Below are 55,098 nucleotides of genomic sequence, written 5' to 3'. Positions count from 1 at the left end.
GTCAGTCTGGCGAGCAAAAAAATGGCAGGAACAAGGAGCGCCGATGCCGTCGTTACGACCTCAGGCAAGGAGGCGCGATGCTGCCGCGTCATTTAGCAGCTGCCGGGATGCTATCGATTTACCGGTTACGGGTCGCATATCGATGAGGAGTCTTATATGCCCTGCAACAAGCCTGGTGCACTTCTGATCGGAATCCCACTCGCTGTCGCGTTGGCGGCCAGCACAACAAGCTGGGCGGCGCCAATACTGGTATCGGGTCCCAGTCCGTTTGCCAACTGCACCATTGGCGGACCCGGGACGATCTATGTGAATGCGGAGGTCGAACCCTGGCTGGCCGTGAACCCGGCCAATCCTTCGAACCTCATCGGGGTATGGCAGCAGGACCGCTGGTCGAACGGCGGCGCCCACGGTCTGGTTGCCGCCGCTTCGTTTGATGGCGGCCATACGTGGAAACAAACGAAGCTGCCTTTCAGTGCATGCGCCAATGGACTCGGGTATGAGCGGGCCTCGGATCCCTGGGTGTCCATTGGGCCGGATGGCACTGCGTACTCTGTTTCCATCTCATTCAATCAATCCAGCAACAACAATGCGGTGGCCGCCGCTGTTTCAAAGGACGGCGGGCTGAGCTGGGAAAACCTGAGTGTCATCATCGCCGACAATGAGCCGACGCTGCAGTTCTTCAACGATAAGGAATCGGTGACCGCGAACCCCACCAGGGCGGGCGTCGCATACGCGGTATGGGACCGGCTCGAACTGCCGAACGGTAATCCGTACGCGAACTTGCATACCGTTGCGTTCCGGGGCCCGTCGATGTTCTCGAAGACCGTCGACGGCGGTGTCACCTGGAGTTCGCCCTCGGTCATCGTGAAGGTGCCGTCGCGGCAGCAGACGATCGGCAACCAGATCGTCGTCAATTCTCGTACCGGGACGCTCTATGACTTCTTCGACCTGATCAGTCCGCCGTTCAACAAAGCTGCCGGCAAGGTCGCGTTCATCAAGTCGACCGATGACGGTGCCACGTGGACCAAACCGCAAATCATCGCCGGTCTGGAGACGGTGCCGGTCACGGATCCCAACACCGGTGAGCCTGTGCGCACGGGCGACGTCATCCCCGAGCCCGCGATTGATCCGGCGACGGGGCAACTCTATGTCGTGTGGCAGGATTCGCGTTTCAATGGCGGCCAGTACGATGAGATCGCACTGTCGACGTCCTCCGACGGTGGCCAGACCTGGAGCGCGCCCCTCCGTGTCAATACACCCTCAGGACGGCCGGCGTTCAATCCTGGTGTTCGCGTCAATTCTGCCGGGACGGTTGCCGTGACGTACTACGACTTCCGCACCCTTTTAGCCGGCAATACGTCGACGCTGCCGACGGACTATTGGCAAACCACGTCGACGGATGGCGGAAAGAGCTTCAGCAGCGAATTGCATCTGGCTGGCTCGTTCGACCTCAAGACCGCGCCGAATGCCGAGGGCTTCTTCGTCGGCGACTATGAGGGGTTGGACGCGAGAGGGACGGCATTCGTGCCGTTCTTTGTGCAAACGAACGGTGATACATCCAATCGTACAGACGTATTTGTCGCGCCGTAGTGTGTGTATATCCAGCTGAAAACGTGATCACCCAGAGATGCCTGGGCGATCACGTCAAATGAGGAATTATAGCCACCCCTGTCGCGTCGAAGGCGTTCGCCAGCGGCGACAGCGCAAGGAGCGCGCCGGCAGCCAGCACGGCGATGTATCGGAAAGTCATGGGAACTCCTTTAGGTAAGGAAGTCGCTAATATGGCCTTCCTCGGCCTTATGAGCAATGGCGCGAGCACGCTTGCGGCTTGAGTAAGCCCGTCTCGACTTCGGTCAGCAGCTTGCGTTTGGGATGGCCTGGTTTTCCGATGACGGTCGGAAAGAGTTGGGACTCTCATCATGTCACCCGATCCACATCGAGAAGTGCTTCTGAAAGGAGATTGCGATGGCTGAGCTCGTAACATGCCTGTGGTTCGATCAAGGTAGAGCGCGCGAGGCGGCGGAGTTTTACGCCGCTACCTTTCCCGATAGCCATGTCGATGCAGGTCATGTATCGCCGATACCGGGCATTGGGCAGGGTCCGGAGTTGACGGTCGAGTTCACCGTCCTTGGCCGGCGCTTCGTAGGGCTGAACGGTGGGCCCAACTACAAGGCGAATGAGGCGGTAAGTTTCATGGTCCAGACGGATAGCCAGGAAGAGACCGACCGATATTGGAACGCCATTATCGGCACTGACGGAGAGGAAGCGCCTTGCGGCTGGTGCAAGGACCGCTGGGGGTTTTCGTGGCAGATCACGCCCAGGCGGCTGCTAGAGCTTGTCAACGGGCCCGATTATGATGCCGCAAGGCGTGCGATGGAGGCGATGATGACAATGAAGAAGATCGATATTGCCGCGATAGAACGCGCGGCGGCGGCAAAGTAAGAGCGCACGAAAAGGCGCATCGGTTTTTTTACGGTCTCTGGCGACTACGCATTCGCAGGTCGATTGGAGAGATCGGTTTTGGGCTCAGTCATAGGGAATGCCGGTGGCCAGGTCGGAACGTGCGGCCTGGTCGACTGTACGAGTTCTCGAAGCCTGACCAGCTGGCGCGACTGCAAGACGAAGTTCCCGGTAGGCAGTCACCAGCGCGTCGAGGCTGAATGTCCGGTTCAGGCCGCTGGGATTTGGCAACACCCATGCGCGCGCGCCGCCGAACGGTGTCGGTTGCAGGCCCCAGTGGATGTCGCGCCTGCCCGACATTGCGCAGAGCGCCATCTTCCCGAGGAAGGCAACGCATTGCGGCGCATATCGTTCAATCTTCCGCTCGAATTCCGTCGCAGCCGCTTTGAACTCCCATTGTGATAGTTCGTCCGCTCGTGCGGTTGGACGCGAGACCACGGTTGTCAGGCCACAACCATACTGCAGGAGAGTGCGATCGTCCTTAGGACAGATTTGTTCGGGCGTAAAACCCGCCAGATGAACGGCCCGCCAGAACCGATTGCTTCTGCCGGCAAAGTGGCGGCCGGTCGATGCCGCGCTGACGCCCGGATTGATGCCGCAAAACACCACGGATAAACCCGGTTCAAGGATATCAGGAAGACTTTGAAGCAAATCGGAGCGGGTCACGGATGGTATAAGCCTTTTCGTGAAGTACATTCGAGCCGCCGGGTGGGAACAACAGGCGACCTCGACGACACGGTCTTCTGATTGCATCGAGATGCTCTGACGGAAGGGCCGGAAACCATCCTCGCCTGTTCCTTCATCGGGAGTGGGGCTCCCACAAGCGCAGCAGTTTGGGCCACACCGTCACGGCGGACAACCGGCAAGAGGGTCGATTTCAGGTCAAATGTGCCCCGATTCTGGCCAGCGACGGTCTATGCCACTGGCTCGCCACCCGAGGGGCGCCCGCGCTAACCAGGCCAACTTCGGGTAGACCGGAAAGCCATCCCATACTTTCCATCCCTGCTGATCCGACTTGCTCGTTGACACTGCTACAAGCCCACCGTTGCCTGCATACCTGCCTCACCACGGAATCGCTGGCGATACTGTCTGGGCGTTACGTTAAGCCGCCGGAAGAAAGTCGTTCGCATATGCGTGGCGCTGTGAAAACCACAATTGAACGCCACAGTCTTGAGAGGAGCATCTGTCTCCTCGAGCAACTTCCTCGCGGTGTCAACGCGAACCTGTTCGACAAACGCGGACGGCGTCACCTTTGCATACTTCGCAAATAGCCTCGAGAAGGTACGTCGGCTGACTGCAACTGCGCTCGCAAGCTGTTCGATCGACAGCGTATCGGTTATGTGCTCGGTCACGTATCGGAGCACCTTGCCGACGATCGGATCGTGGTCCTTCCGTACTCCGACGTAAGGGCTGTATTGAGACTGCCCACCTTCTCGCTGGATGTAGACGACCAGACGTTTCGCAACCCGCACCGCAAGCTCGTGCCCCCAGTCCTCCGCCACGAGCGATAGACACAGGTCGATGCCTGCCGTCACGCCGGCAGAGGTAAAGAGGCGTCCGTCACGGATGAAAATCCTGTCGGGCCGCACACAAGCCTGCGGAAACTCGTCGGCGAGGCGGTCCGCATCGGCCCAGTGGGTTGTCACTTCCTTACCGTCAAGCAGCCCGGCGTGCGCGAGCACAAATGCTCCGTTGCAAACGGAGCCAAACCGTGCTGCGCCGCGCGCCTGGTCTTGCAACCATTTCAGAAATTCGCTTCGTAGCTGGGCATCAGGCAACTGCGGTCCTCCTGCTATCAACAGCAGGTCACATGGAGTATCGAAGTCCGCATAACCATAAGGCACTGAGAGTCCCATCCCGTTCGAGCAGGACACGGTGCCAGCCTCGTATCCTATGAGAGAGACCTGATATCTCTGATGCTCAGGCAGAAATGTATTTGCTTCTGCGAATACGTCCAGGGGGCCAGCAACATCCAGCGCCTGCACACCATCGAATATAACAATGGCGACTTTCATGCCGTGACCCTCATTGATTGTAAGCACGCCGCCATTGGTACGACTCCGCGCCGCCCGGTGGGCGGCTTGCCTGCCGGTTCGCGACATAAATTTGTCCTGGATGGAACGAAGTTTATAAGCGAAGCGTGGCGGGATAAAGGGTCCGTGCTGAAAGTCACTTGTTACATGGAGCATGGGTACGCAACCGAAGAATGCTGGTAAGGGTCCGCGTACGAGTGACGCGAGGGTCGCGTCGCGCTTCACGAACTGTTCGCGGCCGACGCCATGCCGACAGTTGCAACGTGGCTCAAATCTCCAGGGCGGCGACCGTTTGCATGTTGTGGGAAAGCGGCGGGGCGGTAGTGGCATCGTAATGGCCGAGATTCAGTCTATCGTGGCCCATATACGACCTTCTTGGGCGTGTGTGCAGCTTCAATCATTGTCAGAATGGGTAGAACCATTTCTCACGATTCTTCCAGACGCACATCAAGAAAGTGCTAGATGGGCTGCGCTTTGTACGGAGAACCCGTCAGAGCAGTCGTCCATAAGCTGGTACGGAACATACGCTGTTCTCGAGTTGGAAGGGAAATCGCCCTTTGATTTTGGGCGCTGATATGTCAGCGCCCTTTCCCATGCGAGCCAGCCATGACCAAAAACCCAAACGCTGCTTTAAAAGTCCTCCCGAAACCACCGCTTGCCGGCGAATCGATGTCGGGTGCAGACATCATCCTGCGCGTACTCAGCGAACAGGGCGTCGATACCGTATTCGGTTATAGCGGCGGCGCGATTTTGCCGACGTACGATGCCGTCTTTCGTTTCAACGAAATGCACGCGGACAATCCCGAGCGCCAGATCAACCTCGTTGTGCCCGCCAATGAACAGGCCGCCGGCTTCATGGCCGCTGGTTATGCGCGCGCGAGCGGAAAGGTTGGCGTATTCATGGTTACGTCAGGCCCCGGGGCGACGAACGCGGTGACGCCGATCGCCGACTGTAACGGTGATTCGGTCCCGGTTGTCCTCATCTCCGGACAGGTACCTCGAGCCGCGATCGGCAGTGATGCTTTCCAGGAAGCGCCGGTCTTTAACATCATGTCGGCGTGCGCAAAGCAGGTGTTTCTGGTTACCGACCCGGCAAAGCTGGAACAGACGCTACGGACCGCATTCGAAGTCGCGCGCACCGGCCGTCCTGGCCCGGTTGTCGTAGACGTGCCGAAGGACATCCAGAACTGGACTGGCATTTACCATGGGCAAGGTGCATTGGAGTTTCGAGGTTACTCCGATCGTCTTCGAAAGGTGGCCAGAGGCGCTCGTCTCGAAGACGACAAGCGCAGCGAATTTTTCGATCTGCTGGCGCGGAGCAAGCGACCGCTGCTGTATGCCGGCGGCGGTGTTATCACGGCCGGCGCGACGGCTGAATTGCGTCAGTTTGCAGAGCGCTATCGGATCCCCGTGGTGACCACGTTGATGGGGCTTGGCGCAATATCCGTAAAACACGAACTGGGGCTCGGTATGCTGGGCATGCACGGCGCGGCCTGTGCGAACTACGCGGTGGAGGATTGTGACTTCCTGATCGCGGTGGGTGCCCGATTCGATGATCGCGTCGCCGGTGGCCGTCCTGACGCATTTGCGCCCGGAGCGCAGTATGTCGCGCATATCGACATCGACGAAGCGGAGATCAACAAGGTTAAACGGGCGCACTGGACGCACGTAGGCGACGCGAAGAATACGTTGCTGTCACTGATGAAGCACGGTCCAGTCGCGCAAGCGCCTTTAGACTGGCTCGATCATATAAAGGAATTGAAGCGGGTCTACGGTATGAACTATGACCGGAGCAATCCGGCGATTCAGCCGCAGTTCGTTGTCGAAAAGCTCAGCGAAATTACCGGGGGGCGAGCGATCATCACCACAGGCGTCGGCCAGCATCAGATGTGGGCTGCGCAGTTTTTCGACTTCGTCGAGCCTCGAAGCTTCCTGACTTCGGGCAGTATGGGGACGATGGGTTTCGGGTTGCCCGCAGCTATCGGCGCTCAACTGGCGCGACCGGATGCCCTTGTGATCGACATCGATGGCGACGGCAGCATCCGCATGAATATTGGCGACCTGGAGACGGCAACCACGTACGGCGTGCCTGTCAAGGTACTGCTGCTCAACAATCTCGGTGACGGGATGATCCGGCAGTGGCAGCGTCTCTTTTACGAGGGTCGACTGTGCGTGAGCGACAAGTCGCTTCATCGCAAGGATTTTGTCATGGCAGCTCGGGCCGACGGGTTTGAGTTTGCCTGTCGCGTTGAAGCAATGAGCGAACTCGAGGACAAACTTAAGGCCTTCGTAGATTTTGACGGACCGGCATTTCTCGAAGTGATGGTCGACCAGAACGCTGACGTGTTTCCGATGGTGGGGCCTGGGCAAAGCTACTCGAATATGATCACCGGGCCGTTTATCCCGTCACGGTCTGAGCGAGAACCCGGAGGGAAGGGCGCAGAGCGTCAAGCGGCTGCGGATATGTTCTAACCATACTTCGCGCAACGAACCTCGACATGTAAAGAAAGACGCAACAACAAACAATGGACAAGATTTCCGCAATGAAGGCGTATGTGAAGGTGGTCGAATCGACCAGCTTCACGAGAGCCGCCGAAGTGCTGCATACGTCGGCAGTCTATGTTAGTCGTATGGTTCAGGCCCTTGAGTCGGATCTGGGCGTGAAACTTCTTAACCGGACAACCCGTCGAAGCAAGCCGACGGATGCGGGCCTTCGCTACTACGAACGTTGCGTCACGCTTCTTCGGGATCTAGACGAAATGGACGCCGACGCTCAGGCTTCCAGGGGAAGCAAAAGTGGAACAGTCCGTGTCAGCATGCCCTCGCTAGTCGCGAAGTCGACCGTGATCCCGGAACTACCGAATTTTTTCGCCAATAATCCTGATATTCGACTGGACATCAGCATTGCTGATCACCACCCCGATCTGATCGAAGAGGGGCTCGACTGCGCCCTGCGCGTGGGAACGGTAAGCGAACCTGGACTAGTCGCTAAAACAGTGGGTCATTACAAAACGCTGACCTACGCGTCGCCCGACTATATCCATGCCTATGGCGAGCCCTTCACCCTGGATGACCTCAGCGATCACATCGGCGTGAGTTACGCCATGAAGTCAGGCCGTATCAGAAGTTGGGAGTTTCTCGAGGGAAACGAGGTCCGTTCCGTTCCGCTGAAGAGCGCGATCCTGGTTAACGACGCAGATACCTACGTGGCATGTGGGCTTGCGGGCCTCGGATTGATACAGGGGAGCACCTTTATACTCGACGCTCATGTGCGATCGGGCCGACTGAGCAAGGTTCTGAGAGACTATCCGTTAAATCCCCGCCCTGTGTCCGTTGTGTATATGCCTAATCGAACCAAGCCGAGGCGGGTCGACATTTTTATCGACTGGTTAATCGATTTGTATTCGACTCAGCTGACCGAGCAAAGCTGATTCGCATCGGCGGCGACTGGTTTCGGGTTTGACAACTGACGGCTGACGTCGGGTCCTAACACGAATCATCTACGGATCAAGTCGCGCCAATCACCGTTGCGCGAGGCAAATGCAACGGGTGAATCGACGTCTGCGTCGTGCGATCCGGATGTTGGCGAGCGTGACTGCACCAAATATGCGGGGAAGCGCACAGAGTCATTGGGGTCGGGGCGATACGCTGTTCGATCCGGCAGAAAAGTCTCCACCTGATTTCCAGGAGCAGCATTTCTGCACGTCCTTCGCAAGCCCCAGCTCTACGAGCAGTCGGGGAATGATCGCTCACAGCACCAGGTCGACGTCGGGGAGCCGCGCTACGCCGCGGAAAGCAGCGTTAACGCAATCAGGGGCCACCGATGCGTCTCCAAGCCATCAAATATGCCTTGATCCTTGCCTGCGGGTGCATGGCAGTCGCCGATGCACTGGCCGCCGATGCTGCCGGCGTCGTCAAGACCCTCAAGGGCACGGTGCAGATCGAGCGGGCTGGAGCAAGTTCGGGCGCGGCCATCGGCAGCGAAGTTTACGGCAGCGATCGTATCGTGACCGGCCCGGAATCCTCGGTCGGCATCACGCTGCGTGACACCACCCAACTCTCCGCCGGCGCCAATACCATCCTCGACCTCAACAAATTCGCGTTTAATACCACGACCCATGATGGGGTGCTCGACGCCAGCATCAAACGTGGTTCCCTGGCCGTGATTTCCGGAAAGCTGGCGAAAGCGAATCCGGACGCCGTCCGTTTCAGCACGCCGACTACCACACTGGGCGTGCGCGGCACTGAATTTATCATCGAAGTCGGCGCTAACGGGGAGAGTGCACGTTGAAGGCCGCACACCGACGTCATCGGCGGGCATCTGCGGCGGCATTCGTCATGGTGGCTTTCCTGGCCGGATGTAGCACGCCCCCGGACAGAATTATTTTATTGCCGGATCCGGAGGGCAAAGTCGGCGCGGTCATTGTCCGCAGCGCCACCGGAGAGCAAACCATAGACAAGGCTTACGCTGGGGTTGGCGTCACGAAGGGCGGCGCCATCGAAAAAACGATGGATAGTCAATCCAGTGTGCAGGCACGATACGGCGAGCTGCTCGCGGCCCGGCCTCCGCGCCCCATGACATTTACGATTTTTTTTCTCTTTGACTCTGCCACCGAGTTGGCCCCGGAGTCATCCGTCACGGTTAAAAAGTTAAAAACCGTCCTGGCTACCTGGCCTGCGCCTCAGCTCGTGGTGGTCGGTCACACCGATCAGGCGGGCTCTCAGGAGTTCAATGACAGACTGTCAATACGGCGGGCGGAGAGTGTTGCAGCGTTCCTGATCAAGCAAGGCATTCCTGCCCAACAGATAGAGACTGCTGGCCGGGGCAAGCGCGAGCCACTGGTCCCCACGGCAGATGGTGTTCCCAATCGCATGAACCGACGCGCAGTCATTACAATTCAATGACCCGCGTCAGTTATCGACGCTCAATGGCCTTTCTTTGATGAAACGCTATTACGACCCATGGCTTGCCCGGATCAGGAATCTGCTGAAGGCGGCCCAGGGGCGTCCGGTGGCGCTGGTGGTGCTGTTCGGCCTGAGCCTGCTCAACCTGTCCAGCGAATGGCCGGGCAACATAGCACGTCCGGCTTTCGTGGGCGCGCTTGACGAGACGCTTCCTGACTCCTTTAGAACGGCCCGGCAACTTCTGTTCGACCAGTATCAACGTCACTTCCCGCGGATTCCGACTGCAGAGCCCGTGACCATTGTCGAGATCGATGAGGAGACGCTGGAAACCGTCGGTCAATGGCCCTGGCCGCGAAATCGACTCGCGAGCCTGATCGATGCCATTGCGGCACTGAAACCGCTGGCTATCGGTCTCGACATTTACATGCCGGAGCCGGATCAGACCTCTCCCGACAAGGTGGCCGGCAATCTGCCGAAAACGGCTGCGGCCCTGGCCGCCGGCTTGCGGGCCCTTCCCAGTCACGAAGCCATTCTCGCCAGATCGTTGCGCGCGGCGCCGACCATACTGGGTGCCGCGGCGCTCGATCATGCCGCCTTCACCACCAGCACCGATCTGCGAAGCGCTCCAATCCTCGTGCATGGCACCGACCCGCTGGGCCGCGTGCGACGGTACGACTACGTGCTCGCCAGCCTGCCAGAATTGCAGGCGGCGGCCCACGGGCAGGCGATGCTGAGCGTGGCGCTCGAACAAGGCGTGGTCCGCCATATTCCTCTCATCATGGGCTTGGGGGAGAAACTGGTCCCCAGTCTGCCGATGGAAATGCTCCGCCTCGCCACGGGTTCATCGGCGATCGACGTCTTTGCCGATGCATCGGGCGTGCAGGCGGTGGGTGTCGCGGATGTGCTGGTGCCCACGCAGCCCGGCGGTGACATCTGGTTGCATTTCGCGTCCATTCGGTCGACGCTGAACCGCTACGTGTCGGCACGCGACATCCTGCAGGGAACAGTCGATCCGGAACGGATCCGGGACAAACTGGTGCTGGTCGGCCTGACTGGCGCCGGCGTGACCGACATGCGCACGACTGCGTTGGGGGAACTGGTGCCGGGTATCGAAATTCAGGCGCAGGTCATCGAGACGATTTTCGAGGGACGTTTCCTGCGCCGCCCCACCTGGCTGAAATGGGCAGAAAGCGCCTTCATCATGACGTTCGGGTTGCTGATTATCTGGTATGTGCCTCGCCCGCAATCGCGGTTCGCGATGTTCATAAGAGTCGTCCCCAAAGGGGTCGCCGCTCTGGGTGTCTTCCTGCACGTGCTGAATATTCTATGCTGCTTCTATATTTTCATGCGTGTCGGACTGCTGGTCGATGCGGCCTCGATTTTCATTATCCTGTCCGCGGTCATGGGCTGCTTCTTTACACCCGCGTTGCTCCACGTCGACAAACAAACCAGAACAGAAGCCACCCACGCGCAGGGGCGTGAAGGCGACAACGACCGCACAGGCAAGGCGCCAGGACCTTGAGGTAGCGGTCGCGCGAATGGCCGTTGCAACTTGCGGATTCAACGGGGGATGCAACGCACTAAAGACTGCGCGATAGAAGTTCATGACCAGGACCTGAATCTCTTTTCGGTCGCCGGAACGCCAAAGAAACTGCCTTGATTGCCTTGTCGACAACTCCCATCGGAGAAATGGAAATAAAATGCCTGGATGACTACGTACGCCGCTCTCTTGCGGGCCGTGAATGTTGGCGGCACCGGCAAACTTCCCATGTCCGAACTTCGTGCGATGTGCGAATCACTTGGCTTTTCCAAAGTCCGCACATATATCGCTAGTGGCAACGTCGTATTTGAAAGCAGGCTTTCTGAAGCGAGTGTGAAGGCGAAGCTTGAGCGTTGTCTGGAGACGTACGCCGGCAAGCCGGTAGGGGTTCTGATCCGGACGGGCGCCGAACTGGCCGCGGTTCTTGCCGGGAATCCCTTCAGGTCAGCGGCACCGAATCGAACAGTCGCAATATTTCTGGATGCGCCGCCGCCTGAGGACATCCTCGCGAATGTAAGTGGCCAGCAGACAGAAGAAATCGCGCTCGGGACGCGCGAGATTTACGTGTACTACGGAGAAGGAATAGCGCATTCAAAACTGAAAATTCCGGGCGCCATGACCGGAACCGCCCGCAACATGAATACCGTAGCCACGCTCGTCGAGTGGACGGCTGCGTAGCCGCCGGGCGCAATCAGGAAGGCCGACGACGGCTATACGTATCTGAATCCGGCGGATTTCCAGAAAGACTCTGCAGTTCAAGGTGCCGGCTTCGTCTGTGCGGTCTGGCCTGCGCTCGTTACCGCATTTCTTTCTGCTCGATGTTTGGCGGCAACTTTTTCTTCCGCGGCCTGAAGATCGGCCGGGTATGCGCCGTCGTCGCCTTGGGATGGGTTATAACCCGCCGCCTCTAGTTCTTCGAGTTCATGCATGACCTCTGCACGGGTGACTTGATGAGTCGTGGGCTCCTGCATGGTTTGCGCGTACACGCAGACTGAAGTCGACATAAGGACTGCGCCTGCGAGAGCCAGGCTGCGCCATGGCTGATCAGCAAACCGATTCTTTGAATCAGATTTCATAGTGGTGCTCCCAGAGTGTTGGGGTGCTTGTTTATGCGGATGACGGGTCGAGCTGTGAATCACCTGAGTGACGTGGGGCCAGCACCAACCCGCCGGACAAAGCGCATGTTCAATGAGCCGCGCTGTTCGAGCCAGACGCGTTCTGATGTGCAAGACGTTCCTGCTTCATGCGCGCGACCTGGGCCGCGTAGATCGGGTTGACATCCGGGTACGAGGTATCGGTGACGTAGTTCAGACCGTTCTGCTGTGCTTCGATCAACTCCTGATATACCTCGGCGCGTGTCTTGCTCTGGGCAAATGCACTTGACGAGGCGAGAGCTGATAGCGAAATGGCTATCACGAGATATTTCTTCATTTCAGACTCCTAAGTGTTTGCAAAGGATCGTGCGGTGTGCATTGAGTAAACTCCGCGATGCCGCTGGTTATTCCCAGTCTTTGTGAAAAGACGCTGGTTTTATCGAAGCGTGACCGGTTCTTCTTCGCAGTCTTATAGCGGCGGTCTCGCCTGGTCTGTGAATGCGCTAGGCATTCAGCGAGGTTTTCCGCAATCGTCGACGCTCCAGCCAGTTGCGCAAATGGCCGGCGACGAAAGCGCTGACGATCAGCGACAGGTACAGGGTGATGAGATTGTGACGCCAGGCATCGAGAGCGAGTTGATGTGCGACCAGTTTCGGATCGGGCGCCGGCAGGACGACGCTTTTCGCCACGACGGCCTGCATCATCCTCACAAAGCCGGCCGCGGACAGCAGTGGCAGCAGGACAACGAATGCCAGCAGCGCGGGCTTCGCGCGGCGCGCCAAAGGATAGGGGCGCAAACGGAACCACAGTCCGAGGCAACCGTGTATCCACCCGGGCGCGAGCAGCGCAAGTTGCAAGCCTTGTGTGCCACTCGTGAGCAGCACGATGATCACGCGCTCATAGTTCGGTTCGAAACCATAGAGCGAGGCCGAGAGCCGGGTCGCGACTGCATGGCGGATGAGTAGCAGAGGCAGGCTGAGGCCTGCCCACAGGCGTATCCATTCGGCGGGCGGCAGTGCCCAGTGGCGACGTCCGTATATCGTGCGCACCGCAAGTGCAAAATGCAGGGAGGCCGCACCGTACAGTGCGATCGTTCCGGGCACGCTATGCCAGAGTCGCAGCGCCAGCGTGAGGCCGCGACCTGCCAGGTCGAGCGACCAGATTCCGAGTGCATGATTGACCAGGTGGAGAAAAAGATAAATCAGCAGCACGACGCCCGACCCGAGTTGAAAACGACGCAGAACGGATTGCATGTGGACCTTCAACGAGTGGTAGTGGCCGACGTAATGCCCGCCGCTTTCCCGGCTGCGTGCTGTTGGGTGAGATGCTCCTGTTTAATGCGGGCAACCTTTTTCATCTCAGTCTCCTATGGGTGTTACGCGATATGCGATGAGTAGACGCTGCTTCATCGCCGTATATTCCCGCGCTTTTGATAGAACACTGGGTGCCTCGTCGACTCGCCGTCGAGGACCGGCATGGCGTACTGGATGAGGCGGCATCTGCCGCCGGTCAGGCGTTGCGGGAAGTGGGAGCAGGCCATTTACTCCGGGCATGAATGGGCGTGCCTGGGTTCCTGGCGCGACTACAATGCCCGTGAGATCAGTCATCTACGCCGCTCGCTGAGAGCGTGGGGCAGTGTGTAAAAAGGCGTCGAATGGTGTATCGGCTTAACATGCGATGCATTCCGGCGACCGTCCGGGAATAAAAATGGCATGCCGGTGGTTAGGTAACTGTCGGCCACGGATTGCGGTTACTGCAGGAATTTCATTTCACAATGGCCGATCCCATCCTCGCGAAGCGCTTCGAAACGCTCGTATTGCCTCATATGAATTCGGCCTTCAATGTTGCGCGATGGCTGACGCATAACGACCAGGACGCGCAGGACGTGGTGCAGGAGGCGTATCTTCGCGCGTTCAGGTTTTTCGGCGGATTCCGCGGCGACGATGCCCGCGCTTGGCTATTGAGCATCGTGCGTAACACCTTCTACACCTGGTATCAGCAGAACCGGGGCCACGCACCGGGTACGCTGGAGTTTGAGGAAGACATGCACAGCCTTGAGATGAGTACCGCCGACCATGACGACAGTCCTGAAGCGATGCTTATACGCAGCCAGAGCCAGAAGCGGGTGCATAAGGCGTTGCAGGGTTTGCGTCTGGAGTACCGGGAGGTGATTGTGCTGCGGGAGCTGGAAGAATTGTCGTACAAGGAAATCGCCACGATTGTGGGCATCCCGATGGGGACGGTGATGTCGCGCCTTGGGCGTGGCCGCCAGCAACTCGCGACGCTGCTCGCATCGACGGATCGGGAGGCGTGATGGATCACGAACAGGCGTCCGAACTGCTGCCGGGCTATCTCGATCAGGAATTGAGCCTGTCCGAAGCGCTCGAATTCGAGCGCCATCTGGCTGGCTGCGAACAGTGTCAGCGGGTCTACGCGCAACACCGTGAGGTGAGTGCGCAACTCCGGCAGGCGGATTTGCGCGTCGAGGCGCCAGCGGAACTGGTGAAACGCATCAAGGCTGCGTTGCCGGGACGGCCCCCGCTGTGGCAGCGGCTGGTCGAAGGATTCGGCTGGCACAGCGGCGGTGGGTCGTTGAACTGGGCGCCGGTTGGCGCGATGGCGATGAGCCTGGTTGCGTTGGCCTGGAGTGCGGGTTTGTACCTCTCGGTGCCGTCCGGCGAGACGCGCCTGACTCAGGAACTCGTGGACAATCATATTCGCTCGTTGCAGTTCAACCACCTCTCCGATGTGATTTCAACCGACCGGCACACGGTCAAGCCGTGGTTTGACGGCAAGCTGGATTTCGCGCCGCCTGTCGTCGATCTCGTGCAGCAGGGGTATCCGCTGGTCGGCGGGCGCCTCGATTACCTGAACGGGCGGCCGGTGGCCGTGATGGTCTATCGTTACAAGCTGCACCCGATCAATCTTTATGTGTGGCCGGGTAACGACGCGGGCTCCACGCCTCACATCGACCAGCGGCAGGGCTACCATCTGGCGCACTGGAGTGCCGCAGGCATGAATTACTGGGCGATTACCGATGCCGGCGACGCTGAACTGAACGGTTTCGTCATGAACCTGCGTGCGCATACCGTTTCGTAGCGGTCGTGGTTTCGGGCGCGTTGCCGCTGGCCGGTGCGGCATGTCGTACACGCCCCTTCTCATGCATGGTGCGAAGTTCTTTGCGCGCGCTTCTGGATGTCTTTCTGCTTCGCTGCGCATTGAAGGACTGCATCGGCAAATCGCTGCAACGCCGATAAGGAACCACACACGCTCTGGTATTCCTCGCGGCCGATTCTGCCCTCGAGCGTAACGGCCATTCCCGATGCACGGGCGATGTCGATGATGTCCATTTTGAGCCCCTTTTCGTGTGTTCCCGTTCGTAAGACCGGCAGCTTGGGACGGTTATTCCCGAATCCGGCCGGCTGCGGGAAATGGCAGCTCACCGGGCCTGAGCGCCGGTTTCAACAGGCTCCTGCACGTTCTGGCCGGGCAGTGAAGGGTGCGTGACGAACTGATCGCGAGCGGCGCGGTTTTCGATCATGGAATAAAACGGATGTCGCGGCAGTCTACCTCTTGAATCCGGTCCGGAGGCCCGTCGGATGATCCTGCGGCCCACCTCCCGAACCTTTATCGTGAGGTCACTATGTCGTCACATGTTCCATTTGATCCGTCGCGCCGCGGCGCGTTGAAATGTCTCGCTTACGGTGGCGTCGGCACGGTGTTCGTCCTGGCCGGCGGTATCCTCACGCCGGTGGAGTTAACCCTTGCCGCCAACGCGAACGATTCCTCAGCTGCCGCGGGCGTCCCCCTGTTTCTCCAGATCAGCGACTCGCACATCGGCTTCAACAAGGAGGCCAATCCGGATGTCGCGGGCACACTCAAGCAGACGATTGAGTTCGTCAATGCGATGCCGGTCAAGCCCGCGCTGACGATTCATACCGGCGACATCACCCATCTTTCCAAACCGGCTGAGTTCGATCTTGCGGCCCAATTGTTGTCGGGCCTGAATATCACCGAGTTGCATACTGTTCCTGGCGAACACGACGTTACGGATGGACCGGGGACGGAATACTTCAGCCGCTTTGGCCAGGCCTCGGACAACAAAGGCTATTACAGCTTTGACCACAGCGGCGTGCACTTCGTCGCGCTCGTCAATGTGATGCATTTCAAGCCGAATGGTTTGGGCGGTTTAGGCGACGAGCAGCTCGCCTGGCTGGAAAACGATTTGAAGGGCCGTTCGTCCAGCACGCCGATCGTCGTCTTCGCGCACATGCCGATGTGGACGATCTACGAGCCGTGGGGTTGGGGCACGGGTGATGCGGGTCAGGCAATGAGCTATCTGAAGCGCTTCGGTTCGGTGACCGTCCTGAACGGCCATATTCACCAGATCGTGTCGAAGGTCGAGGGCAATATCACGTTCCATACGGCGCGCTCGACGGCCTACCCGCAGCCGACCGCCGGCAATGGGCCCGGCCCGGGGCCTCTGACAGTCGCGAGCGATCAGCTTCCAAAGATGCTGGGCGTGACCAGCATCAAGATCGTGCGCCGGCCGCTCAAGGCGACGCTCGCTGACTCGACGCTTGTGTGATTCCAGATACCGCTCACTAACAGGACCCACTCATGCTAACGACTATCTTTCGCGGCGCCTTCATCGTTCCCCTCCGGGCCGGGATGCTCATGGTGGCGCTGTCTTTTGGCTTCACTGTCGCGCACGCTCAGGACTCTAACGCCGTGGTGATCAAGAATTTCATGTTTTCGCCGATGTCGATTACGGTTAAAGCCGGGTCGACGGTGACCTGGAAGAATCTTGATGGCGAACCGCATACCGTTGTGAACGACGCCGGCTTGTTCCGCTCCGCCGCGCTCGACCAGAACGACTCGTTCCAGTTCAAGTTCGACAAGGCGGGGGTCTACAAGGTGTTCTGCGGGATACACCCCAATATGAGAGAGACCATCACCGTGCAGTAGGCGCGCTCAGCCCGACTTCAGATTCGACCGGACGGTACGGCGCGGATTTATATGAGCCGTTCCGTCCTCAAGACGGCGACGTCGTCGCAACCCGCCATCGCGTGTTGCGCGAGCCGACCAACCGGCCTGTCGCCGCTCCGGGACAAAATACGTTCGTGGGAGGTGCATAATCCGGGTTGAATTGTATTTCCCGTCAGTTGCAGGACGCGTCGCAAGTGGCGCACCCCTTACCTGCAACGTTGGCGGACTGACGCGAATCCCTGGTCTGAAGGAGTTTGGGAATGACTCTCAGCAGCGTGGCGCCAAACGAACCGATCAACGTAGGTCAGTTGACCATTCAGTACCTGATAGATGGAACTGCCACCGGCGGGATGGGTGTTTTTGAGTTGACTGTGCCGCCCGGTTCGCAAGTGCCGCCGCCACACAGCCACACACGTAACGAAGAATGCGTCTATCTGCTCGAGGGCATACTTCGGTACTCGGTCGATGGGGTAGTCCGAGACCTTACGCCGGGAGAATGGATGTTTACCCCGCGTGGATCGGTCCATCACTTTAGCAACCCGCACAGTGGCACGGCGCGCGCACTGATCGTCCTTACGCCCGACATTGGCGCCCAGTATTTTCGTGACGTCGGAACAATCGTAAATGCCGGTGGCCCGCCCGACCGCTCAAAGCTTATCGGCGTCATGTCCAGGTATGGGCTGGTGCCGGCGCGCGTTTCCTGAGCTGCTTTTGAGCCTCTGATAGTGCAAGTTGAGATCCGCTGCTCCTTACCAATAGTCGTTGTTTTTCGCCTCAAGGCCACTTGCTGGTTGACGCCCGGTTGCGCTCAGGAGCATGACTTGTCATGACGGCCGATCGGCGCAAAGGCGCGCGTCGCCTGGGCGTCAGATTTCCTTAAGGTCATTCCGCTTGCAAAGCCATGCTATATGATCTCGTTGAGCTGATCCCACACCAGGAATTTGACAACGAATCACTATGGAGGTCGCGATGCAAAGGCGGAATTTCATACGGGCAGGGGCTGTCGCCGGTCTTGCGTTTGCCGTTTGCACGGCCACGATGAGTCATGCAGCAACCAGCGAGAGCAATTCAGCGAAGCGGCGGTCGATCGACGCAAAGGTCCGGGGCACCATGTCGCGGCTCTACGCGAACGTCAAGGGTTCGCGGGAACTTGTCGCAAAGGCGAATGGCGTGCTCGTATTCCCTTCCGTGCTTCAAGCCGGCTTCGTCGTGGGCGGTCAGTACGGCGAAGGTGCGTTGCGCGTGGGCGGGCAGTCGGTGGGTTACTACAGCACAGTATCCGGATCGTTCGGCTTCCAGGCGGGTGCCCAATCGAAGGCCATCATCTTCCTGTTCATGACGCGCGAAGCGCTGGACAGCTTTCGCAACTCCGAGGGCTGGTCGGTCGGAGGCGAGGGATCGGTCGCGCTCGTGAAGGTAGGTGCGAACGGGGCGATTGATACGACCACGGCAACTGCGCCGGTAGAGGTGTTCGTGCTGACCAACGCCGGTCTGATGGGCGACGTCTCGCTCTCGGGGACCAAGGTGTCGCGTTTGAAGATCTGATGACGGAGTTGACCCGTGGCTTCGCCCGGCTGAGAACGGGCAGGCCGGACGCGTCAGATCATCGACGCATCCGGCAAGTTGCGCCCGGGCTTTTCCGCTCGCCGATACGCTAGCTCGCCGTTGCCGCGATCCCGTCGCTGCGGACAGCCCGTCCGCCGACCAGACACACGATCAGTGCGGCCACGACGAGCACGCATAGCGCCATTCGCAACCCGAGGAAGCCCGCGCCGAATCCAATCAATGGCGGACCGACCAGAAAGCCCGCGTAGCCTGCAGTGGCCGCCATCGACACACCGATCGCGGGCGTCAGCGTCGAGCGGCCCGCTGCGCTGAAGATGACCGGGACGATGTTGGCCAGACCCACGCCGACCAGCGCGAATCCCACGCAGGCGGTCAGGACATTGGGCAGGCCCAGCACCAGGGCGAGCCCGGTTGCCGCCACAAGACCACCGATGGCAACCACCTTGCTGGAGCCGAACCGATGGACGGACACGTCGCCGATAACACGACAGGCCGCCATCGAGAATGCAAACGCGGAGTAGCCGAGTGCGGCAATGCTGGCCTCGCCGCTCAGCGTCGAGCGCAGGAACACGGCGCTCCAGTCAGCCACTGCGCCTTCGACCATCATGCAAAGGAAGGCGAGCGCAGCAAGCTTCATCACACCTGCACTGGGCAAGGCAAATCCGCTGGCAGGGGGCGCGGCCGCACGCGGTCCGAGGTCCCGCAGCGCGATAACGGCAGCGATCAGCACAAGTCCGCCGATGAACACGTCGGGCAGCACCAGACCGCCGATAATGCCGACACTCCATTTCTGGATCATTGCGCCGGTCGCGGCACCGAGCAGGCCGCCCGCACTCCACGCCGCATGGAACGAGGACATGATCGGCGACTTCCACTTCGTTTCGATCGTGCTCGCGTGTCCGTTCATCGATACATCGAGCGCACCATTCGCCGCGCCCAGCGCGAGGAGCACGAAGCAGAGCAAAGCGAGGTTGGGCACGAGCGCCGGTAGCGGCAGCGCAACGACGAACGCCGCGCCGAGCAGTGCAGTAGCCCGGCCGCTTCCGAACCGGGGCGCGAGCCGCCCGGCAAGCGGCATCGCGACGATGGCGCCGAGCGCAAAGGCGAACAGCGCGATCCCTAACGCGGCATCGCTCAGCGCAAGGCTCTCCTTGATACGCGGGACTTCGACGGCCCAGGCGCCAATCCCGAATCCATTGGCGAGAAACACCGCGAGGGTGGCGATCCGCTCCCTGACTGGCTTCATCATGGTGCAACCATCACGGTGTCGCAGGCCGCTTCGAGGCTGGCCAGCCGGTCGGCGGAGAGCCCGGATTCCACGATCAGATAATCGACGGCCGATGCTGGCGCAACAAGATAAGGCGCGGCGGTCATCAACTTCTCCGAGGTGACGGCAATGGCGACCAGCCCGCTCGCTTTCACCATCGCCCGTTTGAGTTCGGCATCTTCGGCTTCGAATGCCGCGACGCCTTCGGTGGGGTCGAGCGCGCACGCGCCGAGGAAGCACAGGTCGGCCCTGATCTGCTGGATCTGGAGCAAGGCGGTGGCGCCCGTCGAACCCGCCACGCGCCGACCGACGCGCCCGCCGATCAGAATGACATCGAATCCCGGCCGGTCCTGCATGCGTACGCAGGCCTCGGCCGAGTTGGTGACAACCGTGAGATCCGCATTGTCCGGAAGCGCTTCAGCGATCGCGACGTTGGTCGAACCGGCGTCCAGCAAAATGATCTGCCTCTCCCGGACGATCGACGCCGCGACCCGGGCGAGGCACGCCTTTCGATCGACGCCTTCACGCATGCGAGTCGATGCCGGAATGCCCGCCGGCGAAGTGAGCAGGGCGCCGCCGTAGACCCGTTTGCAATGTCCCGCGCCGGCGAGATCGCGCAGGTGACGGCGGACCGTGTGCTCAGACGTCTGAAGTTCGGCAGCGAGTTCGGATGCCAGCACCCGGCCCTGCGCGCGCAGCCGCTCCAGAATCAGCCTTTCGCGTTCCTCGGGAAGCAGCCCGTCGATTGCGTCCTGTCGTGTTCGTTGCATGTCTTGCCCGTTTGCCCGGTGGATGAATCAATCACAATCGAGCAAAACATATCATAAACGAGCAAAGCGGGCAACAGGGCGCCTTCTGGACCTTGCGGCGCATGTGCCGGCGCCGCGTTCGTGGGCTAATGCAGAACGGTTTTGAATTCGTCGAGGCCCAGTCGCACAGGCTCGGTCGGTTTGAAGGACTTTCTGTGTTCCGCCACTTTCAGAATCGCGCACAGGGCGTCTTCGAACGCCACGAGGAGGTCGGTGCGGCGTCTGCTCGCTGCGCCGCAGTACGTCATCAGTGCTTCAGCACTCACTTCGAAAACCTGAACGCGATCGTCAAAGCACACACGAAAGGCCACCGTTGCGCACTCCGTGACGCACGGCCTGAAAGCTTCATCAACATATACCGACATGGCGATCTCCCAACACAGCACATCCGAGTGAACAGGATGACAGACCGTCAAATCCAGTCTGTGGGAAAACCGCCATTAGTCGCACATTGACGCGCGCTTCACGCTTTTCTCGCTCAGCCGCACGCCCCGATTTCCCCGCACGCGGTACAGAAATCGCAGCCATCCTTTCTGATGACCGCATTGGCGCCGCAGTATTCGCACTTGCTGCCGAGCATCGTGGGCGCGAGTTCGGGGCCGCTGGTTTCGCTGCGGATTTCGTCAGGCGTTTCATCCGCACTGGCCGCGTGTGCGGTTTCGACCATGTGTCCGCGCGGCAAACGGGCCAGTACACGCGCAGGCACCTGATTGCCTTCCGGGTCGAGAAAACCGCGACGGTGCAGAATCTGCTGGATCGCATAACTCAACGCCGCGACCTCGGAGTCATGCCAGCGCGGCGAACGATGTCCGTCGGGATGCTGGACCTCGCCAAACCGCACCTGGCCGCGATCCCACGAAACCTTGCGCATGTCCTGCAGATTGCGTGCGACGAAGCCGCCACGCGCGGCCAGCGAAAGCGAGCGCATCGTCGCCGTAATCCATTGCTGCGATTCATCGCGTTGCCCGGCCGGGATGAAAAATTCGATCGGCCGCTCGATCGTGACTTCCTTGCCATTCAGGCGTCCGGTCACTTCGATAAACGACACCGCCACGTAAAGCGACTTCTTGCCCATCTGCGTCAGGTACTCGACCTTTTCGATGATCGCGGGCAATTCGCCCTTCGGACGATGATCGATCGTCACGCGCAGCGGATCGAGATCGGCTGCACTGAGCGTGTCGTCCGGTATGTCCGCTTCGGCGGGCGACACACTCAGCACCGCACCGAGCGTGTCGTTCGGGCGATACGTCGCGAGCCCTTTCAGGCCGCGTTTCCACGCATCGAAATAGAGGCCTTCGAAATCATCGAACGGATAATCGGCCGGGACATTCACGGTCTTCGAGATCGACGTGTCGACGAAGGGCTGCACCGCGGCCATCATGTCGAGATGGTCGCGCGCGGACATTTCCAGCGCGCTGACGAAGTATTCGGGTAGCGCGCTCACCTCGCCGCCGAGTTCGCGGTAGAGACGCCAGGCATGATCCTCGACCGCGAACTGCTGGCGGCTGCCGTCAGCCATGATCTTCATGCGCGTGTACGTCCACGAGAACGCGGGCTCGATGCCGTTTGACGCGTTGTCCGCAAACGCGAGGCTGACGGTGCCCGTTGGCGCGATCGAAAGCAGATGGCTGTTGCGGATGCCGTGACGACGGATCGCGTCCTTGATGTCGTCGGGCAGGCGCGAGGCGAACGTGCCATCCTCCAGATACTGCGCTGCATTGAACAGCGGAAACGCCCCGCGCTCGCTCGCCAGTTCGACCGACGCGCGATACGCCTCGTCACGCATCAAGCGCGCGACACGCGCTGCGAAATCGCGACCTTCCTGCGCGTCGTAGCGCAGGCCGAGCATGACCAGCGTGTCGCCAAGACCCGTCAGACCTACGCCGATGCGACGTTTCGCGGCGGCTTCGTCGCGTTGCTCGACGAGCGGCCAGAGCGTGACGTCGAGCACATCGTCGAGAAAGCGCACCTGCGTGCGCGTACGTTGGGCGAGCGCTTCCCAGTCGAACGAAGGCGTGCCGCCATGCATCTGCGCAAACGGATCGCTGACGAAACGCGTCAGGTTCAGCGGCCCGAGATTGCAGCAGCCGTATGCCGGCAACGGTTGCTCGCCACACGGATTGGTGGCGCGGATCGTTTCGACCGCGCGCAGGTTGTTGTCCTCATTCATCCGCGAGATGAACACGACGCCCGGTTCGGCGACGTCGTAGGTCGACCGCATGATCATGTCCCAGATCGCGCGCGCGGGTTTCTCTGCATAGATCCAGTAGCCATCGTCGCGTTGCTGCAGATCGCGTTCGGCACGCAGCGCGGGCGAAGGCTCGGCGCGATGCACGAGCTGCCACGGCTGGTTGTTTTCGACCGCGCGCATGAAGTCGTCCGTCACGGCGACCGAGACGTTGAAGTTGTTCCAGCGTCCCTTCGAATGTTTGGCTTCAATGAATTCGAGCAGGTCAGGGTGGTCGCAGTCGAGCACGGCCATCTGCGCGCCGCGTCGCGAGCCTGCGCTTTCGACGGTGCGGCACGACGCGTCGAACACATCCATATAGCTGCACGGCCCGGAGGCTGACGAACTGGTGGTATGAACCCGCGCGCCTCGCGGACGGATCGCAGAAAAGTTGTAGCCGACGCCACCGCCGCGCCGCATGGTTTCGGCGGCCTGCAACAGGGCGACGTAGATGCCGGGCAGGCCTGCTTCATCGACGCCCTGAATCGAATCGCCGACCGGCTGCACGAAGCAGTTGATCAGCGTGGCGGCGATGCCGCTGCCCGCCGCGCTCATGATACGGCCGGCGCCGAGCGCACCGTGCAGGAGGTTGTCGACGAAGCGCGCTTCGATTACCGGGCGCAGCGCTTCGGGCTCTGCCAACGCCACGCCGCGCGCGACGCGCCGGTAGACGTCGCCGACCGTCTGCTCGTCGCCCTTGGCGTACTTTTCAAGCATGACGTCGGTGGAGAATTGCTGCGGAGCAATCGATAGCGTCGGATCGTTTTCAGCCATGGTCCCGTCCCAAATGGCGTTGCGCGGATGTTGTAACGCGGTGTGCGGCGCGCGCACCATGAGCGTAATGACCCAGTTCCTCTGCCTGGCGCCGCGGATTCGTCTCACGGTACCGCACACGGGCGCTTGCCGCAATCACAGTGGTGGGCGTCTGCGAAGCGGCGGGGCGCGGGCGCGGGCACGCAGGATGCGCCGGCGCATCGGTTCATGCGACTGCTTGGGGCATCGGGTGGCAGAATGTCCATGCCGGGCGGTGGGTTTGCCGCCGGTCAGTCGTCACGCCCTGCCGGGCTCGCATTCCCCGGCAGCCTCAACGCCAGCACACGGAAACCCCATGCCAGACGAAACGCCGCTCATTGTCTACCGCGATAAGGTGCGCCCCGAATGGGTGGACTACAACGGCCATCTGCGCGACGCGTTCTATCTGCTGATTTTCAGTTTCGCGACCGATGTGCTGATCGACCGGATAGGTCTCGATGACGTGACCCGAAAGGCGCGCGGACGGTCGATCTACACGCTCGAAGCGCACGTCAACTATCTGCACGAGATCAAGGAGGGCGCGCCGCTACGCGTCGAGGTGCGCGTGCTCGCGCACGATGCGAAGCGGCTGCATATCTATCTGGAGATGTTCACCGATGCCCGCGACGCACCCGTGGCAGCCGGCGAGCAGATGCTGCTGCACGTCGATACATCAGGCCCGAAGGCCGTCGCATTCGATGACGATATCGAGGCCCGCGTGCGTGCGCTCGTGCTGGCGCAGTCGCAGGCCAACCAGCAGCGCGCGACGTATCGTGGGCGCGTGATCGGCTTGCCTTCTTCGAAGGCGTAGATCGATCCGGATCAGGCGTCGAGCAGGTTGCCGAGAATCTCGGCGGAAATCATCGCCGCTGCGTTCGATGGCGCGGGACGCTCAGCCGGTTTGAAGACGGCGTCGCCACGACGGATCTTGCTGCGCGACAGCGCGCAGGTGCCCGACGTATGTGCCGACCGGCGACGCCAGCGCTGCTCGCCGTAGTGGCAGCGTCCCGGCTCGACCCAGCGAATGACCAGCGTCGTGTCGGAGCGCTCGAGAATCTCAATGCGTACGCCTTCTGTTCCGCTCAGAGGTAAGGACGCTATGGTCTGCATGGTCGGCTCCCGTTGTGTGGTGTGCCGAATGTAGTCCCGCGCGCGCAAGAAGAACATTGTGCGTCCGTAGAAACACCGTTCCAGGATTAGCAATAATGGGGCGGAAAACGGCTTGTGGCACGAAACAACGCAGCTGGACGCCCGTCGCAGCCGATAGCGCGGGTTTTTGCAACGCAGTGTTGTTCGGCGCGCGACATGCGGGTGGCACTGTGGACGCCATATCAAGGAGCCATATCAAGGAGCCATATCAAGGAGCCATATCAAGGAGCCATATCAGGGAGCCATGTCGGGGCCGGTTGCCAGCCGTTCGACGCCCAGCGTTTAGCTTCCTTTAAGATGCGGGATCGCTTCGTGCGATGCGCTCCGGGGGCTTCGTCCCTTCAAGCCGCATCGTGCGCCGTTACCATTCAAGTTTTGAGGTCTCATGATCCAGCGTCCGCCCGCTTCGCCCGAGCCGCAATCCAGCGGCCAGAAAGCCCAGAAAGTGGGGCTGCAGGTACTTTACGTGGCGTTGGTGCTGCTTGCGTTGTGGATCGTGCGCTCGTTCATTCCCGCAGTGGTCTGGGCCAGCGTGATCGCGATTGCGCTGTGGCCGCTGCTGACACACGTGGAGCGTCACCCCCAGTTCCAGGGCCACACGACGGCGATTGCATTCGTGTTCACGGCTGCGATCTCGCTGCTGGTGGTGCTCCCGGTCGGGCTTGGCATTGCTCAGGCCGTCAGCGAGGCGCAAAACCTGCTCGCGTGGTTCCGCGATGCGCAGGAAAACGGCATCCCGGTACCGGCCTTCATCGAGCATCTGCCGTTCGGCGTGCAGCAGATCACGATGTGGTGGAAAACGAATCTCGAACAGCCGCTGCGCGATTCGGCGGCGATGAAGGGCCTGCACAGCCAGACTGTGCTCACCTATGGACGACATTTCGGTGAGCGCGCCGTGCATATCCTCGTCGTGTTCGGCTTCATGCTCATCACATTGTTCATGATCCTGCAGGCCGGCCCGCGGCTGTCGGACACGATGCTGAAGGGCGCGCGGCGGGCGTTCGGCTCCGATGGCGCGCAGCTGATCCAGCGCATGGCGGGCGCAGTGCGCAGCACGGTGACAGGCCTGGTGGTGGTCGGGCTCGGTGAAGGCGCGCTGCTGGGCGTTGTCTATGCGCTCGTTGGTGTTCCGCATGCGGCGCTGCTGGGTCTGATCACTGCGGTCGCCGCGATGCTGCCGTTCTGCGCGCCAATCGTGTTCTGCGGCTCGGCGCTATGGCTGTTCGCGCAAGGCTCGGTCCCAGCGGCGATAGGGCTTGCAGTGATCGGTTTCGTCGTCGTGTTTGTCGCGGAGCATTTCGTGCGGCCGGTGCTGATCGGCGGCTCGACGCGGTTGCCGTTTCTGCTCGTGCTGTTCGGCATTCTGGGCGGCGCGGAGACGTTCGGCCTGCTCGGACTCTTTATAGGCCCGGCGTTGATGACCGTGCTGATGGTGCTGTGGAACGACTGGGTACGCCGGTGACGCTCGTTGCGCCCGCCTGGCGACGGCTCGGACGCAACGTGATGAAGCGCGAAACCGGCCCAGACGCCTGCGCGACGAGCAGCAACGAGCCGACCGCGATCACGTCGGCGACCAGACCGAACGGAACATCGAGCAGGCCGTCCGTCGCGTGATACAGCAGCGAATCGACGACGAGTGAAATCGCCGTCCCGGCGACAAAACACAGCAAGCCCTTGCGCCCGATCAGGCAGATCCATGGCAGCCGCTGCGCGACCTTGCCCACCCAACCCGTGCGGACCAGCCTCGCGACCAGCCACGCGATCGCCAGAAAGTTCACCGCCCGCAGCCACATGAGATTCTGTTTGAAGCTCGGGTCGAGCGGCGCGGTTTCGACGAAGAGCTTGTAGTACGCAGCCGCCCCGACCACGCACGCGGCCGCGATCGTGACGAGCCCGCCCGCGCGATGCGCGTTGATACGCTGATAGACCGGCTGGCAGCGCGCAATCACGCCCAGCACGAATAGCAGTTGCCACGCGAGCGGATTGAAATCCCATGGTGTGTCTTCGACACCCGGCAGCCAGCCGGCCAGATGCGGCGCACACGCCCACAACGCGACGCTGCCCGCGAGCAGCCGCCACGGCTTGCTGCGCGCGAGCGGCAACACGGCGGGCACCATCAGTGCGAAGAACGCGTACATGGGCAGCACCGACGCAAGATACGGCTGGCGGCGGAACAGCAGGATATCGCCAAGCGCCTCGAGCGGCGCGTCGATCAGGTCGTCGAGATCGTTGATGGCGAGATTCGGTGCATCGATACTGAACGCGACGAGCACTGCGCTGACGAGCAGCATCAGGCCCGCAGTCACGAGAAACGCGCGGTAGATCTCGAGCGAACGTTTGAGGAAGCGGTTGCGTGCGATGGCGTCCGTGCGCCGCTCCGCGAGCGCAGCCCACGCGGTGGCGGTCGCAAAGCCGCCGAGAAACACGAAGACTTCTGCAGCATCGCACAGCGCATACGCGTGCAGCGTGAAGCGCGACAGGATGCTGCCGCCGATGTGGTCGACGACGATGATGAGCAGCACGAGCCCACGGAAAAAATCGAGCTCGACGAGACGGGGTTGCGACGTTTGCATAGGTATTGCCAGAACGACCTCGCGCAGACGCATGCTTGACGCATGGCTGGCAGCGCGAGGTTTGCTGAATGGGGGAGCCGATATCGCATGCGCTGCCGCGAAGGCGCGCGACGCGAGGCCGGTTGGGCAGGCGAAAAGGGAAACCCGCTGCGGGACTGGTAGGACTGACCGGTGGTGGTGGCGGAAGTTCCTCGGCGCGGCGGAGGTTCCACCACGTTGCGCAACTGGCCGATGTTAACAGGTTTGAATAGACTGCTCAGCGAGAGGCGCAGATTCTGCCGGTCTGTCGCGAACTGGGGATCGGCGTGACCGCGTATGGCGTGCTGTCGCGTGGGCTGCTGAGCGGTAAGTGGTCGGCATCGCGCGAAAACAGCAAGGGCGATTTTCGCAGCATGAGCCCGCGTTTTCAGGGTGAAAACCTCGAACGCAATCTCGCGCTCGTCGAAGCGCTGCGGACCATTGCGGAGGCACGTGGCAGCAACCCGGCGCAGATCGCGATTGCGTGGGCGCTTTCGCGTGGCGACGACATCGTGCCGCTCGTTGGCGCGCGTCGCCGGGCGCAGTTGACCGATGCGATCGTTGCCGCTGGATTGAAACTGGAACCGGGCGAACTGGCTGCGATCGAAGCCGCGGTTCCGCCTGAAGCCGTCGCCGGGACGCGCTACAACGAGGCGCAGATGGTGCATCTCGATAGCGAACGCGGCGCGCATTGAATCACGCTGACCGACGCGATGGCGACGGGTTGCCGCGCGTCAGACGCGGCAACCGCCGCTCATCGTGCGAACAGATGAAGCGCAGCGTACTGCAGCAACATGATGGTTTTGCCATCGGCGATATCGCCGCGCCGGACCATCGCCAGCGCCTCGTCGATCGTGAGTTCCAGTACCTCGATGTCTTCGCCTTCGCCGGCAACCCCGCCACCCTGGCTGACCTTCGACGCAGGATCGTATCGCGCGACGAAAAAGAACAGCTTTTCGGTGACCGATCCGGGGCTCATGTAAGCCTCGAAGACCTTGCGCACGTCGTGTACGCGGTAGCCTGTCTCCTCCTCGACCTCCGCGCGAATCCGCGTTTCGGGCGACGCCGCTTCGAGCAAACCGGCCGGCGCTTCGATCAGCATGCCGTCGTGGCCGTTGACGAAAACCGGTAGACGAAACTGCCGCGTCAGCACCACCGTAGCGCGCTCCGGGTCGTACAACAGCAAGGTCGCGCCGTTGCCGCGGTCGTAGGTTTCGCGGCTCTGACGCTGCCAGCTGCCGTCGGCACGCTGGAAATCGAACGTGGTTTTCTTCAGGACGTACCAGTCGTCGGACAGCACTTCAACGTCGACGATCCGCACGCGGTCGGCAGTTTCGTTCATGGAATTTCCGTTCAGACCGATCGATTACCTTTGAAAACCATGATATCGTGCATGTTCGTGCAAAAACAAGTAATTTCGTGTATTCAACTCCCATGCTCACTTCGCAAAGAAAACAGCTGATCCTGGACGCGCTTGCCCGCGATGGCCAGGTTGTCGCCAAAACGTTGAGCGCCGCGTTCGGCGTATCGGAGGACACGGTGCGCCGCGATCTGCGTGAACTTGCAGCCGAAGGGCGTCTGCAGCGCGTGCATGGCGGCGCGTTGCCATCGTCGCCGGCCGCGGTGGATTTCGCGGGGCGACAGGGCATCGGATCAACGGCGAAAGCGGCGATCGGCAAGGCCGCCGCGCAGATGATCGCGCCCGGGCAGATCGCGATCATCGATGGCGGAACGACGGCCGTGCAACTCGCGCGCAATCTGCCACGCGACCTGCGGGCAACGATCGTCACGCATAGCCCGAGTGTCGCGGTCGAACTGGCGGATCATGCTGCGCTCGACGTGATCCTGATTGGCGGCAGGTTGTTCCGGCACTCGATGGTAGCCGTCGGCGCGGCCGCCATCGAAGCGCTCAGTCATATCCGCGCGGATCTGTATTTCATGGGCGTGACGGGCGTGCATCCCGAGGCAGGATTCAGCACGGGTGACTTCGAAGAGGCCTATGTGAAGCGCGCGCTGGCTGCGCGCGCGGCAGAGACCATCGTGCTGGCGTCGGCGGAGAAGCTCAACGCGGCCTCGGCCTGCATGATCGCGGAGATCGCGGCCGCGAGCGCGATCGTCGTCGAGAAGGAGACGCCCGTTACGTTGACTGCGCCGCTCGAAGCGCTGGGCGTGACGATCGTGCGCGCGTAAATACGTCAGTGCGTGAGTGCGGAAGTCTCTGGCTTACGATGCTTCGACCAGTGCTTTCAGCGTGTTCAGATCGCGCGCGACCCATTGAGCGTCGGCGTCGAATTTTTCTCCGCTGATGCCGGGCGGACGGAATAACGTGAACAGCACTTCGCAGCCTGTGCCGTTCGCGATCACGCGTAGCGGAATATAGATTTCGCTGCCGTCGGGCAACAGCACATGATGATCGAGCACGCCATATGCATTACGTTCGCTGAAGCGGACTTTCACCGGGCTTTCGGGTCCCTCGAACACCCACACCGCACCTTCTTCCCGTAGTGGCTTGCCAAGCCCCGACGCCCAGCGCGCGAACGAAGCAGGCGATGCCGTGAAGTCATAGACATCGTGCGCGCTCCGTTCAATGCGCACGCTGATCGTTTTCGATTCGAAGGTTTGCACGATGTCTCCGTTCAGATAGCGGTCGATTCCGCGTGCGTTGAAACTCGCGCGCGTAAGGCTGCTCAAATGATATCGCGCGCATGTCGACCGGCCCGGACACGCGGGTCCGGTTTGTGCGCCGCCATCTCGTCACGATATCCGCCACAGGCCACGCCGAGGAGAACATCATGAGCAATCGCGCCACGCAGATTCTTCCGCATCACCGTTTCGTCTACTCGCTGGGCGCGCCGTTAGCCTGCGTTCAAGGAACGATCTCGCGCGTTTTCGCCGAACCCGAAAATCACAACGGCGCCAATCATCAACACTTCGTGATGAAGATCGATACGGTCGTGAAGTTCGAGGGCGGCCAGCAGAATCTGACGGGCACCGAAGTGTTCGTCGCGGTGCGTTTCGGTGACACCGAAGGTCTCAATCAGGAAATTCCCGGTCTCGAGGCTGGCCAGCCGATCGAAGTGCAGGGCGAATATATTCCCGAAGCCAGCGCCTATCCGACCCAGGACAACACCAACCCGGTGCTGCCGGTGCTGCATTTCACCCATCATCCCGTCGGTTACGTGAAATACGCGGGCGAATATTACAGCTGACAGCCGCGCGTATCCACGCTGTGCCTCAAGTTTCGCGCGCACGCTGCCGTTAAGAAGATGCGGTCGTGCTAGTAGCCAGGAGGGTTCCAAACCTGAGCGGTTGCACCGTGCTGGACGAGTCACGGGGCTACGATCGCACCCCACGTCCGGTCATTGCCGCCAGTCGCGCCTATGTCGCGCGCGGTGTCGATGCGAACCGGCCGAAAGATTCCCTTCGTAAGCATTTGTATCGAGTTGTTTGGGGAGCGCGCAGATTGTGATGCGGCCATTACAATGCTGCGTGAAATTTAATCGATAAATCTGGCCCTTTTTGTATGAGGAATGTGTCCCGGTTGCGAGAGTGAGAAGGTGCTTCATGTGCTGACTGGTGCGAGCTGGTTGCGGACACAACGATGTGAGTCTCCCGTCGCTGCGGTCTGCGCAAGACGCCAGTACGTGAATGCATGCCTTCTGCGCAACGTACGAAAAGCCTGGCCATTGAAAGACGCAGGAGTCGAACATGTTGAGAAGTCGCTTCGACAGGACAAGGGCAGGCCTCGCCGGGTTATGGATCGCCGTCGCGATCAGCGGCTGTGCGAATGTTGGACAGCAGGGCGCTTCAGCGGATAACGCGGCTTCGGACGCTCAGGCTGCGGCAGCCGCGGCAACAGCGGCATCCGATGCAGCGGCGCAGGCGCAACAGGCTGCAAGCGATGCGGTGACGAGCCGCACCGTCACGACGACGAAGACAACCCCCTACCGCGTGAAGCGCGGCGACACGCTCGCGGGTATCGCGCAGAAGAACAATTGCAGCGTGAAGGACCTGCTGGCCTGGAACCGGATGAAGCCGTCAGCGCACGTGAAGAAAGGCCAGGTGCTGCGTATCGTCACGCAGCAGACTGTGACGATCACGGTCGCGGCGAATGGCAAACCGGTCGGTTCGGGTGCGTCGGCAGGTTCGGCGGATTCGCGTCAGATGACCGCGCAGACTGCACGCGCTGCAAAGAGTGTCGCGCTGGCGTGGCCGGCGCAGGGCGCCGTCGTGGAGCCGTTCCAGGCGGGCGAAACGCGCGGTATCGAGATCGCGGGCAAGGCCGGCGATCCAGTGCGGGCCGCCGCGGACGGCAAGGTCATGTACGCCGGGACAGGGCTCAACGAGTACGGCAGTCTGATCATCGTCCAGCACAACAAGGACTTTTTGACGGCTTACTCGCACAACCGCAAGCTGCTCGTTAAAACCGGCGACGTCGTGCATCAGGGACAACAGATCGCTGAAATGGGGAATGAGAACAATACGCGCGTGTCGGTGCTGTTCGAGTTGCGTCATGACGGCAAGCCCGTCGATCCGATGCCTTACCTGCCGCAAGGGCGGGGCTAGCCGCAACGTTCCGCTCACGCTCTGACGCGTTAGCGCAAAGTAAAACGGCCCCGGCAAATCGCTTGCCGGGGCCGTTCGTTGTGGTGACAACGGATCTTCCGGCCACTGCATTCGCGACGGCCAGCAACGCAACGCGATAAAAACGCCTCCCGCAGAACCTCACCGTTGATCAAGTCAGGTGTGGAAACAATCGCAACAACAAGCGATGCATTTTTGCGCGATGGACGATGCAAGGCGACGCCGATCAACGAACGATGCATAAAAGCACCTGAAATAAGGGGTTTTCGCACCGTGCGAAGTGCATGAGGAAGGGATTGTCAATAGATAAACATCCTTTCCTCGATGGAATGCATGCATTTCGTCTGCGTCAGATCGAAAACCTAATGGTGAGGATATTCGGGATCAGGTGGCCCTCAAAGACAGCAACCATACCGTTCGATAACGCGGAACCTTCCAGAGGGTCGCGCAATCGAATCGCACGCATGACTGTCCCGGCAAACCTCACACGATCAATCCAACGATGACTCATTCGCCCTCCCGTCGCGTACTGCTGCTCGCGGCTGCATCCACGCCCTTCATCGCTGCCTGTTCTTCATGGGCGACCGATATGTCTAAAGCCTCTTCGCCCGAAGCAAAGCTTGCGGCGCTCGAAGCGTCATCAGGAGGACGCCTTGGCGTCGCGGCATTGAATACGGCGAATGGCGCGCAGCTCGCTCATCGCGCGGACGAACGCTTTGCGTTATGCAGCACGTGCAAGGTGATGATCGTCTCCGCGATCCTCGCGCGCAGCGCGAAGGAGCCGGGCTTTTTACAACAACGCGTCCGGTATACGAAGGCCGATCTCGTCGCGTATTCACCGATAACGGAGACGCACGTCGACGAGGGCATGACCATCGCCGAACTCTGCGCGGCTGGCATCGACTATAGCGACAACACGTCCGCGAACCTGCTGATGAGGATTGTGGGCGGTCCGTCAGCCGTCACGGCGTTCGCGCGCTCAACAGGCGACGATACGTTCCGCCTCGACCGCTGGGAAACGGAGCTGAACACGGCGATCCCGGGCGACCCGCGCGATACGACGACGCCCGCCGCGATGCTGCAAAGCGTGCAGCGGCTCGCACTGGGTGATCTGCTGGGCGCACCGCAACGCGACCAGCTTCAGGTGTGGATGCGTGCGAACACAACGGGCGGGGCACGTATTCGCGCGGGCGTTCCAGCAGGCTGGGACGTGATCGACAAGACAGGTACGGGCGATTACGGTACAACCAATGATGTCGCCGTGCTGTGGCCGCCCGCAAAGCCGCCGATCGTCCTTGTGACTTACTTCACGCAGAACGATAAGGACGCGAAATCGCGCAGCGACGTGCTCGCCGACGCCGCGCGTATCGTCGTGGCTGCATTCGCATAACGACTGGCGCGCGCTACTTCTCCGCCACTTCGCGCAGCAACTGCGCGACCTGCCCATGCGCGTGCAGCATGTCGGGATTCATCTGTAGCAGCGGCAGATAGCGCGGCAGAAAAATCGCATTCGGGTCGCCGGGTGCGAACAGCGCAACGACAGCCTCCGCGGCGCCGGTTTTATCCGCGGGCGTCGCTTTCTTGTCGTCGACGACTTCGTCGATGTTCGCGATGATCGTCGAGAGCGGCGTAATCCAGCGAAACCCCGAGCCGTTGATCAGCACCTGAAGAAACGCCGCTGGCGTGATCGGACCAAACTCTTTCTCATACGATGCGCGTTCGTGGTCGAGGATCGTCTTGTGCAGTGTCAGTAGCGGTTTGCGGATGGCATTCAGAAATTGAATCGCGCGCGCTTCGTTCATCGTCTTCTCCTTTCAGTTCATCAGCCGATTCTGACAGCAAGCCAGCAAACGTGTTGGCAGCTGGTCAACACGTAATTTCAGTCGGCGCTACAATCTTTTCGCCCTTTCGTTCATCGCTGTTCGTTGCTATGCCGATGCGTTCTCAGCGCCAGTTGCGCTGTTCATCAGCATAGCGCTGTATTAGCGCTGGCCGGCAGAATAAATTCCGTCAGCCCATTGCGAATTCAGTCTACGTTCAAACAATAACCCCACAATCCGGAGCAGCTCATGACAACGCTTACGATAAATGGACAGGCTCATACTGTCGACGCACCGCCCGATATGCCGTTGCTCTGGGTGTTGCGCGACCTCGTGGGGCTAACCGGCACCAAATTTGGTTGTGGTATCGCGCAATGCGGCGCATGCACTGTGCATCTCGACGGCGTCGCGGTCCGCTCGTGCGTGTTGCCGGTCGCAGCCGTCGGCGATCGCAAGGTGACGACGATCGAAGCCGTCGGCGATACGCCTGCTGGCAAGAAAGTGCAGGTCGCGTGGCGTCAGCTAGATGTCGTGCAGTGCGGCTACTGCCAGTCGGGGCAAGTGATGTCCGCGGCCTCGCTGCTCTCGTCGAATCCCAATCCCAGCGATGCCGATATCGACGCCGCGATGGCGGGCAACATCTGTCGCTGTGGCACGTACAACCGCATCCGCGCGGCCATCAAGCAAGCCGCGAAGGAGGCGTGATATGTCGCAAGGATTGCTCGACGCACAAAATGGCGACACGCGCGGAATAGAGGCGCATGGTATTTCCCGCCGCACGTTCCTCAAGTTCGGCGCGACGATAGGCGCGGCGGCGGGCGGCGGTCTGCTGCTTGGCTTCAGTCTGCCAGCGGCAGGTCAGGACCAGCCGCCACACAGGTCAGTGATCGGTGGCGATGGCATTGAAGCGCCGCAGGAGGGCGTGTTTGCGCCGAACGCGTTCGTGCAGATCGACCGGACCGGCAAGGTCTCGCTGGTGATTCCGAAGGTCGAGATGGGACAGGGCGTGTACACGTCCATCCCGATGCTGATCGCGGAAGAGCTCGAAGTGCCGCTCGACAGCGTCACGATCGATCACGCGCCGCCGAACGAAAAGCTCTTCATGGACCCGCTGCTCGGCGGCCAGCTGACGGGCGGCTCGACATCGATCCGTTACGCGTGGGAACCGATGCGGCGCGCCGGCGCAACCGCGCGTGTGGTGTTGATCAACGCGGCCGCGCAACAATGGCAGGTCGATCCTTCGACGTGTCATGCACAGGCCGGCAAGGTCGTTCATGCGGCCAGCAACCGCAGCATCGCGTATGGCGATCTCGTCGACGCAGCCGCGAAATTGCCGGCGCCTCAAAACGTGACACTGAAAAATCCAAAGGACTTCAAGCTGATCGGCACCACGGCGAAGCGACTCGATTCGCCGGAAAAGGTCGACGGCACGGCGGTGTTCGGTCTCGACGTGCGCGTACCTGGCATGGTCTACGCGGCCATTGCAACATGCCCGGTGTTCGGCGGCACGCTTGCAGGCGTCGACGATACGAACGCAAGGAAGATTCCCGGCGTGCGTCAGGTCGTCAAATTCGACAACGGTGTGGCGGTGGTCGGCGATCACACGTGGGCCGTGAAACGCGGCGTGCAGGCACTCGATATCAAATGGAACGAAGGCGCGGGTGCGCAGATATCGATGAAGCAGATCGTCGACGATCTCGCGAACGCATCGCAGCGCGAGGGCGCGGTGGCGCGCAAGGAAGGCGACGTGAACACCGCGTTCCCGTCCGCGAAAACGCGCGTCGACGCTGTGTATCAGCAGCCGTTCCTTGCGCACGCAACGATGGAGCCGGTCAACTGCACGGTTCATGTTCGGCCCGATGGCTGCGAGATCTGGCTCGGCACGCAGGTGCCGACGCGCATTGTCGATACGGCTGTGAAGATCACTGGTCTGCCGGCAGAGAAGATCGTCGTGCATAACCATCTGCTCGGCGGCGGCTTTGGCAGGCGGCTCGAGTTCGATATGGCGACCCAGGCGCTGAAGGTCGGCAAGCAGCTCGGCGTACCCGTTAAGGTGGTCTGGACGCGCGAGGAAGACATCCAGCACGACATGTACCGCCCGTACTACTACGACAGGATCTCCGCGGGACTCGACGCGAACGGCAAACCGGTCGCGTGGCAGCACCGGATTGTGGGCTCGTCGATTCTGGCGCGCTTCGCGCCGCCGGCCTTCAAGAACGGGCTCGATCCCGATGCCGTCGAAGTGGCCGCCGATCTTCCGTACGATCTGCCGAACCAGCTGGTCGACTACGTCCGTCAGGAACCGCACGCGGTGCCGACGGCATTCTGGCGTGGTGTCGGTCCGACGCGTAGTACGTTCGTTGTCGAGAGTTTTGTCGACGAACTCGCCGCGCAGGCCAAGGTCGACCCCGTTAAATATCGTCGCGATCTGCTTGGGCATTCACCGCGCGCGCGTAACGTGCTCGACGTGGCAACGCAGGCGGCGGGTTGGGGCAGTGCGGTGCCGCAAGGTCAGGGGCGCGGCGTCTCGGTGATGCACGCGTTCGGCAGTTTCTTTGCGATGGTTGTCGACGTGGCCGTCGACAAGGGCGAAGTGGCTGTGAAGCGCGTGGTCTGTGCAGTGGACTGCGGCATGGTGGTGAATCCGGACACCGTCGAGGCACAGGTGCAGGGCGGCGCGATCTTCGCGATCACGGCAGCGCTGTACAGCGAAATCACGATCAAGGACGGCCGCGTCGAACAGAACAATTTCACCGACTACCGGATGCTGCGGATCGACCAGACACCGCCGATCGACGTCCACATCGTGAAGAGTGTCGAAGCGCCAGGCGGCATCGGTGAACCGGGTACGGCGGCGCTCGCGCCGGCGCTGACGAACGCGATTTTTGCTGCGACGGGCAAGCGGATCCGGCAATTGCCGGTCGGCAGCCAGCTGCAAACCGCCTGACCGGAGACCGTCGATGAACATCACACTCAAAGCTGTATCCGCGGCGCTGGGCATCGCCTTGCCGCTGGCCGCGTATGCCGCCGACGACGCGCTCGTGCAACGTGGCGCGTATCTGGCGAAGCTCGGCGATTGCGTCGCGTGTCACTCGGCGCCGCGCGGCAAGCCGTTCGCGGGCGGCCTGCCGATGAACACGCCGATGGGTCAGATCTACACGACCAACATCACACCCGATCCGGATACGGGCATCGGCCGCTATACAGAGGAAGACTTCGCGCGCGCGATGCGGGAAGGTGTCGCGAAGGACGGCCATAACCTGTATCCGGCGATGCCTTATCCTTCGTATGCGAAGGTGAACAACGACGACACGCATGCGCTCTACGCGTATTTCATGAACGGCGTTGCGCCGGTTAAACAGGCGAATCGCGAACCGGACATCAAATGGCCACTCAACATGCGCTGGCCGCTGAAGCTCTGGAATATCGTATTTCTGGAAAACGGCGTGTATCAGGACAAACCAGGCAAGGACGTCGTCTGGAATCGCGGCGCTTACATTATTCAGGGCCTCGGGCATTGCGGATCGTGTCACACGCCGCGCGGCTTCGCGTTCCAGGAGAAAGCGCTCGATGAAAGCGGCAGCGCGTTTTTGACGGGCGGCCTGCTCGACGGCTGGTTCGCCGCGAACCTGACTGGCGAACATAACGTCGGGCTGGGGCGCTGGTCGGAACAGGATCTGGCCACGTTTCTGAAGACCGGCGCGAACGCGCATGCTTCAGCGTTCGGTTCGATGACGAGCGTGATCAACAACAGTACGCAGGCGATGAACGATACCGACGTCAAGGCCGTGGCGCAGTATCTGAAGTCGCTGCCGGCGTCAGGCGGTTATGGCGGCGCGCAGTACGCGTATGACCCGAAGGCGACGAAGGTGTCGCTGAACCGGCCTGCAAACGATCCGGGCGCGAAGGTCTATACGGCGTATTGCATGCACTGTCACGGCGTCGATGGTCGCGGTTTTGCGCCCATGCTCGCGCCGCTGGCGGGCAATCCGAACGTGCTGGAGAAGGATGCGTCGTCGCTCGTCAATGTGACGCTGAACGGGACTGGCGATCTGGTGGTGGATGGTATTCCGGCGCCGTATCCCATGCCGAAGTACGCGCCGGTGCTGAACGACCGGCAGATCGCCGATGTATTGACGTTTATCCGGGCAGGCTGGAATAACAACGCGCCTGCCGTGCAGCCGGATGATGTCGCGAAGTTGCGGAAGTCGACTAACGCGGCGCGTTAAATACGCCTGCCTGGTGCGGTTAGCGGTTCGTAAAAAAAGGCCACTGCGGGAAATCACCGCAGTGGCCTTTTGTCGTTCAGTCATTCAGTCATGGGGTCTTCAGGCGATGCAGCAGCAAAACGCTACCGATGCTGCCCAACCCGAGCGCGCCGCTCAAGCACACGCGCATACCACGTCAGCGGGAAGCACATTGCGAAGTAAAGCAGCGCGACCATGCCGTAGATCGGAAACGGGCGAAACACCGCGTTCGTAATCATCGTGCCGGTTTTCGTGAGTTCGACAAAGCCGATGATCGACGTCAGCGCCGTACTTTTCACAACCTGCACGAGAAAGCCGACGGTCGGCGCCGTCGCGATCTTGCGCGCCTGCGGCCACACGATATAGCGCAGCTGCTGGGCGTGCGTCATGCCGAGACTCGCGCCGGCGGCCCACTGGCCGCGCGGCACCGCTTCGACGCAGCCGCGCCAGATATCGGCAAGATACGCGCTCGTATACAGCGTGAGCGTGACAGTCGCGGCCACCCACGGCGACACATCGATGCCCAGCAGCGGCAAGCCGAAGAACGCCAGAAACAGCTGCATCAGCAACGGCGTGCCCTGAAAGAGCTCGACGTAAAGCGACACGGCGCGCCGCATCCACGGCAACGGCGACACACGCGCTGCGAGCAGGATCAGGCCGACCGCGCCACCGCATACAAACGCGATCAGCGAAAGAAGCACCGTCCAGCGTGCCGCGAGCAGCAGATTGCGGCCGATATCCCAGAGCGTAAATTCCATCATCACGAACGCTCCGAAGGCAACGCGCGCGCCGTGCGCCACGCAGACAGAATACGGAAAAGCCCGCGCGGCGCGCTGGCCGAGTGCGGCATACGTCCCGCGAAGAGGCGCGCGCCGAGACGGTTTATCACCTGCCGCAACGCGATCGACAGGAACAGATACGTCGCGGTAATGATCACGTAGCTCTCGAACGAACGGAAATTGCGCGACTGGATGAAGTTCGCCGCGTAGGTCAGGTCGGGCACCGAAATCTGCGAGACCACCGCCGAACCGAGCATCACGATCAGCACCTGGCTCAGCAGCGCAGGAAACACATTGGCAATGGCCTGCGGCAGCACGACGTGCCTGAACACCTGACGTCCATGCAGACCGAGCGCCATCGCCGCCTGTACCTGGCCGCGCGGAATCGAATCGATACCGGCGCGCACGATCTCAGTGGCGTATGCGCCGAGATTCACCGTCATCGCGAGAATCGCGGCCGAGACTTCGTCGATATGAATGCCGAGCCCCGGCAAACCGAAGAAAATGAAGAACAGCTGCACGATGAACGGCGTGTTGCGGATCAGTTCCACATACGCCGCCACAACCGCACGCGACCAGCGTGGGCCGCCGATGCTGATGCCCGCGCCGGCAATGCCGACGAGTCCGCCCAGCACCGTCGATACGGCGGTGAGCCCAAGGGTGACGCCGACGCCGCGGGCAAGCATGCCCGCGTACATATCGAAGCCGCTGAAGTCGAACGCGTAGCTCATGGGGTGCTGGTCATCGTGTGGTAAGGCCCGGGTTCAGCTGAAGCGGCCCGGGCCCCCGCTGTCGGCTTAGAGATCAGCCGGCAGCGGCGTGCGCAGCCACTTCTGCGAAATCGCGTTCATCGTGCCGTCCTTGCGTGCTTTGGCGATCGTTTCGTCGACCTTTTGCAGCAGGCGCGGCTCGTTCTTGTTGAGGCCGACGTGATCCGGCGAGCTGAAAAGCGCGAACTTCTGCTCCGGATCGATCGCGGGGTGACGCGCGAGAATCGTCGCACCCACGTCGTTGCCGACCACCATCAACTGTACCTGACCAGAAAGAAATGCAGAAATAGCACCGTTCGGATCGTCGAAACGCTTGATCGTGGCCGTCGGCGGGGCAATTTTGGTGACGCTCAGGTCTTCCAGCGTGCCGCGCGCAACCGAAATCGACTTGCCGGCGAGGTCATTTGCGTTCTTCACGGCCAGCGTTTTCGGGCCGAATACGGCCAGATAGTACGGCGCGTAGGGCTTCGAGAAGTCGATGACCTTCTCGCGTTCCGGCGTCTGGCCGACTGAGAGCAGCATGTCGGCCTTGTGGTCGGCGAGGTACGCCATCCGGTTGTCGCCGGTGACTGCCACCAGCTCGACCTTCGCATTGAGCGCCTTGCCGATCAGGTCGGCGACGTCGATGTCATAGCCCATCGGCTTCATGTCCGGGCCGATCGAGCCGAACGGCGGATAGTCCATGAAAACGCCGACGCGGACCACGCCGGATTTGGCAATCGTGTCGATCGCGTCGGCGTGGGCGGCCGGCGCGTAAGCGGTGAGCGCGGCGGCGCTGGTCAGCGCAAGGCCGGCCGCAGTGGCTTTCAGCAGGCGACGGGCGTGTGCGTGGAGTGAGTGAAGGGTGGTCATCAGTCGTTCCTCTGTCGAAAACGTTGGTTTTGGAAAACTCAATGTGCGGCGCGCGCTGCGATCAGTTTGCATGCGTGTGCGGGCAGTTCGGCGAGGACGGGCATGCCCGTCCGGAGTCCTGGCGTTTCGCGCGGCGTGGTCGCGGCGGTGAGCGTGAAGCCGGCGCAGTCGATGGTTGCTTCGAGTGTGGCGCCGACGTCGCGGATGAAGGTTACCGTGCCGGCAAGATGATTGCCGCTGCTTTCCGTCGAAGCAGGTTTGACGCAGACGTCTTCCGGCCGGATAAGCAGGCGGATTTCGTCGGTTGCCGCGGAAGCAACGCGTCCAGGGTTGGCAACGATGATCTGTTGACCGCCCGGCAGGTTGACGCCGCCGAGTCCGTCATGCGTAACCGGAAGGATGTTGCCAAGGCCAATGAAGTCGGCGACAAATTCGCTGACCGGATCACGGTAGATATCGAGCGGCTTGCCGACCTGCGCAATGCGGCCTTTTTCCATCACGACGATTTCGTCGGCCATCGTCATGGCTTCGCGCTGGTCGTGCGTGACCATGATTGTCGTGATGCCAAGGCGTTGCTGCAGCAGACGGATTTCAACCTGCATCGCTTCGCGCAGCTTGGCGTCGAGCGCCGAAAGCGGCTCGTCGAGCAGCAGCAGTTTCGGCGACGAAGCAATCGCACGTGCGATCGCCACACGCTGACGTTGACCACCGGAAAGCTGCGTGACGGGGCGGTTCGCCATATGCGGCAACTGGATCAGTTCCAGCAGTTCGGCAATCCGTCGCGATTGCGCGGCTTTGTCCATCTTGCGCAGCCGCAGGGGATACGCGATGTTCTCCGCAACGCTCATGTGCGGAAACAGTGCCAGCGACTGAAACACCATGCCGAAGTCGCGCCGGTTCGCGGGCACGTGCGTCACGTCCTTGCCGGCGAACATCACGCTGCCCGACGTCGGTGTTTCGAGCCCGGCGATGATCCGCAGCAGCGTGGTCTTGCCGCAACCCGACGGGCCGAGAAAGCAGACCAGCTTGCCATCGGGCACACTGAGATCGACGTTATCGACGGCGGTTGCGCCGTTGAAGCGCTTCGTCACGGATTGCAAGGTCAGATGCGTCATGATGATTCCTTCAGGTTGGCGCAGCGGCGCGTTAAAGCGCAACGCCTTCGTCGCCGATCAGTTTTTCCAGCACCCAGATCAAGGCGAAATCGATCGCGACGATGAACACCGCGAACGAGAACACAGTCGGATCGAGCGACGACACCGTGCGGCTATACAGCCACACCGGCAGCGTCATCGTGTTGATGCCGTAGAGGAAGAACGTGACCGTGAATTCGTTGAACGAGATGATGAACGCGAACAGCATGCCGGCCAGAATGCCCGGCTTCATCAGCGGCAACACGACGTCGATCAGCGCGCGGCGCGGGCTTGCGCCCATCACGCAGGCGGCTTCTTCGAACTCCGGGCCGATCGTCGCCACCGATGCCGCGCAGTTCTTCACCGTGAACGGCAGTGCGAGAATCACGTGCGCGATGATCAGCCTGAACACGCCGAGCTCGACTGGCAGCACGTTGAACACCAGCAGCAGCGAGAGCCCCAGCATCACGAGCGGATAGACGAGCGGCAGCGCGACCAGCTGTTCAACGGCGGGTTTGCCGCGAAAACGAAAACGTGAAAGCGCATACGCGGCGGGCACGGAAACCAGCGTCGCGATGATCATCGTTGAAATTGCAACGATCAGGCTTGTGGTCAGTGCGCTGCCCATCGAGAGCACGTCGCTTGCATCGGGCGAAACAAACGTGTGCCATGCCGCGCGATACCACTGCAGGCTGTATTCGTGCGGCGGAAAATCGAGCGTGTCCGATGCGCTGAACGACATCGTGATCATCGTCAGGATCGGCAGCGCGGCGAGAAACAGCACGATCGCGGCCAGCAGACTCGATACCTTGCCGAGACGGCCAGGCATGGTGGTGGGCAGACGGAACGTGCGCGAAGTGGCGACGGTGCTCATGCTTTCGGCTCCTCTTCGAGACGCTGCGTGCGGCGCACGAGCCGCTGGGAGATAGTCATCACGGCGAGTGTCGCGACCATCAGCACGATGCCCGATGCGGAAGCCGCCGGCCAGTTCAGCAGCGGCGCGACCTGATCGTGGACGAGCACGGCCAGCATCGGCACGCGGCGCCCGCCGAGCAGCAGCGGCACCGCGAACGCGCTCGCGTTGTAGGCGAATACCAGCAACGCACCTGATACGAGACCGGGCATCGCGAGCGGCAGCATCACGTGACGCAGCGTCTGCATGCGCGTCGCGCCGAGTGTGGCAGCGGCTTCTTCATACGAGCGGGACACGGCGCGCATCGCGCTCGAGAGCGGCAGCACTGCCAGCGGAAACGCGGTCTGGATCAATCCGAGCAACACGCCATGCTCACGATAAAGCCACTGCACAGGACGATCGATGAAGCCGCCTGTGATCAAGGCATGGTTAAGCAGACCTGCCGGCCCAAGAATCACGAGCCAGCCATAACCTTGAAGCAGCAGGTTCACGAGCAGCGGCAACAGCACGCCCGCCAGCAACAGACGACGCGCGAGCCGGGATTCAGTCCGCGCCATCGCCAGCGCGACCGGAATGGCCAGCAGCACCGCGCAGACCATGCTCTGGAACGCGAGCCGCAACGTCAGCCACAGCGACTTCAGGAAATAATTGTCCGCAAGGTCGGCGTAGTTCTGCAGCGTGAAGCTGTGCCACTCGTTGCCGGATGTGCCGAAGCTCATTCGCAGCACGACGAGCGCTGCGGCTGCGAGCACCGCGAGAAACGCGAGGATCGGCGCGAGCAGAATCCACGGACGTGCCCGCGCGAGCAGACCGCCCGACGCGCCGGCCGCCGGTTCATCGGGTGCGCCGGAACCGGCGCGCTGCGAGGAGAGCGCGGGCATCGTGGTCATGCTGCGAAGATTTCGGTGTAGCGCTTGATCCACGCCGGTTGTACAACCGCGAGCGCCTTGTCGTCATGCAGGATCGCTTTTTCGGCGATCTGCTGCGGGGTTGGCACGAATGCGCGGCTTTCCGCCGGAATCTGCGCTTTCGAATTCACCGGGCCGTTCAGCACGTCGGCGGCCATCCGGCCTTGCACACCGGCGTCGAGCGAATGGTTGATGAACGCGTGGATCAGATCGATGTCACCGGGATGCGCTTTCGGAATCACCGTGAACATCAGCTGCGTCGCGAAACCTTCCTTCATGCCGTACGTGACGCCCATCTTGTACTCAGGCTTGCGGATCTGCGCCGGGAAAAATGCCGGCGAATAGATCCCGCCGATATCGAGCGAACCCGTGCGGAACAGATCGGCCACCTGATTCGGATTTTCACCGAGCGTCATCACGTGGTCTTTCAGCAGCGCGAGCTTCTTGAAGCCCGGCTCGATGTTCTGCTGCGAGCCGCCCGCGAGTTTTGCCGCGATGATCGCGAGGTCGACCGCTTCGGCCCATTCCGGCGGCGGCAGAAAGAGGCGGCCGGCGTACTTCGGGTCCCACAACGCTTCATACGACGACGGCGGCGTCTTGACTGTCGCCGTGTTGTAGATCAGGCCATCGGACCACAGCAGGTAACCGACGCCGAAGCCGTTCGCGCCGGTGCGGTACTGCTCGGGCACGTCCTTGAGATTGGGCAGCTTGTTGAGATCGGGCTTGACCAGCAGACCTGCGTCGCCGAGACCGGCCGCGCCGACGCCTGCCAGCGTGATCACGTCATAGGTCGGACGGTCGCCCGCGGCCTTCGTCTTCGCGACCATGCCGGAGGTGCCGTCGGCGCGGTCGGCGATCACTTTGGCGCCGGTCTTCTCGGTGAACGTCGCGGCGATGTTGCGCATCGCGGCCGCGCCCGTGTCGTCGGACCAGGTCAGGAGCCGCAGCGTCTTACCTGCGAATTTTTTCTCCTGCGCATTCACGTTGATGAAGGGCATCGGTAGCGTGGACGCCGCCAGCGCCGCACCGATCGTCTTGATTACCTGTCGTCTTTTGTTGTCCTGCATGGCCGTCTCTCCCGTTGTGAAAGTTGCAATCCGGCGCAGCCGATGGTGTGGCGCGTTGATGCACTCTAGGTTTGCCAAAATCACGTAACAAACGAAATCTCTGCATGGAAGCCATGACGTAAGCTCATGCGGCAGGCGACCGGGCAGGCCGGGCGGCGCAGCGCACCGATCGCGCAAACGCTTGGCGCATCGCCGTGTGCGGGTTTACGTCCAGCATGAACACGCAGGCGGCGCGGACGCCGAGGCATGAGCAAAGGTCAGCTATGGTGCGAAAACGTACTAAAAGCACCAAAGCGGTGCGCGTGGGGCGTGGTTCGTCGGCTTTATGTGTCAGTGCCCGCGGTGTTTGCGGCACGCTATCTGCCGCGGACGCGCATGGTCATGAGTTGAACGCATGCGTGCGAGGGCAATTGCCAGTCGTGTCAGCATTTTGAATGGCGTATCCTGCGGGCATGGCACGATTGACCGCGCATCCGGCGGACCTGATTGCCGCAATGCATTTTCCTGATAGCTGGCCGCTCCCATCATGCGACGACTTCCGCCTCTTAACGCCCTCCAGATCTTCGAAACCGTCGCGCGGCATCGCAGCTTCACGCGCGCCGCGGATCATCTTTGCCTGACGCAGGGCGCGGTCAGCCGGCAGATTCTTGCGCTCGAAGACTATTACGGCTTTCCGCTCTTCAAGCGGCACGCAAAGGGACTCACGCTGACCGCGGAAGGCGAATCATTGCTGCCGGCCGTCAAGGAAAGCTTCGCGCGGATCGAGGAAATCTCGCTGCGTCTCACGCGTCAGCGTACCGACCTCGCGCTGAAGGTGCCGACCTGTGTGATGCGCTGGATGCTGCCGAAGATCATGCAGTTCCAGGCGGAATATCCCGACCTGCACGTGCAGGTCACGACCACGTGGCAGCACGACGTCGATTTCCAGATGGAGCCGTTCGATGCGGCGATCATCTACGGTTCGTCGCCGGGTGCGGATGTGCAGTCGGTGGCGCTGTTCGAGGAGCGCCTGACGCCCGTCTGCGCGCCCGAACTGCTGGACGACAAACCGCTTGGCAGCGTCGCCGATCTCGCTCGCCACACGTTGTTGCACCCGACGCGCGACCATCGCGACTGGAAGATGTGGCTCGATCACGTCGAGGCCCGCGACATCGATGCGAGTCACGGCCCCAGCTTCGATACGCTTGATCTCGCAACTAACGCCGCGCTACAGGGATTCGGCGTCGCGATGAGCGACCTCGCGCTGATCGACGAAGATGTCGCAGCGAAGCGACTCGTGCGTCCGTTCGATACAGTGCTGACGACGGGCGCACGCTATTACTTCGTCTATCCGGACAGCGTTGCGCATCAGCAGAAGCTCAATCTGTTCCGCGAATGGATCGCGGAACACTGGACCGAAGCCGTCGCCTGACCGGTTGCGCGCGGGCTTGGTGCGTGAGGCCCGGATGTTCAGGGCGCAATCGACAGAAACAGCCACGCCGCGAACAGCGACAGATGCACCGCGCCTTGCAGGATCGTGGTGCGGCCGGTGCCGAGCGTCAGCGTCCCGACGATGAGCGTCAGAAACAGCAGCACCATTTCCTTGCCGTCGATCCCGAGTTGCAACGGCTGGTCGATGTAGAGAAACACCACCGCGACGGTCGGAATGGTCAGTCCGATACTGGCAAGCGCTGATCCGAGCGCGAGATTCAGGCTGGTCTGCAAACGGTCGGCGCGCGCCGCGCGCAAAGCCGCAAGCGCCTCCGGCAACAGCACGAGCGCGGCAATCACGATGCCGACGACGGCCTTCGGCAATCCTGCATCGGCCACCGTCGATTCGACGACCGGCGACAGCAGTTTCGCCAGCAGCACGACAGCGACCAGACACACTACCAGCAAGCCGGCGCTCAGCATCGCCACGCGTGCGCTGGGCGGTTCGGCGTGGACGTTTTCATCGGAGACATCGACGAGGAAGTAGTCGCGATGCCGCACGGTCTGCACAAACACGAACACGCCGTACAGCACGAGCGACGATACGCCCGCAAACGCCAGTTGCGACGGCGTGAGCACCGGGCCGGCGGCGCTGGTGAAATTCGGTATCACCAGCGTGAGCACCGACAGCGGCGCCAGCACGGCGAGCGCCGCGCTCGCGCCGCGAATCTGGAAGTCCTGCTCGCGATGGCGGATGCCGCCCGCGAGCAGACACACGCCGACGATCCCGTTGCAGACGATCATCACCGCGGCGAACACCGTATCTCGCGCGAGGCCGGCTTTATCCGGGCCGGCGGTCAGCATCACGGAGACGATCAACGCCACTTCGATCACCGTCACCGCGATGGCGAGCACCAGCGTGCCGAACGGCTCGCCGACACGATGCGCGACGACCTCCGCATGGTGCACGCCCGCGAAGACCGCGCCCGCGAGCGCCGCACCGACGAGCGAAAGCAGCACGGCGTTACCCGGCAGCAGCGCGGCGGCCGCCAGGATCACCCAGCCCGCGATCGGCACCCACAGCGTCCAGCGAGGCAGCAGCGTTGTTGTCGTAGTCATGCGGAGCGTTCCTTCCTGTTCGTTATCAATGGCTCTCAAGCCGTAAAGCCGGCGGCCGTGTTTCAGGGGGCCACCCGGCATACCCGATAAGGCTGACCACCGGCTCCATTAAAATAAAACAGTTATGGTGAAGTGATGAAGACGCATTCTTAAGGAGACGCTGTGATCCGCAGTCAGGAAACGTTGAACATGTTGCTCGACAGCATCAGCCGCTTTGTACGGGAGCGCCTCGTGCCCAACGAGGATATCGTCGCCGAGACCGACCAGATTCCGGCCGGGCTGCTACAGGAAATGAAGGATCTCGGTCTCTTCGGTCTCTGTCTACCGGAGGAGTATGGCGGCCTCGGCCTGACGATGGAAGAGGAGGTCCTTGCCGCCATGGAACTGGGCAAGACGTCGCCTGCATTCCGGTCGGCGATAGGCAGCAACAACGGCATCGGCTCAACCGGCATTGTGATCGACGGAACGCCTGCGCAAAAGGAAAAGTACTTGCCGCGTCTCGCTTCGGGCGACCTGATCGGCTCATTCTGCCTCACCGAACCGGAAGCAGGCTCGGATGCCGCGTCGCTGCGGACCACCGCCGTACGCGATGGCGACCACTATGTACTGAACGGCACCAAGCGCTTTATCACGAACGCGCCGGAAGCCGGGCTCTTCACCGTGATGGCGCGCACGGACCCGGCCGGCAAGGGCGCGAGCGCGATTTCGGCGTTCGTCGTCGAAGCGGGTACGCCGGGGCTGTCGCTCGGCAAGATCGACCGCAAGATGGGCCAGAAGGGCGCGCATACCTGCGACGTGATCTTCGACAACTGCCGCGTACCGGCAGAAAACCTCATCGGCGCAAAGGAGGGCGTGGGCTTCAGGACGGCGATGAAGGTGCTCGACAAAGGACGTCTGCATATTGCCGCTGTCGCGACGGGCGCGGCTGAACGGATGCTCGCCGATGCGCTGCGCTACGCAATGGAGCGCAAGCAGTTTGGCAAGGCCATCGTCGAATTCGAACTCATCCAGGCGATGCTCGCCGACAGCCAGGCGGAAATCTATGCGTCGCGCTGCATGATCGTCGACGCGGCGCGTCGGCGCGATGCGGGCGAGAAGGTCACGAGCGAATCGTCGTGCGCGAAGATGTTCGCGACAGAAATGTGCGGACGCGTGGCCGACCGGGCTGTGCAGATTTTCGGCGGCGCGGGCTATATGAGCGAATATGGCATCGAGCGGTTCTATCGCGATGTGCGGCTGTTCCGCATCTACGAAGGCACGACGCAGATCCAGCAGATTGTGATCGCGCGCGAAATGCAACGCAGTTTCGCAGGTTAGAAGCGTGATCTAAAGGTGCAGGCGAAAAGAGCCGGCTGAACGGACGCGCAAATAAAAACGCCGCCCCTTTAGGGGGCGGCGTGTGGCCGGGGTCAACCAGCCCGCTGTATTACGTCCCTTCCGGACGGATCGACAGCGCATTCTTCACGGACGACACGCCCGCTACGCCCTTGGCAACTTCCGTCGCCTTGTCGCTTTGCGCCTGCTCCGGCACCGTGCCTTCCAGGGTGACGGCGCCGTCGCGTGCGCGAACGGTGATGTTAGCGACGCTCACGCCCTTCGTCTTCGACAGCGCTGCACGCACCTTCTTCTGGAGCGCGCGGTTTGCTGCCTTGGTCGCCTTGTATTGTTGCTTGGCGCCAGCTGTCGTCGACGTATCGGGAGCGGTTGCATCGCTTGCCTGAGCGTAAGCGCTGATCGATGCCACGACGAGAAGTGCGCTACCTGCCAGTTTGATTGCGTGGATTGCCTTCATGCATTTTCTCCTGTTGTCACAATTTTGCGTGGTCCCGGGCGGAACCGTTGCACTACACCACCAAAGTACTTCTGGATTGAGTCGCGATGGAACTGTGTTGCTGATATTGCGTTGGGTCTGGCGATAATGCGGACAGAAGCGCTAAAACGGCTGTCGGAATGCTTATCCGGATGCGCCGGAAGGTAAACATACCTCAAATGGTGCCATAGTGACCGCCACGCGACCAGGAAATGAGGCTTTGACGCAACGCATCACACCGAAAACCGGGCGGATCGTGCCGCTTCGGCGCGAAGAACTGCCTTTCGACACGGTCGAACTGGCCCGCTTCATGGTGGGCAAATACCTGGTGCACGACGTGCCGGATGGACGTATCAGCGGGCGCATCGTCGAAATCGAGGCGTATCCGGTGGGCGATTCCACAAGCCACGCGTTTCTCGGGCGCCGCCCGTATAACGGCTCGTTGTTCCTCGAACGCGGCCACGCCTATGTGCGGCTGACATATGGCACAGCGTACATGCTCAATATGTCCAGCGAAACCGCAGAGATCGGCGCGGGCGTCCTGCTGCGCGCAGTCGAACCCGTCGAAGGCATCCCGCTCATGGAAACCCGGCGGGAAGGTGTGCCGCTGCGTGATCTCGCGCGCGGTCCGGGACGGCTCACCATGGCGTTCGGCATAGGCCAGTCGTTCGACGGCCGCGATCTGTGCACGGGGCGGGATTTATGGATCGGCAAGGGCGACGGCGAGGCGAGCCTGCCCGTTGCGGCCACGAAACGGATCGGCCTTTCACGCGAAATGCATCAACCGCTGCGCTTTTATGTGCCGGGCAGCGTGTACGTGAGCGGCCCGCGACGGCTCCTGTTGCCGGCCTCGATTCCGGTCCAGGGTGTTTGAAGCGGGCATGTCCTTCATTCGCTTACGAAGCCTGCGATTATTACGGTAATTCTTGGTAACGATGGCTTACAGTTGGCAGTCAAACCGGCATTCTTGCGAATATCGCAAGTGTTTATATCCGAAATAGGGGTTTTCCCTTGTTTAGGCGGTGACTACACTGAACTTGTTCGCTCGACACATGGTGTGTCCCGCGAAGGCAAAAAACAAAGTTCTGGAGGTAAGTCATGAAATCCCTGATCAAGGCCGTTGTTGTTGCTACTGTCCTTGCTGCACCGGTTATTTCGTTTGCCCAGTCGAACCAGCCCGTGACCCGCGCGGAAGTTCGCCAGCAACTGATCCAGCTCGAACAGGCGGGTTACGACCCGGCTCGTCGCGATCCGCAATACCCGGCCGATATCCAGGCAGCCGAACAGCGCGTCAATGCGCAAAACACCGCTACCGCGCAGGCCCCGGTCGCCGACACGAGCGGTTACGGTGCAGCCACGAACGGCTCGTCGCAGTCGGGCGCAGCAGCCGCCCAGACGCCGCAACAACGTAATGTCTATTTCGGCAACTAGGCATCGGGTATCAGCCAGGTAGCTGTGGCCGAACAGCCATGGAACAGGGCGCGCCGCTGCGGCACGCCTGACCGGCCTTCGCCAGTGGACGTGCTGACGCCCACCGGCGAAAGCCGGCGTAACTTACATCGACGAACCTCCGCCGCCCGACAGGGTGGCTTCGCCCAACCCTTCCGGTTTGGGCTCTTTTTCGTCGCCGGGCGTGAGGCAGGCTACGTTGGACGTTCTCCGGTGATGTACAGCTCCAGTTGCCGGATCGTGAACTGCTGCTCCTCGATGATGTTCTTCACCAGATCGCCGATCGACACCATGCCGACGAGTTTTTCCTTGTCGATCACAGGAAGATGGCGCATGCGGAAGTCGGTCATGATCGCCATACAGTCCTCGGTCGTCTGCTCCGGGCGCACGAAACGCACCGCGCGGCTCATGATGTCGCGCACGGGCGTCGCCTTCGACGACCGGTCCATCAGCACGATCTTTCTCGCGTAATCCCGCTCGGTGATGATTCCGGCGATGCTGTCGCCTTCCGTGACGACCAGTGCGCCAATCTGTTTTTCCGCCATCAGTTTGATCGCGTCGTAGACGGAATCACCTGTTGAAACCGTGTAAACGGTGTTGTGTGGCTTCGTTCTGAGTACTTGTGCAACGCTTGTCATGGAGCGGCTCCGTATCGCAATGCAGCACGTCGGTGGGTGGCGCGCTGTCGTGTGGACAGGCTATTCCAGTATAGGCGTCGTCTGGTGTTGCGTATGACGTGTGGCGCTTTCGGCCGAAGCACGGGGTTCTGTGGGGTTGTATCGATGCCCGATGGCGATTAGCGGTAAACTCCAGTCCAACCTTGATCCGGTTTCAACGCCGGAATCGATCTCCGGGTTTCATCCCGGCCATGCACCGGATTTTGCCAGCATCCTTGTCTAACGCCATGTCCACGCCTCACGTACCGTCCACGAACTGCGCATCCGACGATAGCGAATGCGTCGTGCTCGACGCCACCGCTACGCTTCCCACCCGCTACGGCACGTTCACGTCGTATGTCTTTCGCGTCGTCGAGAACGGAGCCGAACATCTCGCGCTGGTGATGGGCGACGTCACGACCGGCAAATCGGTGTTGACGCGCCTGCATTCGGAATGCCTGACGGGCGACGTGCTCGGCTCGTATCGTTGCGACTGCGGCGAACAACTCGATCAGGCGTTGCGTTATATCGCCGCCGAAGGGTGCGGCGTGCTGCTGTATCTGCGCGGCCACGAAGGGCGCGGCATTGGCCTCAGCAACAAGATCCGCGCGTATGCGCTGCAGGAGCAGGGGCGCGACACCGTCGAAGCCAACCTCGATCTGGGTCTGCCCGATGACGCACGTGAATACGATTCGGCCGCGGCGATTCTGCGTCTGCTGAAGGTAACGTCAGTGCGGCTGATGAGCAATAACCCGAAGAAATTCGACACACTCGCGAAACACGGCATCCCGGTGTGTGAGCGCGTAGCGCTGGCCATTCCAACGCGCGAGGAAAACGAGCGCTATATCCGGACCAAGCAGGTCAAGTTCGGGCACTACTTCGAAGAAAACGAATAACGTCGCTTCATTTGGGCACGTGCTGTGGCGCGCGTTGCCGGTTATGCCGGTAACGCGCGCCTTGTCGTTTACGGTGCATTAATGGAGAAAGAAATCGTCGTTGCTGTCGGGAAGTTGTGCCAGCAGGTCGCGTAGTCTGCGCCAGGCGGTGATGCCTGTGATGCTTAGTGCGAATGCCATCGCCTTGCGTCTTGTGATGCCGGCAGGTTTAGCTTTACCCACGGGTCGTTTCGCTGACGGCGGCTCCGCGGCAAGCAACGCGTTCGACCGGTTGCAGGCATGCATGATGCGACTCCAGAAGGTTTCGCCGGTTTATTGGGCGAGCGATGCGACCGTATTGACGATCGGCGCGAACACTTCCGCAAGCGAAGTGGTACCGAAGCGCCGTTCGGTTGCGTGTGTTTCGATATCGATATGGCCTGCGTTGTGGGCGTCATATAGATCCATGATGAGATTCGCGTGGTTCTCGCCCAGACCGGCGCGCGTCAGGGCGGCCAGCCATTGCTCGCGCGGCAGTTCGCGCGCGACGATCTCACGTCCTGTTTCTAGTTGCAGCACGCGCGCGATATCCAGCGGCGAGACGCGCTGCATCGCTTCGATGCTGACGATGCGTGTTGCGCCAGCCGGTGGGCCCTCGCGCAACAGCGTCGCGGCTTCGGCGCCGACATCCTGCGCGGCGACCATCGGAAAGCGTTTGCTGAGCGGGTGATGCAGGCTTGGCAGCACGCCGGTGGAGAGCGCGACAGGAATCACGCGCGACCAGTTCTGAATGTGTTCCGCCGAGCGAAGCAGGGTGAGGCGCGGCGCACTCGATTTGAGCTGTTGCTCAAGATAGTGAAAGAGACGTGTGATGCCGGTATTCATGTCCAGTTCGGCGCCGTAGTCGGAAATGGCGAGCACATGCGACGGCGGGTTAGCGCGCAGGGCCTGCGCGGCGACATCGATCGTGATGCGCATGACCTGTTCGGGGTCTGCGTGACCGGACGGCACCGGACACAGCATCTGCACGGCATGTGCGCCCTTGATTGCCTTCGCGAAGGACGTGAGATCCGTCAGGTCCGCGAGCGCGATTTCACATCCGAGCGCGGCAAGCGCTGCGCCCTGATCCGCGCGCCTTACAACGGCCCGCACGGGAAGACCGGCTTCACGCAGCCGGGTAGCGGTGAGACGGCCTGCATTTCCTGCTGCTCCAAAGATGACGAACACGTGGCACTCCTGGTCGACGTTGTGGAGCCATCATGGACGCGCGGCGGAATCAGGATGCACATGCACGGATCGGTTTGAGCAGATTCGGATGATTTTCTTCGACGTGTTGCACGGTGACGAACATCAGCAGATCCGCCGGAATGGCATCACAATGAGCGCACGGATTGCCTCCTGGAAGGAAACGCCATGAATGCTGCGCCCCCATTGCATACGCCACCTGCCGGCAGGACGATCAGCCTGCGTTCGAGCGCGTCGCTGGGCTGGCGAGGGTTCGGCGCGGAGTTGCTGGGCATAGCGGCGGGGCCGCACCGGATTCCGGGCACGCCGTATCACCGTGTTGGCGTGCATGTTGGCACACCGGTGAGGGCACGCTGCCAGTGCAACGGCCGACGCGTCTCACGGATTCAGGCGCACGGCGACATGGACGTGATACCGGCGGGCCTGGACGGCGAATGGGCGGACGACGCTGACTGCACGATATTGCGGATCTGGATTGACGATGCGTTTGCGCGCACAACAATGGAGCAGCTGGACGTGAGCCCTTCGCGGGCAGCGTTTCGCCCGCAGTTCCAGCTGCGCGATCCACGCCTGCAACATCTTTCGTGGGCATTGCGAGCAGAACTGGAGGCGGACGAGACATCTGACGCGTTGTACGCAGAAAGCCTGTGCACGGCATTGGTGGTGCGACTGATCGACGGCGTTCCCGAGCGCGACGACCGCAGACGCACGCTGGCGCCGCATATGGCGACACGGGTAATCGAATACATCGAGAGCAATCTTGACCAGCGACTCACGCTAACGGAGCTCGCGGACGTAACGGGCTTAAGCGCACCGCACTTCAAGGCGTTGTTTCGGGAGACGTTGGGGATGCCGGTCCATCGGTATGTGATCCAGCGGAGGGTAGAGCGGGCGAAGGCGTTGCTACTGGAGGGACGACTGAGCGTCACACAGATAGCGCTGGAGGCGGGCTTTGCGCACCAGAGTCACATGGCGCACTGGGTCAACCGGCTGCTGGGTGCGCCACCACGCGAATTAGCGAGGGCGGGCCGGCGGGCGTAGATGGACGCGGAAGTGCTGCGCGGTGCGCATTTGCCTACAAGCACGCCCCCACCTTAACCTTTAACGCGCAACCCCTTGGGATCATAAGGCGCCTTAACATGCAGCGTTGCAGACAAAACCTCCCCGGCCAGGTCAACAGAGAACCGTCCACTGGACAAAAAAACCTCATCCACCGCGCCAGCAGAATTCGAAACAAAACCCATAGCAACAGGACACCCAAGGCTGTGCCCAAACGCAGCTGAAGAAACAAACCCGACAACAACGCCATCGCGCAAGATAGCCTCTCCACCCCAAAGCATCCGGTCGCTAGCACCGTCAACAGTAAGCACGACCATCCGCCGCCGCAAAGGCTCATCCCGCAATTTCAAAAGCGCCTCGCGCCCGCGAAAATCAATACCACTTGCCAGCTTGCAGGCAAACCCCAACCCGGCCTCAAAAGGATTCGAATCCGGCGTAAGCTCACGCCCCCAGGCCCGATAACCCTTTTCGATCCGAAGCGAATCGATCGCGTAATACCCGGCGTTCACAAGCCCAAACTCACGGCCAGCGGCATGCAAAGTCTCATAAACACAGACGGCAAACTCGACAGGCACATACAACTCCCAACCCAGCTCACCGACGTAAGTCAGCCGCGTAGCCCGCACGGTGGCATAACCGATATCGACCTCCCGGCTTTGCCCAAACGCGAACGCCTCGTGACTAAAATCAGCTTTAGAAACACGCTGCAATAACGCGCGGGAATTCGGACCCATCACAGCGAGCACCGCATATTGCCCGGTGACATCGACGAGCGTGCAATGTTTGTCCTCTGCAATGAGCTTCTCGATCGCGTCGAAATCGCGCGTGGTCTGCGCTGAACCGGTGACGATCAGATATTGATCATCGGTGAGCCGCGTGAGCGTGAAGTCCGACTCATACGTGCCGCGTTCGTTGAGCATGCCGGTATAAACCGTCGTGCCCGGCGGTACCGCGACATCGTTAGCGACGATGCCTTGCAG

General features: G+C 61.3%; 57 protein-coding genes and 1 pseudogene (1 of these 58 only partly in view). 30 read left to right on the top strand and 28 right to left on the bottom strand.

Annotation, left to right across the window (positions count from 1 at the left end; genetic code table 11):
• The first annotated feature begins 156 nt into the window (after positions 1-156).
• Positions 157-1,590, top strand: a complete 1,434-nt coding sequence (locus tag P3T16_RS22335) for a sialidase family protein (protein ID WP_429343892.1) — start codon at positions 157-159, stop codon at positions 1,588-1,590.
• Positions 1,591-1,965: 375 nt separating this feature from the next.
• A complete protein-coding gene (locus P3T16_RS22330; RefSeq protein WP_429343891.1) occupies positions 1,966-2,442 on the top strand; it encodes a VOC family protein in 477 nt (158 codons plus the stop codon).
• A gap of 84 nt (positions 2,443-2,526) precedes the next feature.
• On the opposite strand, the gene mug is transcribed toward P3T16_RS22330, so the two are convergent.
• Together mug and P3T16_RS22320 are read right to left on the bottom strand one after the other, a co-directional pair.
• The gene (gene mug, locus P3T16_RS22325; RefSeq protein WP_429343890.1) at positions 2,527-3,156 is read right to left on the bottom strand and encodes a G/U mismatch-specific DNA glycosylase; all 630 of its coding nucleotides are present in this window, start codon (positions 3,154-3,156) and stop codon (positions 2,527-2,529) included.
• 335 nt (positions 3,157-3,491) lie between these two features.
• Positions 3,492-4,475: a GlxA family transcriptional regulator gene (locus P3T16_RS22320; RefSeq protein WP_429343889.1), complete on the bottom strand. Its 984-nt coding sequence runs from the start codon at positions 4,473-4,475 to the stop codon at positions 3,492-3,494.
• A 624-nt stretch (positions 4,476-5,099) separates the two neighbouring features.
• On the opposite strand from P3T16_RS22320, the gene ilvB reads away from it, so the two are divergent.
• From ilvB to P3T16_RS22290, 6 genes are all read left to right on the top strand, one after another.
• Positions 5,100-6,965 (top strand): biosynthetic-type acetolactate synthase large subunit, encoded by a 1,866-nt coding sequence (ilvB, locus tag P3T16_RS22315; protein WP_429343888.1) that lies wholly within the window; start codon positions 5,100-5,102, stop codon positions 6,963-6,965.
• A 53-nt stretch (positions 6,966-7,018) separates the two neighbouring features.
• On the top strand, positions 7,019-7,924 hold the full coding sequence (locus tag P3T16_RS22310; protein WP_429343887.1) for a LysR family transcriptional regulator: 906 nt from the start codon (positions 7,019-7,021) through the stop codon (positions 7,922-7,924).
• 392 nt (positions 7,925-8,316) lie between these two features.
• Positions 8,317-8,784 (top strand): FecR family protein, encoded by a 468-nt coding sequence (locus tag P3T16_RS22305; RefSeq protein WP_429343886.1) that lies wholly within the window; start codon positions 8,317-8,319, stop codon positions 8,782-8,784.
• Positions 8,781-9,398, top strand: a complete 618-nt coding sequence (locus P3T16_RS22300) for an OmpA family protein (protein WP_429257358.1) — start codon at positions 8,781-8,783, stop codon at positions 9,396-9,398. Before P3T16_RS22305 ends, P3T16_RS22300 begins: the two co-directional genes overlap by 4 nt.
• Positions 9,399-9,435: 37 nt before the next feature.
• On the top strand, positions 9,436-10,920 hold the full coding sequence (locus P3T16_RS22295; protein WP_429343885.1) for a CHASE2 domain-containing protein: 1,485 nt from the start codon (positions 9,436-9,438) through the stop codon (positions 10,918-10,920).
• A gap of 186 nt (positions 10,921-11,106) precedes the next feature.
• Positions 11,107-11,616 (top strand): DUF1697 domain-containing protein, encoded by a 510-nt coding sequence (locus P3T16_RS22290; RefSeq protein WP_429343884.1) that lies wholly within the window; start codon positions 11,107-11,109, stop codon positions 11,614-11,616.
• Positions 11,617-11,693: 77 nt separating this feature from the next.
• Here the strand turns inward: P3T16_RS22290 and P3T16_RS22285 are convergent, their stop codons facing one another.
• The 3 genes from P3T16_RS22285 to P3T16_RS22275 all read right to left on the bottom strand — a co-directional run bounded on the left by P3T16_RS22285 (position 11,694) and on the right by P3T16_RS22275 (position 13,285).
• The gene (locus tag P3T16_RS22285) at positions 11,694-12,014 is read right to left on the bottom strand and encodes a DUF4148 domain-containing protein (RefSeq protein WP_429343883.1); all 321 of its coding nucleotides are present in this window, start codon (positions 12,012-12,014) and stop codon (positions 11,694-11,696) included.
• Positions 12,015-12,123: 109 nt separating this feature from the next.
• On the bottom strand, positions 12,124-12,369 hold the full coding sequence (locus P3T16_RS22280; protein ID WP_429257363.1) for a DUF4148 domain-containing protein: 246 nt from the start codon (positions 12,367-12,369) through the stop codon (positions 12,124-12,126).
• Between the two features lie 166 nt (positions 12,370-12,535).
• On the bottom strand, positions 12,536-13,285 hold the full coding sequence (locus tag P3T16_RS22275) for a hypothetical protein (RefSeq protein ID WP_429343882.1): 750 nt from the start codon (positions 13,283-13,285) through the stop codon (positions 12,536-12,538).
• Positions 13,286-13,806: 521 nt separating this feature from the next.
• Between P3T16_RS22275 and P3T16_RS22270 the strand changes: the two genes are divergently transcribed.
• Together P3T16_RS22270 and P3T16_RS22265 are read left to right on the top strand one after the other, a co-directional pair.
• Complete coding sequence (locus P3T16_RS22270) at positions 13,807-14,346, top strand: sigma-70 family RNA polymerase sigma factor (protein ID WP_429343881.1); 540 nt, start codon at positions 13,807-13,809, stop codon at positions 14,344-14,346.
• Positions 14,346-15,131 (top strand): anti-sigma factor family protein, encoded by a 786-nt coding sequence (locus P3T16_RS22265; RefSeq protein WP_429343880.1) that lies wholly within the window; start codon positions 14,346-14,348, stop codon positions 15,129-15,131. Before P3T16_RS22270 ends, P3T16_RS22265 begins: the two co-directional genes overlap by 1 nt.
• A 59-nt stretch (positions 15,132-15,190) precedes the next feature.
• Here the strand turns inward: P3T16_RS22265 and P3T16_RS22260 are convergent, their stop codons facing one another.
• The gene (locus P3T16_RS22260) at positions 15,191-15,382 is read right to left on the bottom strand and encodes a hypothetical protein (protein ID WP_429343879.1); all 192 of its coding nucleotides are present in this window, start codon (positions 15,380-15,382) and stop codon (positions 15,191-15,193) included.
• A gap of 293 nt (positions 15,383-15,675) precedes the next feature.
• Between P3T16_RS22260 and P3T16_RS22255 the strand changes: the two genes are divergently transcribed.
• From P3T16_RS22255 to P3T16_RS22240, 4 genes are all read left to right on the top strand, one after another.
• Positions 15,676-16,620, top strand: a complete 945-nt coding sequence (locus tag P3T16_RS22255) for a metallophosphoesterase family protein (protein ID WP_429343878.1) — start codon at positions 15,676-15,678, stop codon at positions 16,618-16,620.
• Positions 16,621-16,709: 89 nt separating this feature from the next.
• Entirely contained in the window at positions 16,710-17,000 is a 291-nt protein-coding gene (locus tag P3T16_RS22250) for a cupredoxin domain-containing protein (protein WP_429343926.1), read from the top strand.
• 281 nt (positions 17,001-17,281) lie between these two features.
• On the top strand, positions 17,282-17,725 hold the full coding sequence (locus P3T16_RS22245; RefSeq protein ID WP_429343877.1) for a cupin domain-containing protein: 444 nt from the start codon (positions 17,282-17,284) through the stop codon (positions 17,723-17,725).
• A 265-nt stretch (positions 17,726-17,990) separates the two neighbouring features.
• A complete protein-coding gene (locus P3T16_RS22240) occupies positions 17,991-18,566 on the top strand; it encodes a BPSL1445 family SYLF domain-containing lipoprotein (protein ID WP_429257370.1) in 576 nt (191 codons plus the stop codon).
• A gap of 109 nt (positions 18,567-18,675) precedes the next feature.
• Here P3T16_RS22240 and P3T16_RS22235 read toward each other — a convergent pair whose 3' ends face one another.
• From P3T16_RS22235 to P3T16_RS22220, 4 genes are all read right to left on the bottom strand, one after another.
• Complete coding sequence (locus P3T16_RS22235) at positions 18,676-19,836, bottom strand: MFS transporter (RefSeq protein WP_429343876.1); 1,161 nt, start codon at positions 19,834-19,836, stop codon at positions 18,676-18,678.
• Positions 19,833-20,624 carry a DeoR/GlpR family DNA-binding transcription regulator gene (locus tag P3T16_RS22230; RefSeq protein ID WP_429343875.1) on the bottom strand — a complete coding sequence of 264 codons (792 nt, stop codon included), beginning with the start codon at positions 20,622-20,624 and terminating at the stop codon, positions 19,833-19,835. The genes P3T16_RS22235 and P3T16_RS22230 overlap by 4 nt, the downstream gene beginning before the upstream one ends.
• 125 nt (positions 20,625-20,749) lie before the next feature.
• Positions 20,750-21,028: a DUF1488 family protein gene (locus P3T16_RS22225; protein WP_429343874.1), complete on the bottom strand. Its 279-nt coding sequence runs from the start codon at positions 21,026-21,028 to the stop codon at positions 20,750-20,752.
• Positions 21,029-21,141: 113 nt separating this feature from the next.
• Positions 21,142-23,664, bottom strand: a complete 2,523-nt coding sequence (locus P3T16_RS22220) for an adenosylcobalamin-dependent ribonucleoside-diphosphate reductase (RefSeq protein ID WP_429343873.1) — start codon at positions 23,662-23,664, stop codon at positions 21,142-21,144.
• A gap of 334 nt (positions 23,665-23,998) precedes the next feature.
• On the opposite strand from P3T16_RS22220, the gene P3T16_RS22215 reads away from it, so the two are divergent.
• Positions 23,999-24,493 (top strand): thioesterase family protein, encoded by a 495-nt coding sequence (locus tag P3T16_RS22215; RefSeq protein WP_429343872.1) that lies wholly within the window; start codon positions 23,999-24,001, stop codon positions 24,491-24,493.
• 11 nt (positions 24,494-24,504) lie between these two features.
• Here the strand turns inward: P3T16_RS22215 and P3T16_RS22210 are convergent, their stop codons facing one another.
• Positions 24,505-24,792 (bottom strand): DUF3331 domain-containing protein, encoded by a 288-nt coding sequence (locus P3T16_RS22210; RefSeq protein ID WP_429257376.1) that lies wholly within the window; start codon positions 24,790-24,792, stop codon positions 24,505-24,507.
• A 424-nt stretch (positions 24,793-25,216) separates the two neighbouring features.
• Between P3T16_RS22210 and P3T16_RS22205 the strand changes: the two genes are divergently transcribed.
• Positions 25,217-26,293, top strand: a complete 1,077-nt coding sequence (locus tag P3T16_RS22205) for an AI-2E family transporter (RefSeq protein WP_429257377.1) — start codon at positions 25,217-25,219, stop codon at positions 26,291-26,293.
• On the opposite strand, the gene P3T16_RS22200 is transcribed toward P3T16_RS22205, so the two are convergent.
• The gene (locus P3T16_RS22200) at positions 26,232-27,404 is read right to left on the bottom strand and encodes an OpgC domain-containing protein (RefSeq protein ID WP_429343871.1); all 1,173 of its coding nucleotides are present in this window, start codon (positions 27,402-27,404) and stop codon (positions 26,232-26,234) included. The two genes, P3T16_RS22205 and P3T16_RS22200, sit on opposite strands and share 62 nt — an antisense overlap.
• A 263-nt stretch (positions 27,405-27,667) precedes the next feature.
• Here P3T16_RS22200 and P3T16_RS22195 point away from each other — a divergent pair.
• Positions 27,668-28,117: pseudogene (locus P3T16_RS22195) on the top strand (aldo/keto reductase); the annotation flags it as partial.
• A gap of 59 nt (positions 28,118-28,176) precedes the next feature.
• On the opposite strand, the gene P3T16_RS22190 reads toward P3T16_RS22195, so the two are convergent.
• Positions 28,177-28,764 (bottom strand): NUDIX domain-containing protein, encoded by a 588-nt coding sequence (locus tag P3T16_RS22190; protein ID WP_429343870.1) that lies wholly within the window; start codon positions 28,762-28,764, stop codon positions 28,177-28,179.
• A gap of 92 nt (positions 28,765-28,856) precedes the next feature.
• Here P3T16_RS22190 and P3T16_RS22185 point away from each other — a divergent pair, with 92 nt between their 5' ends.
• A complete protein-coding gene (locus P3T16_RS22185; RefSeq protein WP_429343869.1) occupies positions 28,857-29,612 on the top strand; it encodes a DeoR/GlpR family DNA-binding transcription regulator in 756 nt (251 codons plus the stop codon).
• 33 nt (positions 29,613-29,645) lie between these two features.
• Here the strand turns inward: P3T16_RS22185 and P3T16_RS22180 are convergent, their stop codons facing one another.
• A complete protein-coding gene (locus P3T16_RS22180; protein WP_429343868.1) occupies positions 29,646-30,113 on the bottom strand; it encodes an SRPBCC family protein in 468 nt (155 codons plus the stop codon).
• Between the two features lie 101 nt (positions 30,114-30,214).
• Between P3T16_RS22180 and P3T16_RS22175 the strand changes: the two genes are divergently transcribed.
• From P3T16_RS22175 to bla, 3 genes are all read left to right on the top strand, one after another.
• Entirely contained in the window at positions 30,215-30,631 is a 417-nt protein-coding gene (locus P3T16_RS22175) for a hypothetical protein (RefSeq protein ID WP_429343867.1), read from the top strand.
• A gap of 499 nt (positions 30,632-31,130) precedes the next feature.
• Positions 31,131-31,988, top strand: coding sequence for a peptidoglycan DD-metalloendopeptidase family protein (locus P3T16_RS22170; RefSeq protein WP_429343866.1), 858 nt, complete (start codon positions 31,131-31,133; stop codon positions 31,986-31,988).
• Positions 31,989-32,508: 520 nt separating this feature from the next.
• Entirely contained in the window at positions 32,509-33,396 is an 888-nt protein-coding gene (gene bla / locus P3T16_RS22165) for a class A beta-lactamase (RefSeq protein WP_429343865.1), read from the top strand.
• 13 nt (positions 33,397-33,409) lie between these two features.
• On the opposite strand, the gene P3T16_RS22160 is transcribed toward bla, so the two are convergent.
• A complete protein-coding gene (locus tag P3T16_RS22160; RefSeq protein ID WP_429257386.1) occupies positions 33,410-33,808 on the bottom strand; it encodes a hypothetical protein in 399 nt (132 codons plus the stop codon).
• 267 nt (positions 33,809-34,075) lie between these two features.
• Here P3T16_RS22160 and P3T16_RS22155 point away from each other — a divergent pair, with 267 nt between their 5' ends.
• The 3 genes from P3T16_RS22155 to P3T16_RS22145 are packed head-to-tail and all read left to right on the top strand — an operon-like array spanning position 34,076 to position 38,055.
• The gene (locus P3T16_RS22155; protein ID WP_429257387.1) at positions 34,076-34,531 is read left to right on the top strand and encodes a (2Fe-2S)-binding protein; all 456 of its coding nucleotides are present in this window, start codon (positions 34,076-34,078) and stop codon (positions 34,529-34,531) included.
• Position 34,532: 1 nt separating this feature from the next.
• Positions 34,533-36,773 carry a molybdopterin cofactor-binding domain-containing protein gene (locus tag P3T16_RS22150; RefSeq protein WP_429343864.1) on the top strand — a complete coding sequence of 747 codons (2,241 nt, stop codon included), beginning with the start codon at positions 34,533-34,535 and terminating at the stop codon, positions 36,771-36,773.
• A 13-nt stretch (positions 36,774-36,786) separates the two neighbouring features.
• A complete protein-coding gene (locus tag P3T16_RS22145) occupies positions 36,787-38,055 on the top strand; it encodes a c-type cytochrome (protein ID WP_429343863.1) in 1,269 nt (422 codons plus the stop codon).
• A gap of 122 nt (positions 38,056-38,177) precedes the next feature.
• Here the strand turns inward: P3T16_RS22145 and P3T16_RS22140 are convergent, their stop codons facing one another.
• The 7 genes from P3T16_RS22140 to P3T16_RS22110 form a co-directional block, all read right to left on the bottom strand.
• Complete coding sequence (locus P3T16_RS22140) at positions 38,178-38,834, bottom strand: amino acid ABC transporter permease (protein WP_429343925.1); 657 nt, start codon at positions 38,832-38,834, stop codon at positions 38,178-38,180.
• Positions 38,834-39,583 (bottom strand): amino acid ABC transporter permease, encoded by a 750-nt coding sequence (locus P3T16_RS22135; RefSeq protein ID WP_429343862.1) that lies wholly within the window; start codon positions 39,581-39,583, stop codon positions 38,834-38,836. The genes P3T16_RS22140 and P3T16_RS22135 overlap by 1 nt, the downstream gene beginning before the upstream one ends.
• Before the next feature lie 66 nt (positions 39,584-39,649).
• Positions 39,650-40,474 carry a transporter substrate-binding domain-containing protein gene (locus P3T16_RS22130; RefSeq protein ID WP_429257391.1) on the bottom strand — a complete coding sequence of 275 codons (825 nt, stop codon included), beginning with the start codon at positions 40,472-40,474 and terminating at the stop codon, positions 39,650-39,652.
• A 38-nt stretch (positions 40,475-40,512) separates the two neighbouring features.
• Positions 40,513-41,589 carry an ABC transporter ATP-binding protein gene (locus P3T16_RS22125; RefSeq protein WP_429257392.1) on the bottom strand — a complete coding sequence of 359 codons (1,077 nt, stop codon included), beginning with the start codon at positions 41,587-41,589 and terminating at the stop codon, positions 40,513-40,515.
• Positions 41,590-41,620: 31 nt separating this feature from the next.
• Positions 41,621-42,481 carry an ABC transporter permease gene (locus tag P3T16_RS22120; RefSeq protein ID WP_429343861.1) on the bottom strand — a complete coding sequence of 287 codons (861 nt, stop codon included), beginning with the start codon at positions 42,479-42,481 and terminating at the stop codon, positions 41,621-41,623.
• Positions 42,478-43,410, bottom strand: a complete 933-nt coding sequence (locus P3T16_RS22115; RefSeq protein ID WP_429257394.1) for an ABC transporter permease — start codon at positions 43,408-43,410, stop codon at positions 42,478-42,480. The genes P3T16_RS22120 and P3T16_RS22115 overlap by 4 nt, the downstream gene beginning before the upstream one ends.
• Entirely contained in the window at positions 43,407-44,495 is a 1,089-nt protein-coding gene (locus P3T16_RS22110; protein WP_429257395.1) for an ABC transporter substrate-binding protein, read from the bottom strand. The genes P3T16_RS22115 and P3T16_RS22110 overlap by 4 nt, the downstream gene beginning before the upstream one ends.
• A gap of 526 nt (positions 44,496-45,021) precedes the next feature.
• On the opposite strand from P3T16_RS22110, the gene P3T16_RS22105 reads away from it, so the two are divergent.
• Positions 45,022-45,906 (top strand): LysR substrate-binding domain-containing protein, encoded by an 885-nt coding sequence (locus P3T16_RS22105; protein ID WP_429257396.1) that lies wholly within the window; start codon positions 45,022-45,024, stop codon positions 45,904-45,906.
• 38 nt (positions 45,907-45,944) lie between these two features.
• On the opposite strand, the gene P3T16_RS22100 is transcribed toward P3T16_RS22105, so the two are convergent.
• On the bottom strand, positions 45,945-47,024 hold the full coding sequence (locus tag P3T16_RS22100; RefSeq protein ID WP_429343860.1) for a calcium:proton antiporter: 1,080 nt from the start codon (positions 47,022-47,024) through the stop codon (positions 45,945-45,947).
• A 162-nt stretch (positions 47,025-47,186) separates the two neighbouring features.
• On the opposite strand from P3T16_RS22100, the gene P3T16_RS22095 reads away from it, so the two are divergent.
• Positions 47,187-48,341 (top strand): acyl-CoA dehydrogenase family protein, encoded by a 1,155-nt coding sequence (locus tag P3T16_RS22095; RefSeq protein WP_429343859.1) that lies wholly within the window; start codon positions 47,187-47,189, stop codon positions 48,339-48,341.
• 109 nt (positions 48,342-48,450) lie between these two features.
• On the opposite strand, the gene P3T16_RS22090 is transcribed toward P3T16_RS22095, so the two are convergent.
• Entirely contained in the window at positions 48,451-48,816 is a 366-nt protein-coding gene (locus P3T16_RS22090; RefSeq protein ID WP_429257399.1) for a BON domain-containing protein, read from the bottom strand.
• A gap of 238 nt (positions 48,817-49,054) precedes the next feature.
• On the opposite strand from P3T16_RS22090, the gene P3T16_RS22085 reads away from it, so the two are divergent.
• Both P3T16_RS22085 and P3T16_RS22080 read left to right on the top strand, forming a co-directional pair.
• Positions 49,055-49,708, top strand: a complete 654-nt coding sequence (locus P3T16_RS22085) for a DNA-3-methyladenine glycosylase (protein WP_429257400.1) — start codon at positions 49,055-49,057, stop codon at positions 49,706-49,708.
• A 224-nt stretch (positions 49,709-49,932) separates the two neighbouring features.
• Positions 49,933-50,265 (top strand): DUF4148 domain-containing protein, encoded by a 333-nt coding sequence (locus P3T16_RS22080; protein WP_429343858.1) that lies wholly within the window; start codon positions 49,933-49,935, stop codon positions 50,263-50,265.
• Between the two features lie 212 nt (positions 50,266-50,477).
• Here the strand turns inward: P3T16_RS22080 and P3T16_RS22075 are convergent, their stop codons facing one another.
• Positions 50,478-50,921: a CBS domain-containing protein gene (locus P3T16_RS22075; protein WP_429257402.1), complete on the bottom strand. Its 444-nt coding sequence runs from the start codon at positions 50,919-50,921 to the stop codon at positions 50,478-50,480.
• A gap of 266 nt (positions 50,922-51,187) precedes the next feature.
• On the opposite strand from P3T16_RS22075, the gene ribA reads away from it, so the two are divergent.
• Positions 51,188-51,835 carry a GTP cyclohydrolase II gene (gene ribA / locus P3T16_RS22070; protein WP_429257403.1) on the top strand — a complete coding sequence of 216 codons (648 nt, stop codon included), beginning with the start codon at positions 51,188-51,190 and terminating at the stop codon, positions 51,833-51,835.
• 78 nt (positions 51,836-51,913) lie between these two features.
• On the opposite strand, the gene P3T16_RS22065 is transcribed toward ribA, so the two are convergent.
• Both P3T16_RS22065 and P3T16_RS22060 read right to left on the bottom strand, forming a co-directional pair.
• Positions 51,914-52,120 carry a hypothetical protein gene (locus P3T16_RS22065; protein ID WP_429343857.1) on the bottom strand — a complete coding sequence of 69 codons (207 nt, stop codon included), beginning with the start codon at positions 52,118-52,120 and terminating at the stop codon, positions 51,914-51,916.
• Between the two features lie 27 nt (positions 52,121-52,147).
• Complete coding sequence (locus P3T16_RS22060) at positions 52,148-53,041, bottom strand: NAD(P)H-binding protein (protein ID WP_429343856.1); 894 nt, start codon at positions 53,039-53,041, stop codon at positions 52,148-52,150.
• Between the two features lie 186 nt (positions 53,042-53,227).
• Between P3T16_RS22060 and P3T16_RS22055 the strand changes: the two genes are divergently transcribed.
• On the top strand, positions 53,228-54,100 hold the full coding sequence (locus tag P3T16_RS22055; RefSeq protein ID WP_429343855.1) for a helix-turn-helix domain-containing protein: 873 nt from the start codon (positions 53,228-53,230) through the stop codon (positions 54,098-54,100).
• 53 nt (positions 54,101-54,153) lie between these two features.
• Here P3T16_RS22055 and P3T16_RS22050 read toward each other — a convergent pair whose 3' ends face one another.
• Positions 54,154-55,098, bottom strand: the 3' portion of a protein-coding gene (locus tag P3T16_RS22050; protein ID WP_429343854.1) for a GcvT family protein. 1,539 nt of this gene lie beyond the right edge of the window; the window shows 945 of its 2,484 coding nt (coding positions 1,540-2,484); its start codon lies beyond the right edge, outside the window; it ends in the stop codon at positions 54,154-54,156.

It is taken from the genome of Paraburkholderia sp. GAS42, from assembly GCF_050436565.1.
Taxonomy (GTDB): domain Bacteria; phylum Pseudomonadota; class Gammaproteobacteria; order Burkholderiales; family Burkholderiaceae; genus Paraburkholderia.
Note: the sequence above shows the minus strand (reverse complement) of the source record. Positions and strands in the feature narration are given on the sequence as shown.

Bases quoted from the DNA above. Each gene is read 5' to 3' on its own strand.
- P3T16_RS22110 (WP_429257395.1), bottom strand. From the start codon at position 44,495: ATGCAGGACAACAAAAGACGACAGGTAATCAAGACGATCGGTGCGGCG.
- P3T16_RS22185 (WP_429343869.1), top strand. From the start codon at position 28,857: ATGCTCACTTCGCAAAGAAAACAGCTGATCCTGGACGCGCTTGCCCGC.
- ilvB (WP_429343888.1), top strand. From the start codon at position 5,100: ATGACCAAAAACCCAAACGCTGCTTTAAAAGTCCTCCCGAAACCACCG.
- P3T16_RS22130 (WP_429257391.1), bottom strand. From the start codon at position 40,474: ATGACCACCCTTCACTCACTCCACGCACACGCCCGTCGCCTGCTGAAA.
- P3T16_RS22335 (WP_429343892.1), top strand. From the start codon at position 157: ATGCCCTGCAACAAGCCTGGTGCACTTCTGATCGGAATCCCACTCGCT.
- P3T16_RS22275 (WP_429343882.1), bottom strand. From the start codon at position 13,285: ATGCAATCCGTTCTGCGTCGTTTTCAACTCGGGTCGGGCGTCGTGCTG.
- P3T16_RS22115 (WP_429257394.1), bottom strand. From the start codon at position 43,410: ATGACCACGATGCCCGCGCTCTCCTCGCAGCGCGCCGGTTCCGGCGCA.
- P3T16_RS22255 (WP_429343878.1), top strand. From the start codon at position 15,676: ATGTCGTCACATGTTCCATTTGATCCGTCGCGCCGCGGCGCGTTGAAA.
- mug (WP_429343890.1), bottom strand. From the start codon at position 3,156: ATGTACTTCACGAAAAGGCTTATACCATCCGTGACCCGCTCCGATTTG.
- P3T16_RS22080 (WP_429343858.1), top strand. From the start codon at position 49,933: ATGAAATCCCTGATCAAGGCCGTTGTTGTTGCTACTGTCCTTGCTGCA.
- P3T16_RS22190 (WP_429343870.1), bottom strand. From the start codon at position 28,764: ATGAACGAAACTGCCGACCGCGTGCGGATCGTCGACGTTGAAGTGCTG.
- P3T16_RS22155 (WP_429257387.1), top strand. From the start codon at position 34,076: ATGACAACGCTTACGATAAATGGACAGGCTCATACTGTCGACGCACCG.
- P3T16_RS22225 (WP_429343874.1), bottom strand. From the start codon at position 21,028: ATGTCGGTATATGTTGATGAAGCTTTCAGGCCGTGCGTCACGGAGTGC.
- P3T16_RS22215 (WP_429343872.1), top strand. From the start codon at position 23,999: ATGCCAGACGAAACGCCGCTCATTGTCTACCGCGATAAGGTGCGCCCC.
- P3T16_RS22260 (WP_429343879.1), bottom strand. From the start codon at position 15,382: ATGGACATCATCGACATCGCCCGTGCATCGGGAATGGCCGTTACGCTC.
- ribA (WP_429257403.1), top strand. From the start codon at position 51,188: ATGTCCACGCCTCACGTACCGTCCACGAACTGCGCATCCGACGATAGC.
- P3T16_RS22135 (WP_429343862.1), bottom strand. From the start codon at position 39,583: ATGAGCTACGCGTTCGACTTCAGCGGCTTCGATATGTACGCGGGCATG.
- P3T16_RS22055 (WP_429343855.1), top strand. From the start codon at position 53,228: ATGAATGCTGCGCCCCCATTGCATACGCCACCTGCCGGCAGGACGATC.
- P3T16_RS22120 (WP_429343861.1), bottom strand. From the start codon at position 42,481: ATGAGCACCGTCGCCACTTCGCGCACGTTCCGTCTGCCCACCACCATG.
- P3T16_RS22265 (WP_429343880.1), top strand. From the start codon at position 14,346: ATGGATCACGAACAGGCGTCCGAACTGCTGCCGGGCTATCTCGATCAG.
- P3T16_RS22270 (WP_429343881.1), top strand. From the start codon at position 13,807: ATGGCCGATCCCATCCTCGCGAAGCGCTTCGAAACGCTCGTATTGCCT.
- P3T16_RS22145 (WP_429343863.1), top strand. From the start codon at position 36,787: ATGAACATCACACTCAAAGCTGTATCCGCGGCGCTGGGCATCGCCTTG.
- P3T16_RS22220 (WP_429343873.1), bottom strand. From the start codon at position 23,664: ATGGCTGAAAACGATCCGACGCTATCGATTGCTCCGCAGCAATTCTCC.
- bla (WP_429343865.1), top strand. From the start codon at position 32,509: ATGACTCATTCGCCCTCCCGTCGCGTACTGCTGCTCGCGGCTGCATCC.
- P3T16_RS22140 (WP_429343925.1), bottom strand. From the start codon at position 38,834: ATGATGGAATTTACGCTCTGGGATATCGGCCGCAATCTGCTGCTCGCG.
- P3T16_RS22210 (WP_429257376.1), bottom strand. From the start codon at position 24,792: ATGCAGACCATAGCGTCCTTACCTCTGAGCGGAACAGAAGGCGTACGC.
- P3T16_RS22075 (WP_429257402.1), bottom strand. From the start codon at position 50,921: ATGACAAGCGTTGCACAAGTACTCAGAACGAAGCCACACAACACCGTT.
- P3T16_RS22250 (WP_429343926.1), top strand. From the start codon at position 16,710: ATGGTGGCGCTGTCTTTTGGCTTCACTGTCGCGCACGCTCAGGACTCT.
- P3T16_RS22280 (WP_429257363.1), bottom strand. From the start codon at position 12,369: ATGAAGAAATATCTCGTGATAGCCATTTCGCTATCAGCTCTCGCCTCG.
- P3T16_RS22105 (WP_429257396.1), top strand. From the start codon at position 45,022: ATGCGACGACTTCCGCCTCTTAACGCCCTCCAGATCTTCGAAACCGTC.
- P3T16_RS22175 (WP_429343867.1), top strand. From the start codon at position 30,215: ATGAGCAATCGCGCCACGCAGATTCTTCCGCATCACCGTTTCGTCTAC.
- P3T16_RS22320 (WP_429343889.1), bottom strand. From the start codon at position 4,475: ATGAAAGTCGCCATTGTTATATTCGATGGTGTGCAGGCGCTGGATGTT.
- P3T16_RS22245 (WP_429343877.1), top strand. From the start codon at position 17,282: ATGACTCTCAGCAGCGTGGCGCCAAACGAACCGATCAACGTAGGTCAG.
- P3T16_RS22330 (WP_429343891.1), top strand. From the start codon at position 1,966: ATGGCTGAGCTCGTAACATGCCTGTGGTTCGATCAAGGTAGAGCGCGC.
- P3T16_RS22125 (WP_429257392.1), bottom strand. From the start codon at position 41,589: ATGACGCATCTGACCTTGCAATCCGTGACGAAGCGCTTCAACGGCGCA.
- P3T16_RS22305 (WP_429343886.1), top strand. From the start codon at position 8,317: ATGCGTCTCCAAGCCATCAAATATGCCTTGATCCTTGCCTGCGGGTGC.
- P3T16_RS22100 (WP_429343860.1), bottom strand. From the start codon at position 47,024: ATGACTACGACAACAACGCTGCTGCCTCGCTGGACGCTGTGGGTGCCG.
- P3T16_RS22240 (WP_429257370.1), top strand. From the start codon at position 17,991: ATGCAAAGGCGGAATTTCATACGGGCAGGGGCTGTCGCCGGTCTTGCG.
- P3T16_RS22160 (WP_429257386.1), bottom strand. From the start codon at position 33,808: ATGAACGAAGCGCGCGCGATTCAATTTCTGAATGCCATCCGCAAACCG.
- P3T16_RS22205 (WP_429257377.1), top strand. From the start codon at position 25,217: ATGATCCAGCGTCCGCCCGCTTCGCCCGAGCCGCAATCCAGCGGCCAG.
- P3T16_RS22310 (WP_429343887.1), top strand. From the start codon at position 7,019: ATGGACAAGATTTCCGCAATGAAGGCGTATGTGAAGGTGGTCGAATCG.
- P3T16_RS22285 (WP_429343883.1), bottom strand. From the start codon at position 12,014: ATGAAATCTGATTCAAAGAATCGGTTTGCTGATCAGCCATGGCGCAGC.
- P3T16_RS22200 (WP_429343871.1), bottom strand. From the start codon at position 27,404: ATGCAAACGTCGCAACCCCGTCTCGTCGAGCTCGATTTTTTCCGTGGG.
- P3T16_RS22090 (WP_429257399.1), bottom strand. From the start codon at position 48,816: ATGAAGGCAATCCACGCAATCAAACTGGCAGGTAGCGCACTTCTCGTC.
- P3T16_RS22150 (WP_429343864.1), top strand. From the start codon at position 34,533: ATGTCGCAAGGATTGCTCGACGCACAAAATGGCGACACGCGCGGAATA.
- P3T16_RS22295 (WP_429343885.1), top strand. From the start codon at position 9,436: ATGAAACGCTATTACGACCCATGGCTTGCCCGGATCAGGAATCTGCTG.
- P3T16_RS22065 (WP_429343857.1), bottom strand. From the start codon at position 52,120: ATGCATGCCTGCAACCGGTCGAACGCGTTGCTTGCCGCGGAGCCGCCG.
- P3T16_RS22230 (WP_429343875.1), bottom strand. From the start codon at position 20,624: ATGCAACGAACACGACAGGACGCAATCGACGGGCTGCTTCCCGAGGAA.
- P3T16_RS22170 (WP_429343866.1), top strand. From the start codon at position 31,131: ATGTTGAGAAGTCGCTTCGACAGGACAAGGGCAGGCCTCGCCGGGTTA.
- P3T16_RS22290 (WP_429343884.1), top strand. From the start codon at position 11,107: ATGACTACGTACGCCGCTCTCTTGCGGGCCGTGAATGTTGGCGGCACC.
- P3T16_RS22235 (WP_429343876.1), bottom strand. From the start codon at position 19,836: ATGATGAAGCCAGTCAGGGAGCGGATCGCCACCCTCGCGGTGTTTCTC.